General features: G+C 43.2%; 50 protein-coding genes and 2 tRNA genes. 25 read left to right on the forward strand and 27 right to left on the reverse strand.

The annotated features are described in order from the left end of the window. The first annotated feature begins 113 nt into the window (after positions 1–113). From V7Q33_RS04075 to V7Q33_RS04105, 7 genes are all read left to right on the forward strand, one after another. On the forward strand, positions 114–2,183 hold the full coding sequence (locus V7Q33_RS04075; RefSeq protein ID WP_333818977.1) for a ComEC/Rec2 family competence protein: 2,070 nt from the start codon (positions 114–116) through the stop codon (positions 2,181–2,183). A gap of 24 nt (positions 2,184–2,207) precedes the next feature. Next, positions 2,208–2,981: an enoyl-CoA hydratase/isomerase family protein gene (locus tag V7Q33_RS04080; protein WP_331982820.1), complete on the forward strand. Its 774-nt coding sequence runs from the start codon at positions 2,208–2,210 to the stop codon at positions 2,979–2,981. 100 nt (positions 2,982–3,081) lie between these two features. Further along, positions 3,082–3,933, forward strand: coding sequence for a substrate-binding periplasmic protein (locus V7Q33_RS04085; RefSeq protein WP_333818978.1), 852 nt, complete (start codon positions 3,082–3,084; stop codon positions 3,931–3,933). A 219-nt stretch (positions 3,934–4,152) separates the two neighbouring features. Then, entirely contained in the window at positions 4,153–6,072 is a 1,920-nt protein-coding gene (locus V7Q33_RS04090) for a RecQ family ATP-dependent DNA helicase (protein ID WP_333818979.1), read from the forward strand. A 17-nt stretch (positions 6,073–6,089) separates the two neighbouring features. Next, positions 6,090–6,812: a YdcF family protein gene (locus tag V7Q33_RS04095; RefSeq protein ID WP_331982826.1), complete on the forward strand. Its 723-nt coding sequence runs from the start codon at positions 6,090–6,092 to the stop codon at positions 6,810–6,812. A 79-nt stretch (positions 6,813–6,891) separates the two neighbouring features. Further along, positions 6,892–6,965 (forward strand) — tRNA-Ala (locus V7Q33_RS04100). A 315-nt stretch (positions 6,966–7,280) separates the two neighbouring features. Then, the gene (locus tag V7Q33_RS04105; protein WP_331982828.1) at positions 7,281–8,996 is read left to right on the forward strand and encodes a DEAD/DEAH box helicase; all 1,716 of its coding nucleotides are present in this window, start codon (positions 7,281–7,283) and stop codon (positions 8,994–8,996) included. Between the two features lie 85 nt (positions 8,997–9,081). Here the strand turns inward: V7Q33_RS04105 and V7Q33_RS04110 are convergent, their stop codons facing one another. Both V7Q33_RS04110 and V7Q33_RS04115 read right to left on the reverse strand, forming a co-directional pair. Next, positions 9,082–10,005: a S1C family serine protease gene (locus V7Q33_RS04110; RefSeq protein ID WP_333818980.1), complete on the reverse strand. Its 924-nt coding sequence runs from the start codon at positions 10,003–10,005 to the stop codon at positions 9,082–9,084. A gap of 586 nt (positions 10,006–10,591) precedes the next feature. Next, positions 10,592–13,045 carry an ABC transporter permease gene (locus V7Q33_RS04115; RefSeq protein WP_333818981.1) on the reverse strand — a complete coding sequence of 818 codons (2,454 nt, stop codon included), beginning with the start codon at positions 13,043–13,045 and terminating at the stop codon, positions 10,592–10,594. Positions 13,046–13,315: 270 nt separating this feature from the next. Here V7Q33_RS04115 and pafA point away from each other — a divergent pair, with 270 nt between their 5' ends. From pafA to V7Q33_RS04135, 4 genes are all read left to right on the forward strand, one after another. Next, positions 13,316–14,971 (forward strand): alkaline phosphatase PafA, encoded by a 1,656-nt coding sequence (gene pafA, locus V7Q33_RS04120; protein WP_333818982.1) that lies wholly within the window; start codon positions 13,316–13,318, stop codon positions 14,969–14,971. Positions 14,972–15,144: 173 nt separating this feature from the next. Then, entirely contained in the window at positions 15,145–16,497 is a 1,353-nt protein-coding gene (locus tag V7Q33_RS04125; RefSeq protein ID WP_333818983.1) for an NAD-dependent succinate-semialdehyde dehydrogenase, read from the forward strand. Positions 16,498–16,572: 75 nt separating this feature from the next. Beyond that, on the forward strand, positions 16,573–17,286 hold the full coding sequence (locus V7Q33_RS04130) for a head GIN domain-containing protein (protein ID WP_331982838.1): 714 nt from the start codon (positions 16,573–16,575) through the stop codon (positions 17,284–17,286). Positions 17,287–17,623: 337 nt separating this feature from the next. Beyond that, positions 17,624–19,024, forward strand: coding sequence for an MATE family efflux transporter (locus V7Q33_RS04135; RefSeq protein ID WP_333818984.1), 1,401 nt, complete (start codon positions 17,624–17,626; stop codon positions 19,022–19,024). A 62-nt stretch (positions 19,025–19,086) separates the two neighbouring features. On the opposite strand, the gene V7Q33_RS04140 is transcribed toward V7Q33_RS04135, so the two are convergent. Then, positions 19,087–19,356 (reverse strand): hypothetical protein, encoded by a 270-nt coding sequence (locus V7Q33_RS04140; RefSeq protein ID WP_331982842.1) that lies wholly within the window; start codon positions 19,354–19,356, stop codon positions 19,087–19,089. Between the two features lie 115 nt (positions 19,357–19,471). On the opposite strand from V7Q33_RS04140, the gene V7Q33_RS04145 reads away from it, so the two are divergent. The 3 genes from V7Q33_RS04145 (at position 19,472) to V7Q33_RS04155 (ending at position 21,369) form a co-directional block, all read left to right on the forward strand. Further along, entirely contained in the window at positions 19,472–19,759 is a 288-nt protein-coding gene (locus tag V7Q33_RS04145; RefSeq protein WP_333818985.1) for a hypothetical protein, read from the forward strand. Between the two features lie 255 nt (positions 19,760–20,014). Further along, complete coding sequence (cmk, locus tag V7Q33_RS04150) at positions 20,015–20,704, forward strand: (d)CMP kinase (protein ID WP_331982884.1); 690 nt, start codon at positions 20,015–20,017, stop codon at positions 20,702–20,704. Positions 20,705–20,802: 98 nt separating this feature from the next. Next, positions 20,803–21,369 (forward strand): DUF502 domain-containing protein, encoded by a 567-nt coding sequence (locus tag V7Q33_RS04155; protein ID WP_331982846.1) that lies wholly within the window; start codon positions 20,803–20,805, stop codon positions 21,367–21,369. 58 nt (positions 21,370–21,427) lie between these two features. Here the strand turns inward: V7Q33_RS04155 and V7Q33_RS04160 are convergent, their stop codons facing one another. From V7Q33_RS04160 to V7Q33_RS04170, 3 genes are all read right to left on the reverse strand, one after another. After that, complete coding sequence (locus V7Q33_RS04160; protein ID WP_331982848.1) at positions 21,428–21,979, reverse strand: outer membrane beta-barrel protein; 552 nt, start codon at positions 21,977–21,979, stop codon at positions 21,428–21,430. 147 nt (positions 21,980–22,126) lie between these two features. Beyond that, the gene (gene mnmA / locus V7Q33_RS04165; RefSeq protein WP_331982850.1) at positions 22,127–23,365 is read right to left on the reverse strand and encodes a tRNA 2-thiouridine(34) synthase MnmA; all 1,239 of its coding nucleotides are present in this window, start codon (positions 23,363–23,365) and stop codon (positions 22,127–22,129) included. Then, on the reverse strand, positions 23,365–24,612 hold the full coding sequence (locus tag V7Q33_RS04170; RefSeq protein ID WP_331982852.1) for a peroxiredoxin family protein: 1,248 nt from the start codon (positions 24,610–24,612) through the stop codon (positions 23,365–23,367). The genes mnmA and V7Q33_RS04170 overlap by 1 nt, the downstream gene beginning before the upstream one ends. Before the next feature lie 95 nt (positions 24,613–24,707). On the opposite strand from V7Q33_RS04170, the gene V7Q33_RS04175 reads away from it, so the two are divergent. From V7Q33_RS04175 to nadB, 4 genes are all read left to right on the forward strand, one after another. Next, complete coding sequence (locus V7Q33_RS04175) at positions 24,708–25,820, forward strand: CaiB/BaiF CoA transferase family protein (RefSeq protein ID WP_333818986.1); 1,113 nt, start codon at positions 24,708–24,710, stop codon at positions 25,818–25,820. Continuing rightward, positions 25,817–26,170, forward strand: coding sequence for a group III truncated hemoglobin (locus tag V7Q33_RS04180; RefSeq protein WP_331982856.1), 354 nt, complete (start codon positions 25,817–25,819; stop codon positions 26,168–26,170). The genes V7Q33_RS04175 and V7Q33_RS04180 overlap by 4 nt, the downstream gene beginning before the upstream one ends. A gap of 93 nt (positions 26,171–26,263) precedes the next feature. After that, the gene (nadA, locus tag V7Q33_RS04185) at positions 26,264–27,274 is read left to right on the forward strand and encodes a quinolinate synthase NadA (protein ID WP_333818987.1); all 1,011 of its coding nucleotides are present in this window, start codon (positions 26,264–26,266) and stop codon (positions 27,272–27,274) included. 2 nt (positions 27,275–27,276) lie between these two features. Further along, positions 27,277–28,848 carry an L-aspartate oxidase gene (gene nadB, locus V7Q33_RS04190; RefSeq protein WP_331982860.1) on the forward strand — a complete coding sequence of 524 codons (1,572 nt, stop codon included), beginning with the start codon at positions 27,277–27,279 and terminating at the stop codon, positions 28,846–28,848. Between the two features lie 17 nt (positions 28,849–28,865). Here nadB and uvrB read toward each other — a convergent pair whose 3' ends face one another. The 11 genes from uvrB to V7Q33_RS04245 all read right to left on the reverse strand — a co-directional run bounded on the left by uvrB (position 28,866) and on the right by V7Q33_RS04245 (position 41,800). After that, entirely contained in the window at positions 28,866–30,890 is a 2,025-nt protein-coding gene (gene uvrB / locus V7Q33_RS04195; protein ID WP_331982862.1) for an excinuclease ABC subunit UvrB, read from the reverse strand. Between the two features lie 297 nt (positions 30,891–31,187). Next, a complete protein-coding gene (locus V7Q33_RS04200; protein ID WP_331982864.1) occupies positions 31,188–31,931 on the reverse strand; it encodes a shikimate dehydrogenase family protein in 744 nt (247 codons plus the stop codon). Position 31,932: 1 nt separating this feature from the next. Then, positions 31,933–32,871 carry a DUF368 domain-containing protein gene (locus tag V7Q33_RS04205; protein ID WP_333818988.1) on the reverse strand — a complete coding sequence of 313 codons (939 nt, stop codon included), beginning with the start codon at positions 32,869–32,871 and terminating at the stop codon, positions 31,933–31,935. A gap of 12 nt (positions 32,872–32,883) precedes the next feature. Continuing rightward, the gene (locus V7Q33_RS04210; RefSeq protein WP_331982868.1) at positions 32,884–33,687 is read right to left on the reverse strand and encodes a phosphosulfolactate synthase; all 804 of its coding nucleotides are present in this window, start codon (positions 33,685–33,687) and stop codon (positions 32,884–32,886) included. Next, positions 33,687–35,096: a tetratricopeptide repeat protein gene (locus tag V7Q33_RS04215; protein ID WP_331982870.1), complete on the reverse strand. Its 1,410-nt coding sequence runs from the start codon at positions 35,094–35,096 to the stop codon at positions 33,687–33,689. The genes V7Q33_RS04210 and V7Q33_RS04215 overlap by 1 nt, the downstream gene beginning before the upstream one ends. A gap of 57 nt (positions 35,097–35,153) precedes the next feature. Beyond that, a complete protein-coding gene (locus V7Q33_RS04220; RefSeq protein ID WP_331982872.1) occupies positions 35,154–36,140 on the reverse strand; it encodes an NAD-dependent epimerase/dehydratase family protein in 987 nt (328 codons plus the stop codon). A 75-nt stretch (positions 36,141–36,215) separates the two neighbouring features. Further along, on the reverse strand, positions 36,216–36,944 hold the full coding sequence (locus V7Q33_RS04225) for a tyrosine-protein phosphatase (protein WP_331982874.1): 729 nt from the start codon (positions 36,942–36,944) through the stop codon (positions 36,216–36,218). After that, on the reverse strand, positions 36,941–39,295 hold the full coding sequence (locus V7Q33_RS04230) for a GumC family protein (RefSeq protein WP_333818989.1): 2,355 nt from the start codon (positions 39,293–39,295) through the stop codon (positions 36,941–36,943). Before V7Q33_RS04230 ends, V7Q33_RS04225 begins: the two co-directional genes overlap by 4 nt. Before the next feature lie 9 nt (positions 39,296–39,304). Next, positions 39,305–39,994: a polysaccharide biosynthesis/export family protein gene (locus tag V7Q33_RS04235; protein ID WP_333818990.1), complete on the reverse strand. Its 690-nt coding sequence runs from the start codon at positions 39,992–39,994 to the stop codon at positions 39,305–39,307. 120 nt (positions 39,995–40,114) lie between these two features. Next, positions 40,115–40,666, reverse strand: coding sequence for a dTDP-4-dehydrorhamnose 3,5-epimerase (gene rfbC / locus V7Q33_RS04240; protein WP_331982880.1), 552 nt, complete (start codon positions 40,664–40,666; stop codon positions 40,115–40,117). A gap of 18 nt (positions 40,667–40,684) precedes the next feature. Then, positions 40,685–41,800 carry a glycosyltransferase family 4 protein gene (locus V7Q33_RS04245; RefSeq protein WP_331982882.1) on the reverse strand — a complete coding sequence of 372 codons (1,116 nt, stop codon included), beginning with the start codon at positions 41,798–41,800 and terminating at the stop codon, positions 40,685–40,687. A 170-nt stretch (positions 41,801–41,970) separates the two neighbouring features. On the opposite strand from V7Q33_RS04245, the gene hflX reads away from it, so the two are divergent. The 3 genes from hflX to V7Q33_RS04260 all read left to right on the forward strand — a co-directional run bounded on the left by hflX (position 41,971) and on the right by V7Q33_RS04260 (position 44,155). Then, a complete protein-coding gene (hflX, locus tag V7Q33_RS04250) occupies positions 41,971–43,167 on the forward strand; it encodes a GTPase HflX (protein WP_333818991.1) in 1,197 nt (398 codons plus the stop codon). A gap of 57 nt (positions 43,168–43,224) precedes the next feature. Continuing rightward, a tRNA-Arg gene (locus tag V7Q33_RS04255) sits at positions 43,225–43,299 on the forward strand. Between the two features lie 415 nt (positions 43,300–43,714). Then, the gene (locus V7Q33_RS04260; protein WP_331976227.1) at positions 43,715–44,155 is read left to right on the forward strand and encodes a hypothetical protein; all 441 of its coding nucleotides are present in this window, start codon (positions 43,715–43,717) and stop codon (positions 44,153–44,155) included. A 54-nt stretch (positions 44,156–44,209) separates the two neighbouring features. Here V7Q33_RS04260 and V7Q33_RS04265 read toward each other — a convergent pair whose 3' ends face one another. Next, positions 44,210–44,494 (reverse strand): hypothetical protein, encoded by a 285-nt coding sequence (locus V7Q33_RS04265; RefSeq protein ID WP_331976225.1) that lies wholly within the window; start codon positions 44,492–44,494, stop codon positions 44,210–44,212. Between the two features lie 1,041 nt (positions 44,495–45,535). Between V7Q33_RS04265 and V7Q33_RS04270 the strand changes: the two genes are divergently transcribed. The 3 genes from V7Q33_RS04270 to V7Q33_RS04280 all read left to right on the forward strand — a co-directional run bounded on the left by V7Q33_RS04270 (position 45,536) and on the right by V7Q33_RS04280 (position 47,743). Further along, the gene (locus V7Q33_RS04270) at positions 45,536–46,960 is read left to right on the forward strand and encodes a helicase associated domain-containing protein (protein ID WP_331976223.1); all 1,425 of its coding nucleotides are present in this window, start codon (positions 45,536–45,538) and stop codon (positions 46,958–46,960) included. Positions 46,961–47,044: 84 nt separating this feature from the next. After that, positions 47,045–47,416, forward strand: a complete 372-nt coding sequence (locus tag V7Q33_RS04275; RefSeq protein ID WP_333818992.1) for a hypothetical protein — start codon at positions 47,045–47,047, stop codon at positions 47,414–47,416. 120 nt (positions 47,417–47,536) lie between these two features. Beyond that, positions 47,537–47,743, forward strand: a complete 207-nt coding sequence (locus V7Q33_RS04280; RefSeq protein WP_333818993.1) for a hypothetical protein — start codon at positions 47,537–47,539, stop codon at positions 47,741–47,743. A gap of 43 nt (positions 47,744–47,786) precedes the next feature. Here the strand turns inward: V7Q33_RS04280 and V7Q33_RS04285 are convergent, their stop codons facing one another. The 8 genes from V7Q33_RS04285 to V7Q33_RS04320 form a co-directional block, all read right to left on the reverse strand. Beyond that, the gene (locus tag V7Q33_RS04285) at positions 47,787–50,078 is read right to left on the reverse strand and encodes a cation:proton antiporter (RefSeq protein WP_333818994.1); all 2,292 of its coding nucleotides are present in this window, start codon (positions 50,076–50,078) and stop codon (positions 47,787–47,789) included. A gap of 487 nt (positions 50,079–50,565) precedes the next feature. Further along, positions 50,566–51,630, reverse strand: coding sequence for a cobalamin-independent methionine synthase II family protein (locus V7Q33_RS04290; protein ID WP_331976215.1), 1,065 nt, complete (start codon positions 51,628–51,630; stop codon positions 50,566–50,568). A gap of 30 nt (positions 51,631–51,660) precedes the next feature. Continuing rightward, on the reverse strand, positions 51,661–51,813 hold the full coding sequence (locus V7Q33_RS04295) for a hypothetical protein (RefSeq protein WP_331976213.1): 153 nt from the start codon (positions 51,811–51,813) through the stop codon (positions 51,661–51,663). Between the two features lie 80 nt (positions 51,814–51,893). Then, positions 51,894–52,436, reverse strand: a complete 543-nt coding sequence (locus V7Q33_RS04300; protein WP_333818995.1) for a hypothetical protein — start codon at positions 52,434–52,436, stop codon at positions 51,894–51,896. A gap of 166 nt (positions 52,437–52,602) precedes the next feature. Next, positions 52,603–53,106 (reverse strand): SRPBCC family protein, encoded by a 504-nt coding sequence (locus tag V7Q33_RS04305; protein WP_333818996.1) that lies wholly within the window; start codon positions 53,104–53,106, stop codon positions 52,603–52,605. Continuing rightward, on the reverse strand, positions 53,106–53,423 hold the full coding sequence (locus V7Q33_RS04310; protein ID WP_331976208.1) for an ArsR/SmtB family transcription factor: 318 nt from the start codon (positions 53,421–53,423) through the stop codon (positions 53,106–53,108). The genes V7Q33_RS04305 and V7Q33_RS04310 overlap by 1 nt, the downstream gene beginning before the upstream one ends. A gap of 47 nt (positions 53,424–53,470) precedes the next feature. Continuing rightward, positions 53,471–53,851 (reverse strand): DoxX family membrane protein, encoded by a 381-nt coding sequence (locus V7Q33_RS04315; RefSeq protein WP_331976206.1) that lies wholly within the window; start codon positions 53,849–53,851, stop codon positions 53,471–53,473. A 454-nt stretch (positions 53,852–54,305) separates the two neighbouring features. Further along, positions 54,306–55,280, reverse strand: coding sequence for an endo alpha-1,4 polygalactosaminidase (locus V7Q33_RS04320; protein WP_331976204.1), 975 nt, complete (start codon positions 55,278–55,280; stop codon positions 54,306–54,308). A gap of 123 nt (positions 55,281–55,403) precedes the next feature. Here V7Q33_RS04320 and V7Q33_RS04325 point away from each other — a divergent pair, with 123 nt between their 5' ends. Then, positions 55,404–55,532 carry a hypothetical protein gene (locus V7Q33_RS04325; protein WP_333818997.1) on the forward strand — a complete coding sequence of 43 codons (129 nt, stop codon included), beginning with the start codon at positions 55,404–55,406 and terminating at the stop codon, positions 55,530–55,532. A 17-nt stretch (positions 55,533–55,549) separates the two neighbouring features. On the opposite strand, the gene V7Q33_RS04330 is transcribed toward V7Q33_RS04325, so the two are convergent. Beyond that, a complete protein-coding gene (locus V7Q33_RS04330; protein WP_333818998.1) occupies positions 55,550–56,269 on the reverse strand; it encodes a tetratricopeptide repeat protein in 720 nt (239 codons plus the stop codon). Positions 56,270–56,598 lie beyond the last annotated feature (329 nt).

The raw sequence follows: 56,598 nt of genomic DNA on the forward strand, positions 1-56,598 counted from the left end.
GCGCGACATTATTGAAGCGTATCATCGCGAGGCGAATGATATACGATAAAGTATAGAAAGGTATAGGAGGACTCTCCGGAATTTTCCTACCTTTCATTTTTACTTTACCCGTTATGCTTCATTGGATACCGTATGCCGTTGTTCGGATTGTATTGTTTTTTATTGCCGGTATATTATTGGGCATTTACTGCCCGGATTTTCTTCCGCAACACATTGCCGCTATCGTTTTTGTTGCACTGCTCACAGTATATATAGGGCATTTTATAGCTCAGCGGATCACGCAAAAGACGTTGTTCAACCCGGGAATGATTGGATTGCTGGCTATTTTACTGGCGGGCTACCTGCAGTTGCTGCATCGCACTGATTCAAGGAGAGCCGACAATCTTATCAATCTGAAAACTCCGGTGGCGTATTACCAGGCCGTTGTAACCGGCTATACCCAGGAAAAAGCAACCGCCTGGAAAGTGGAAGCCCGTCTGCTGCAGGTGAAAGACAGCAGTACATGGCAAAGTATTCAGGGAAATATAGTGTTATACTTTCCAAAGAAAGAATTTCAACGATCGTTTCAATATGGTGATGTATTGTTGATACGCGGGCAGCCACAAGTGACGCCTCCACCCGGTAACCCCGGTGAATTTGACTACAAGCGATATCTTGCTTTTCGCAAGATATATCACCAGCATTTTGTAAAGCGAAAAGATGTAAAGTGTCTAGACTCCCAACCGGATTCACGCTTGCTATATTATGCAATCTGCGCCCGCAACTGGGCAGACGCCACTCTCAAAAAGTATGTGGAAGGAGAACGCGAGCAAGCCATTGCCTCTGCGCTCGTGTTAGGTGTAACCGATGGATTGGACAATGAACTGCTTAATGCATACGCTGCTACCGGAGCGATGCATGTACTGGCCGTATCGGGTCTGCACATCAGTATAATTTATATGATCATCCTCTGGTTGTTAAAGCCGTTGGGAACTTCGCGCGCCAGCCAGTGGATTGCAGCGGGTATAAGTCTGTTTATACTTTGGGGATATGCTTACATCACAGGCCTGTCGCCTTCGGTGCTGCGGGCGGTTACTATGTTTACATTTGTAGCCGTAGCCAAAGCATGGAATCGCCAGACCAACATCTATAATGTTCTTGCTGCCTCAGCTTTTTTTCTGTTGTTGTATGAGCCTTATCTTATCATGTCGGTAGCCTTTCAGTTGTCGTACCTGGCTGTGTTGGGTATAGTATATCTTCAACCGGGATTATATCAATTATGGGAGCCCGCTTCGCGATTGTGGGATGAAGTGTGGAAGATCACAACCGTATCCATCGCTGCCCAACTGGCTACGTTGTCGTTGGGTCTTCTGTACTTCCATCAGTTCCCAAATTACTTTTTGCTATCAAACCTGTTGGTAATTCCCGGATCATTCTTTGTGTTGATTGCCGGACTGGTAGTATTGGTGATAGGTTTTATAACACCAGTGGCTAGCTTTGTCGGATTATTGCTGAAATGGAGTATTCAGGCACTGAACATTGTGGTGTTTACAGTAGAAGCATTTCCGTTCAGCCTGGTTGACAATATTTATATTGATACATTTCAAAGCTGGCTGTTGATGGGAGTGATCATTTCAGCTGTGTTGCTCTTTCAGTTCCGATCTTTCCGATATATAGCAGTCGCTTTCATCTGTACATTGTTGTTCGCAGCGGTACAATGGCATCACTTCTATCAGGACGTTGACAGGCGCTATATCACGGTCTATAAAGTGCCGCATCATAGCGCAGTTGATCTTACGGCACAAGGCCATGTATATTTTCTGACAGATTCATTGCTTCCGCAGAAAGCACCTGCCATACGGTTTCACATCCATCCCAACCGACTTCATAATGGCGTTGAAGAAGTAAGTACGCTCGTGCAACCGGTAACTTCATATCAATTGCTGCACTGGCAGGAAAAATCAATTTTACGGATCACAGATGGAAAAGCTATACCATCGCAAACCAAGGTCGATTACCTCATCATATCCAATAATGCCATAAGGAATCTGGCCTCTTTGCTGAAACAGATCGATGCATCGGAAATAATTTTAGATAGCAGTAACTCTTACTATTTTGCTACTAAATTGCTGGCACAGGCTTCTCAGCTCAACGTACGCGTTCACTCCGTTTGGCATGAAGGAGCTTTTTCAGTGCAGATATAGTCAGAAGCCAAACAAGATTATCGTATGAACATCGTTGAGTATGCTGTAAAAGATCGTATCGGTTTTATAACCTTAAATCGTCCGGAGAAAAGAAATGCACTCAGTCATGAACTGGTAGCAGCATTGAAAGATGCCTTTACACAAGCGGAGAAGGATGATGCTGTAAAAGTAATTGTACTAAAAGCAAACGGTGAAGCATTTTGCGCCGGCGCTGATCTTGCGTACCTGCAGCAACTTCAGAATTTTTCGTACGAAGAAAATCTGGCGGATTCGGATCATCTGAAAGAGCTGTTTCTGAGAATATATACTTTAAAGAAAGTCGTGATAGCGCAGGTGCAGGGCCATGCTCTGGCAGGTGGTTGTGGTCTGGCTACCGTATGCGATTTTTCATTCTCGGTGCCGGAAGCAAAGTTCGGATACACTGAAGTGAAGATCGGATTTATACCGGCCATTGTAATGATCTTTTTGTTACGCAAAATCGGTGAAGCCAAAGCCAAACAATTACTGTTGAGTGGCGAACTGATTACTGCAGAAGCCGCACAATATACAGGGCTGATTAATTTTATAGTCCAACGCGAGGCATTGGAACAGGAGGTGATCACCTTCGCCCAACGACTGATCACTACGAATTCATCTACCTCTATGGAAATAACCAAGCACATGATTGCTTCTGTCCAGTCACTTTCGTTGGAGGATGCGCTAACGTTTGCATCTAAAATGAATGCTCAGGCAAGAGCAAGCAGCGATTGTATGAAAGGTATACAAGCCTTTCTCAATAAGGAGAAAATACAGTGGTAATTATATAAATCACAATAAATAACCAGGTTGATATTGTATTGCGTTGTAAATATGCTCTGAATGTTTTAACATCAAGACTTATATATAACCCAAACAATTCATGCGAACGCTAATGTGTATTCTGCTAAGTGCGATGTCGTTGTCGCTCTTAGCCCAATCGTATTCCGGAGACACCTGGAAGGACGTAAGTAAAAAAGGAGAGGGCAGTGTTTCAATAGCCTATGTAGAAACTCCCAGTTTTGTTTATTTAGATGATGCCGGTAAACTTACCGGTATTTGTGTTGACATCATGAACGACTTTGTAACGTGGCTGAAAGATGCAAAGAAAGTAGAGTTAACAACCAATTTTGTCGGCGATGGCTCAAGTTTCCGCGGCATGTACGACAAAGTAAAAACCTCTAAAGGTGGCGTGTTTGGTCTTGGCAATATTACTATTACCAATGAACGTAAAAAGGAAGTAAAGTTCAGTCAGCCGTTCATTACCAATTTTGCTATACTTATTACGCAAAGCCAAGTGCCAACGCTTAACAAGCTTGAAGACATGCCGAAGAGTTTTGCAGATCTGACCGCCTATACGGCCAAAGGAACTCTGAACGAGAAGCGCGTTATGGAGCTGAAGAAACAGTACTTCCCTGAAATGAAGGTAGCCTATACCACTACCAGCCAGGAGACATTGGAAAAATTGTTTGCCGATCCGAAAGGCTACGCTTACCTCGACCTTGCCTTTTACCTGGAGGCAGTAAAAATGAAGAAGAATATCAAACGCCACCCGGTAGCCGACCGTGCTGCCGAGCAGTTCGGGTTTATTATGCCACTGAGCAGTGACTGGAGCCAGGTACTTGATGAATTTCTGAAAGCAAATGGCGGCTATAGTAACAGTACCAGATATAAAACCATTTTAGTGAAACACCTGGGGGAAGCTGGTATGAAGCTGATGCAGTCTTCGAATTAGTGATTTGTTATTGTCGTTATAAGTGCAAAGAAACCGGGGAAAAAGGTTTGCAGTTTTGTAACTGTAGCGACTCAAGCCAGGCGTATGTTGATGCATACGCTTGGTTTATACATTGATCCAGTCACGCTTAGGCCGGTAAGATTTTTTCAGCCTTTTGTATTCTGTATTTTTCGGGTAACTGCTAACGAATAACTAATAACGATACTATATTCGTCTCCATTGGAGACTCCTATTTCTATATTGAATCGATACTGGCATCACAGTCAGTTCCGCCCGTTACAGGAAGACATTGTCAACGCTGTGTTGAACGGTCGCGATACTTTGGCCTTGCTTCCCACCGGCGGGGGGAAGTCGGTTTGCTTTCAGGTGCCGGCTTTGATACGAGAAGGCATCTGCATCGTGATAACGCCTTTGATTGCCTTGATGAAAGATCAGGTAGAACAATTGAAGAGTCGTGGTATACTGGCCGTGGCCATTCACTCGGGTATGAGCCGTTCAGAGATCGATATACTCCTGGATAACTGTATCTATGGCTCGGTAAAATTCCTGTATGTTTCTCCGGAGCGTCTGCAAACGGAATTGTTCATTGAGCGTGCGCGCCAAATGAAGGTGGGACTCATTGCAGTTGATGAAGCACATTGTATTTCGCAATGGGGATATGACTTTCGTCCGCCGTATCTTCAAATAACATCCTTGCGGGAATTAAAACCACAGGTACCGGTCATCGCCCTCACGGCAACGGCTACCCTACAGGTAAAAGATGATATTATGCAGAAGCTGGCTTTCCGCGAGCCGGCCGGCATTTTTCAACGCTCCTTTGCACGCGATAACTTATCGTTCGTGGTGCGCAAGACGGAGAACAAAGAAAAGAAGCTGCTGGATATACTACAGAAGGTAAAAGGAACAGCGATTATCTATGTACGCTCCAGAAAGGCCACACAGCAAATTGCCGAGTGGCTTTCGAAGCGAAATATACCGGCTTCCTATTATCATGCAGGGCTTTCCTTCGAAGAACGTTCGAAGCGCCAGGAAGACTGGATTCAAAACAGGAGCCGCGTAATGGTAGCGACCAATGCTTTCGGAATGGGTATCGATAAACCCGATGTGCGATTGGTAGTGCACCTGGATCTTCCGGAGAATCTCGAATCATATTATCAGGAAGCAGGCCGTGCGGGACGAGACGGTGTCAAGTCATTTGCCGTTATACTATATCAGGAAGCAGATGTTGTAAACCTGCAGTTCAAAACGGAGCAGGCACACCCTTCTCCGGAGACACTTAAAAAAGTGTACCAGGCACTGGCCAATTATTACCAGCTGGCGGTAGGAAGCAGTGGAGGTGAAAGTTATGATTTTGATCTGCACGATTTTGCCGAGCGATTTCATTACAATCAACAGGAAGTATATATCGCGTTAAAGAAATTGGAAGAGGAGGGACTCATTCAATTCAATGAGAGCTTCTATAATCCATCGCATCTTTTTATACCGGTAGATAAAACAAAGCTTTACGAGTTTCAGATTGCCAACGCCCGGTTCGATCCCGTTATAAAAATGCTGTTGCGTTTATACGGTGGCGAGCTGTTTGCCGACTTTGTAAAAATATCAGAGTCGTACCTGGCGAAAGGGTTGAAGATTTCGGAAAAAGAAATGATTTCCATATTGAAGCATCTGAATGAAATGAAGATCGTTTCGTATCAGCCACTCAAGGATAAACCTCAGATAACTTTCGTTTTGCCACGGCAGGATGTAGACCGTCTTCCGTTAAATATCAAAAGACTGGAAGAGCGAAAGAAGCTTACCACGGATAAGATGCAGGCAATTGTTACGTTTGCTACCACAACGCACCGTTGTCGCATGCAGATTATACAGGATTATTTTGGTGAAGATACATTTGCCGAATGTGGCCTGTGCGATGTTTGTATTGAGAAGCGAAAGCATGATAATCGTGCTGCTTTTGATGACATCCGGTCTGAAATTATTACTATACTCCGGGGTGCTTCCATGACCATTGAACAACTGGAAGAACAGATTGAGCCTGCCAACCGCGAACTGTTTGCCGATGCAGTGCGCGATCTGGTAGATGAAGGAATATTGCAATACGATGACGCCTGGCAGCTACGATTTTCGGAACCAAGGCACTGATTAATTGTTATGTAACTATGAGCAAAGGATTAAAGCGGTTTCTGAAAATATTTATTTACACACACGTATTTGTAGGGGTGGCGCTGGTGCTTACCCATTGCACGTTTAAGCGATATGCAGAGCGCTCGTACAGGCAGGCTAAAAAAGATAAGCCTTACGATGTAATTATCGTGCCCGGAGTTCCTTACGAAAAGGAAAACACGACCATGGTTATGAAGATGCGCATCTTCTGGGCCAAGCACCTCTACGACAGTGGCTATACCAGGAACATTATTTTCTCCGGTGCGGCTGTATACAGTCCCTTTGTAGAAGCCCTCGCCATGAAAACCATCGCAGACTCTCTGGGCATACCACCTGAACATACTTTTGCCGAAACCAAAGCGGAGCACAGTACGGAAAATATATACTACTCCTGGAAGATGGCGAAAGACCTGGGCTTTAAGAAGATTGCACTGGCTACGGATCCGTATCAGTCAGGATTGCTCCGAAGTTTTACGAGACGGTATTGCCCCGGCGTGAAAGCAGTGCCGATTGTGTTTGGCATGCTCGACATTGGTAACAAGACGCTTCCCGTAATTGATACAACGAGCTGCCATGTTGATAACTTTGTTTCGATTCTCGATCGTGAAGGATTCTGGCAGCGCTTCCGCGGAACGATGGGCAGACGTGTAAAAGAAGAACGCAGACAGAACGCCCGAACCAGAAAAGAAGAAAACGAAACAGTTACCAGCACAGATTAATTAGGTTGCATAGGTATAGATGATTGATTTTTTATACAACCCGTGTATATTTGCAGGCAGTACTTCTGGTAAAACATAAGGGGGATTAGCTCAGCTGGCTAGAGCGCTTCCATGGCATGGAAGAGGTCATCGGTTCGACTCCGATATTCTCCACATCGCTGATACAATCGGGTATCGGCAAACATAAACAGTTGTGGTTACTTATATATCTCAAGCCAGTTTACATAATTGGTAGATAGAGTCCTGATCTAAATCGTTACTCTATACCTTCTGCAATACGTTTCATCTCTAATAGTATTTCACGAAAAGGGTATATGTCGCAATATGGGTTAGCAGTTTTACTTTATTGGGCATTTTGAATATTTACCTTCAGGAGTCACTGGTTTTTTATTTAAAAGGCGTTGAAAATGATGCATCTTATAATCTCAATTAATAGCCGTACCTTTGCATCTTACACAATAATATAGAATGAAATCTTTTGAAACCCTGGGCCTGTCCAGGGGATTGGTGGAGTCGGTTCAGCAGATCGGCTTTGAAATGCCCACTCCCATACAGGAAAAAGCAATTCCTGTGTTACTCAATGGGAACCGTGACTTTGTTGGTCTGGCGCAGACAGGTACCGGTAAAACAGCTGCTTTTGGATTGCCCCTGCTGGATCTGACAGATGACCGAAGCCGTGATACACAGGCGCTTGTATTAGCGCCAACCCGCGAACTGGGATTACAAATTGCCAATGACCTGGAAAACTTCTCTGAGAAATTTAAGTCGTTCAATATTGTAGCCGTTTATGGTGGCTCCAGCATCAGCGAGCAGATACGCAAAGTAAAAAAGGGAGCACAGATCATTGTGGCTACCCCGGGTCGTCTGATCGATCTTATTGATCGTAAAGCGATTAACCTGAACACGATAAAATATGTAGTGCTCGATGAAGCCGATGAAATGCTGAACATGGGCTTTAAAGACGACCTGGATAAAATACTTTCCTTTACTCCGGATGATAAGGCAACATGGCTATTCTCTGCTACGATGCCACGTGAAGTGCGGGCCATCATGAAGAACTACATGAGTGATCCGTTCGAGTTAACAGTAGGCGAACAAAATACCGGTAATGCGAACATTGAGCACAACTATGTGATCGTGCAGGAGAGAGATCGTTATCCGGCATTGAAAAGAATACTGGATTACAATCCGGATATTTTCGGCCTGATCTTCTGTCGCACGCGTGTCGATACACAAAAAATTGCCGAGATGCTGATGAAGGATGGATACAATGCCGATTCGCTTCACGGAGATCTTACCCAGCAACAACGCGACCGTGTAATGATGAAGTTTCGCCAGCGTTCGTTACAGATCCTGGTAGCGACTGATGTAGCTGCGAGAGGTATAGATGTGGATGACATCACACACGTAATTCACCTGAACATTCCCGATGAGATGGAGTTCTACACACACCGTAGTGGCAGAACAGCACGTGCCGGTAAAAAAGGTGTTTCGATCGCTATGATTTCCAAGCGTGAGCTTGGCAAAGTAAAGCAGATCGAGAAAACGTTGAAGTCGCCATTCAAACGCATGATGATACCAACCGGTGCCGATGTATGTCAGAAACAATTGCTGGCATTGATGCACCGCGTGCACGAAGTGAAAGTAAATGAAGATGAGATTGCAGAGTTTTTGCCTGCTATTGAAGCAGAGTTGAAAGACCTGAGCAAGCAAGAGCTCATCAAGCGTTTTGCTTCGATCGAGTTTAACCGTTTCTTCGATTACTATCGCAACGCACCAGACCTGAATGTGGAAGGTAAGCGCAACGAGGGTGGCGAAGAGCGTTATGCTACCGGCAGTCGCTTCTTTATCAACCTCGGTAAAATGGATGGTATAGATGTATCGAAGATGCTGGAGCTTATTGACGATTTTGCCGGGGTTGGCAAAAAAGATATAGGCAAGATCGATCTGAAAGGCGCTTACTCATTCTTCGAAGTGGAGCCTGCCCGTGCAGAAGAGATTGTTAGCGGGTTGAACGGCATTGAATATAAGGGCAGACAAGTTCGAGTAGAGATTACTGAACAAAAGCAATCAGGAGGCGGCTCACGCGGTCGTTCTTCCGGGCGTGACGGTGGCCGTGGTAAATCTTCTGGTAAGAGCTCCGGTAGATCCCGTTCTTCCGATCAGAAGAAAAAATGGAGATAGCGAAAATATAGCTAATAAAGAAACAGGGCTGGCATATATGTACCAGCCCTGTTTTTTTTTGAAGCATACATGCACACCTCAAACACTAGTGATCGCTCGGAAATATAGCGAAGTTGAGAAACTCTGTGTGCCGGATCACAGAAATGTCGATCATCGTTACAATATCCTTTTTACTCAATTCTTTAAAAAGCTCGTGCGAGCTGTTGATCGCCTTGTTGTGAAAAGAAATGATGATATCGCCTTCCTGTAACTGCGAGCGTGAAGCCGGTGAGTTCTCCTGTATTTTGGTGATGAATAATCCCTTCTTGTTTTTGAGATTATAGTGTTGCTTGATCTTCGGATTTATATTTACTTCCTGGAGCATTAAACCCAAATACGCCTTAAACACTTTACCATCTTTCAGCAGTTGCTGTGCAATCTCTTTTGCCGTATTGATATCTACTGAAAAACTTAATCCTTGTGCACCTTGTATCATCGCGGTGTTTACACCAATTACTTCACCATCGGTTGTAATCATAGGGCCTCCGGAATTACCGGGATTAAGCGCTGCGTCTGATTGGATAACGTTGTCGACCAATCGTCCGGATTGTGTTTGCAGCGTTCGACCCAGGGCACTTACAACACCGGTCGTTACCGTATGCTGATATCCATACGGGTTACCAATGGCAATAACAAATTGTCCGATCTGCAGTTGCTGGGCATCTCCAAGTTTTGCTACCGAATATCCTTCGCTATAAATCTTTAAAATGGCCAGGTCAGTATCAGGATCTTTGCCGATCAAAAATCCCTCGATCTCATTTTCATTCAGAAGGCTCACCATGATCTTCTCAGCACCATCTACTACGTGGCTGTTCGTAAACACAAGGCCATCTGATGAAAAAATAAAACCCGAACCAGAGCCGGCCGGGCGAAGCACATTATTCTTGTCTCGCTTGAAGACATCAATTTTGACGACCGCATTTTTCGTTTTTTCTACGGCTTCAATAATCATTGAAGAAAAAGCATCCATAAAATTTCTCCTTATAGAATGGAGATGCTCAAAAAGCTATCCATGCTTATAGATCCGCAAAAATGGCTTGGTGGAGGATCGGTCTACAGGCCACTTTGACTGAAAGCCCTGGTTAATTATCTTTTTGTGCGACAGAAAAGATCAAAATGCAGTGATGTACCGCTTAAACCCCATCATTATAACCAATAAAAAGCTGTGCCTGACGGAAATTTTTATAGAAAAGCCGGATAAAAGCTTTGACAAAAGATTTTTTTTTGGATATTGCAATGGTTTGCAAAACAACCTTCAAACGTTAGCAGTCGAAATTATCTACGAATCGACTTTCAGGCTTTAATACGGTCGGTTTATGGAAAAGACTGCCAGACCAAGGGTACTGTAATGCAAATTTCATGTCTAAAGTCGGCCCATAATCTCGCTTATAACCTTTTATAACTTTTTATGAAGCAGATTAACGTTTATCACTTTCTGGGCCTCGCTATCATGTTTGCCAGCTCTCTCGTTTCGATGACACTTTTGGCGATCATTTTATTTTAAGGCTTGTTGTTCGGTCCTCTGTAAGCAGAGGTTGCATTTTTTAAACTCAGACTTACTCATACCGAAGGGTCTTTGCCGGATTCCGCAAAGCTGCCCGTATGGTTTGTGTGCTCACGGTAAGCAGTGCTATCGCTATCGCGCAGGCAGTTCCCGCTATGTATAGCGCTATATTCATATCTACCCGGTAAGCAAAGCTGTTGAGCCATTGGTTCATAAAATACCAGGCAACCGGCCAGGCAATCAGATTGGCTATACCTACCAGTATCAGAATTTCTTTCGAAAGCAGTTGAAGTATACTTCCCACGGAAGCGCCCAGTACCTTGCGTATTCCGATCTCCTTCATGCGCTGTAGCGTGTTGAAGGTTGCCAGTCCAAATAGACCCATGCTGGCAATAAATATAGCCAGCCCTGCAAAGGTGGTAAACAACTGGCTCTGCTTCTGTTCTGCCTCGTATAGCTTGCGATAGCGCTCGCTTAGAAAAGTATATTCGAAAGGCTTGCCCGGTAAAAAGGCCTTCCAGGTTTTTTCAAGATGTGCAAGGCCCGGCTTCATGTCTTTACCCGATATCTTTACCGACAACCGGCGATAGTTCCCTCTCATCAGGAATATCATCGGCACAATCTGCTGATGTAAAGATTCAAAATGAAAATCCTTTACAATACCAATCAGCTTGCCATTTACATCGGCATAATGAAATTCTTTATCAATATTTTCTTCCAGGTTGGTCCAGCCGATTGCTTTGGCGGCAGCTTCGTTAATAATAAAAGCAAGGGAGTCGTCTGTAGAAATAGCTTTCGAAAATTTTCTGCCGGCTGCCAGCTGTATACCGTACGTATCAAAGAAATCTTCATCAATAGAAATGGATTTCAAATCAGCATTGACATTCACAAGACTATCGCCTTTCATGACACTGGCACTGCCATACGAGTCCAGAAGCCGGCCGGTAGGAATCCGCGTCGAGCGTCCTACGTGCTGAATGCCCGATGACTGCGTAAGTGCGTTGTAGAAAGCCTCATACGAATTTTTAAGATCGTCACCATAGTAATCAAGCGTTATCACCTGATCTTTCTGATATCCTAATTCCCGCGTATTCAAAAATGATAGCTGCTGGAAGGTGATGAGTGTGGCAATGATCAGTATAATGGAGATGGCAAACTGAACCACTACCAGTGTTTTACGAATGCCCGCTTTACCGGATGATCCGGGTTGTCCTTTCAATGTAGTTACCGGATTGAACGATGATATAACCAGCGCAGGATATATACCTGCCAGTATGCCCAGTATACAGGCAAAAAGTATAAGACCGCCCAGCAACGGTAAATTTGTGAGTATATTGGCCGGTATAGCCTTCCCGGTGAAGTTGTTCAGCCAGGTAATGCCGCGTGCCGAGAGTAGCATGGCAAGCATAAGAGAGAAGAATGATATGAGAATGGACTCACTCAGATACTGACCGATTAACTGCGCTCTTAATGCACCTACAACTTTGCGTAGTCCCACTTCGCGTGCGCGCTTGGTAGCGCGTGCTGTAGAGAGATTAACAAAATTAAAGCAGGCTATAAGCACAATGAAGAAACCAATAATGCTCATCATGTATACACTGTTGATGTTACCGTTGGCTTCCAGTTCATCATCCAGGTGTGAGCGCAGGTGTATATCGGTGAGTTTCTGTAAAAACAATGTTGTTGTTTTTGAGGCAACCCAATCGGCTGGCACGCCCCAGTTGGCGCGCGCATAGCTGCCGAAATGTTTATCGAGAAACGATGGGAAGGAAGCCTCGACTTTTTTAGGATCAGCTCCCTGCTGTAACAGCAGATAAGTTCCGAAAGAGTTATTACCCCAGTTTGTTTCTAATCCATTGCGTCCATATACCCGGTCGTCTTCCAAGGAATTGAATGATACCAGGAACTCGGGATGCCAGTGCGATTGCGCAGGGAAATTTTTATAGACACCGGTTATTTCCAAATCAAACCGGTTGTCGGCACGGAGGCGCTTGCCAATGATGTTCTCACTGTTGAAATATTTCTGAGCAGCCTTTTCCGATAGCATGATGGTGAACGGCCGCTGCAACGCTTTGGAAGCATCGCCTGATTTTATCTGTATATCAAAGATATCGAAGATGGCAGGCTCGGCCAGGAAAACAAATTCTTCGTTGTTTGATTTTTTAAGTTCTCCATTTTCTTCGAGGCCTATCACCATACCGAAGTTGATGGTGCGCGCCATTTTCTCGATTTCACCAAAATCATTTTTCAATAACGGCCCAATGGGAGGTGCAACATTGGCCAGATGCAGATTTACTTCACCTTCGGGTGAGTGGAAGCTGCGCGTAACGCGGTATATACGGTCGGCTTTTGCATGGTAGCGGTCATAACTGATTTCATCGGTTACAAAAAGGAAAATGAGAATGGCACAGGCAATAGCAAGAGCAAGTCCTGCTATATTAATAAACGCTGTAAGCTTGTTATGCAAAATGGAGCGCAGGGCTACCTTGATATAGTTTCGTATCATAAGAGGGCGTTTACTTTAAGACTAGACTTCTCAACTTGGCAAATGGTTGCAACAAAGACCATGCATGTTCGAAAGAAGTTGCCTGCCGTATTAAAAACGCAGATTGCAGCAATTGCTTTGTTCACTTCTGATCAGTAAAGTTGTTCGGAAATGAACCGGAAGCCGCTGCTCTGTAAGACTTGATTCGTTCGGCAGATTTTAACAAACCATTCATAAAAGATTAATTTCGCACACTTTTCGATTAACTATCTTGCCAACTTTATTGCAACTATGAGAAGGGTATTTATCATTATACTGACGCTTGCTGCAAGCACAGGAATTAAAGCACAGACATTGAAAGTAGGGGAGCAGCCAAAACTGGTGGTGGGCATCGTGGTAGATCAGATGCGCCAGGAGTATCTCTATCGTTTTTATAACAAGTTTGGAAATGATGGCTTCAGGCGATTGATAGGCGATGGCTTCATGGTAAGAAACGCACATTACAACTATATGCCTACCTATACGGGCCCTGGCCATGCATCAATATATAGCGGAACCACTCCGGCTATACACGGCATTATTGGTAATGACTTTTACAACAAGAAGTCGGGCAAGACGGTAAATTGTGTAGAGGACTCCCTGCAGACGGTTGTCGGTGTAGCCTCCGGTAATGGCGATGTATCTCCCTGGCGCATGCTTTCATCAACCGTAACAGATGAATTGAAGTTGTTCACCCAGAAGCGCGCAAAAGTGATCGGTATATCTTTTAAAGATCGCGGTGCTGTATTGCCGGCTGGTCACCTGGCGGATGCAGCCTATTGGTATGATAGCAACAGTGGCCGTTTCATCACCAGTTCGTACTATATGAGCAAGCTGCCGGATTGGGTTGAGAAGTTCAACGGCCTGAATCTTCCTGAGAAATATTTGGCGCAAGAGTGGAAAACACTGCTGCCTATTGAGCAATATACCGAGAGCGGCCCGGATGATACACCGTACGAGAAAAAGTATGCCGGTAAAACAAAACCAACATTCCCCTATAATCTTCCGGAGTTGCGCAAGCAGAATGGTAACGCCGACCTGCTATATATGACTCCGTTTGCCAATGATTTTCTTACCGAGTTTGCCAAGACAACACTCGTGTCGGAGAAGATGGGTAAAGATGATATCAGTGATTTTCTTTGTATTTCATACTCTACTACCGATGCGATCGGTCACGCTGTTGGCCCCAATGCAATAGAGATTGAAGATACTTACCTGCGACTCGACCGGGCTATAGCAGATCTGTTGAAAACACTTGACAAGGAAGTTGGTGCCGGAAATTATACTTTATTTCTCACCGCCGATCATGGCGTAGCCGATGTGCCACAGTACTTGAAAGACAACAAAATGCCCGCAGGTTATTTTAACGATAACTATGCGGAGGCCAAGTTGAATGAGTTTCTGGCAAATTATTTTCCCGGTAAAAAACTTATTGCCAACGTCAGCAACGATCAGATATTTTTAAATCACGAAGCATTTCAGGGAAGCCCGAAATCATCTGGCCTCGATATGTTTATCGTAGCCGAACTGGTCGGTAAATACCTGATGAGCCTTGACGGTGTGGCAAACTACTATACCGAAGGCGTACTGCGTCAGGGCAATTACAACGATGAAGGTATAAAAGGACGCGTTATCCGCGGATACAACCCCAAGCGCTCTGGCGACATTGTGTTTGTATTGGAGCCAGGCTGGTTTGGTTCAGGTTCTATACAGGGCACTACACACGGTTCACCCTATACTTATGATACCAATGTACCGATGTTGTTTTATGGTAAAGGTATACGAAAGGGATTTTCGGTGGAGTATCATCCGATCACAGATATAGCGCCTACCATCTCTACTATATTGAATATCAAGTTCCCCAGCGGGTGCACGGGCGAACCGGTAGCGGAGGTGTTCCCTGAATAGTAATCCATAAAACTATAATATATAGTGCCGGGTGGTATTCCATCAGGCACTTTTGCTATATATGCGTTGTGTTGCCTCGATTTGTTCAGGCAGAACTGGTTGTTGGCATCAATTTTTATTCATTGGAAACCTTAACGATATTGGTTTTTGTTGACCAATAAATACGCTGCACTATGTTAAAATCCATCCATCCATTCGATCAGTCTGTGATTGAAGAATTTCCGTTGCACACTGTACACGACATCCGGGCTAAGCTCGATAAAGCTGCACTGGCATTCAGCCTCTGGAAGAAAACAACCGTAAAACAACGCAGCGAGATGTTGCTGCACGTAGCGGCAGTACTTCGCAAGAATAAAGAAGAGTATGCCAGGATCATCACATGGGAGATGGGGAAAGTAATTTCTGAGGCACGTGCAGAAGTGGAGAAATGTGCCGTAGGTTGTGAATACTATGCGCACAACGCTGAAAATTTTCTGGCCGATCGCATGGTGAAGACAGAAGCGAAGCGAAGTTTTGTAGCGTATCAACCGATTGGCGCTGTACTGGCAATCATGCCCTGGAATTTTCCTTTCTGGCAGGTATTTCGTTATGCCGCGCCGGCGCTGACAGCTGGTAATGTTGGTTTACTCAAGCATGCATCAAATGTTACCAAGTGTTCTACAACAATCGAAAAGATTTTTCATGAAGCCGGTTATCCCGATGGTGTGTTTCAATCCCTGATCATTGAAAGTTCTTCTGTAGAGCAAATACTGGAGTCGCCCATTGTGCAGGGTGTGGCGCTTACCGGAAGTGAAATTGCCGGATCGAAAGTGGGCGCTATAGCAGGAAAGAATATAAAGAAGTCAGTGCTTGAATTAGGTGGCAGTGATCCGTTCATTGTGCTCGACGATGCTGATCTCGACCTTACAGTAAAGATTGCCACACAATCGCGTATGCAAAATGCAGGGCAATCATGTATAGCAGCCAAAAGATTTATAGTGCTCGATGCGATTAAAGATGAATTTATAGACCGTTTCAAAAAAAGCATTGAAGCTTTGAAACAAGGCAATCCATTTGATGAGCAAGTGACCACAGGGCCGCTGGCACGTGTTGATCTGGCCGATGATCTTGATAAGCAATTACAAAACTCACTGAAACATGGTGCACAGCTTGTAACCGGTGGCAAGAAGAGTGGCGCTAATTTTCAACCCACATTATTAAGCCGTGTAAAACCCGGCATACAGGCATTTGATGAAGAAACCTTCGGTCCGTTGGCAGCCGTGATCTCTGCCGATACAGACCAGGAAGCTATAGCATTGGCCAACGCAAGCCGATATGGTTTAGGAGCATCGGTGTGGACAAAAGATATAGAGCGCGGTGAGCGGCTTGCGCGTGAGATTGAGTCGGGTTCTGTATTTGTAAATTCATTGATGCGATCGGATGCGCGATTGCCTTTTGGCGGTGTCAAGAAATCAGGTTATGGTCGTGAACTGCATGAGCACGGCATTCATGAATTTGTCAATATCAAAACGATTTTTGTGGCATAATAAGCAAATCGAGATATGCACATAGGGGTTTTACAAAAGTGAGTTGTCCTGATAGAGAAACAACCTCTATACAGTATGATCAGCCAGGTAAAAAACCTTCTAACGGCTTCGTTTATCGCAGCCATGTTTGTTTTAACATCGTGCGAAACAGAAGATCCGGGGCCACTTCAGGAAAAAGAAAAAGATTATTCACTGGTAGACTTCGATCGGCTCGAGATGGGCAGCGCATTTCATATTACCGTAGAACAGTCCAATACATTTAGCATTCATATAAAAGGCGATCGCAGAAACCTCGATGATCTCGATGTATATAAAAGCGGCTCTACACTCATCATCAAATTTGAAGATAACGCCAATCGTAAACACGATACCTATATTACGATTGCTATGCCTACACTCGTGGCGGTAAATTTTTCAGGAGCGAGTGTATCTACCATTAAAGGATTTGAAAGCGATAGTACACTTGATTTTATTTTATCCGGGGCATCTGTTTGTCAATTGGATGCCGGCTATCGCAAAGTAAATATTGATTTGTCCGGAGCATCCGCTTTGAGATTTTATGGTTTGGGCGATGAGTTGGAGGCAACAATATCGGGTGCTTCAACCTTCTCCGCTTTCGACTACCCGGTTCGTAAAGCAGACATCGATGTATCGGGTGCCAGCCACGCCAAGGTTACGGTATCCGATGAACTTGATGCAACCGCCAGCGGCGCCAGCTCGATACTTTATCGCGGCAATCCATCCGTAACTTCGTCAACAAACGGCAGCAGCACGGTAGAGAAAGACTGAGAACCGTGGAATCGTTAGCAGTTAATCGTTACACGTTATTAGTGTTGTCAGGATATTTCCATCTGATACTTCTGTTTTTTATAGGTAGCCAGGCGTCCACCAGACTGCATTACTGATAACGTGTAACGATTAACAGCTAACGATTAACGTGTAACGATTAAGGTTCGTAACCATTTCCGATTTTTTTCGTGTACCTTCAATCCGGGACTACACAGGTTCCCAACACGCCTATGCTTCTGACATTTTAGGTTTGGTACATCCAAACACTTTTTCCTCAACATGCTTCGATCTGAAGTATGCGGGTTATTATTTTTTTACGACTAAACTTATTTCATAAATGTCAGTTTCAAAAGTCAACTCTTTTTTTCGACTGTTTAAACAAGCTATTAAAGGTGATCAACAGGAATATACTTCCGGGAGTATAAATCGTGCCATTGTTTTGCTTTCCATTCCCATGATTCTGGAGATGTCACTGGAAGCAATTTTTGCTATCGTGGATATCTACTTTGTCAGCCGGCTTCATGACAACGATGCTATTTCTACCATTGGTCTTACGGAGTCTGTATTGGCGTTAATATACTCCATCGCCATGGGAGTAAGTATGGCGGCCACAGCCATGGTAGCCCGCAGGGTAGGTGAAAAAGATATAGATGCCGCGGAGACAGCCGCTATGCAGGCCATTGTTCTGGGTGTATTCTTTTCGCTGCTCATCAGCATGGTAGGTATATTTTTCGCTGAAGATATTCTTCGTTTGATGGGAGGAAGCGAAAAGCTTATTGCCAACAATGTCGATTATACACGGTGGATGTTTACCGGTAACATCACCATCATGATGCTGTTCATTATTAACGCAATTTTCAGAGGTGCCGGTGATGCATCCCTGGCCATGCGATCATTGCTGATTGCGAATGGACTTAATATACTGCTGGGGCCTCTGTTTATATTCGGCTTGGGACCCGTGCCCGGCTTCGGAGTAAAAGGTGCCGCGATTGCAACCAATATAGGTCGCGGTATTGGTGTTTGTTTTCAACTATACCACCTGCTTGGCGGAAAAGGTATTATTAAACTATACAGGCAAAAAGTTACGGTGAGCTTTGATATTATCAGGAAACTGCTGGAAGTGGGAGCCGGTGCTACCGGACAATTCCTGATAGGTTCGGCCAGTTGGATTTTCCTCATGAGACTCATGTCTGATTTCGGTACAGCGCAAGCCGGCTATACCATTGCTATACGTGTAATTGTTTTTGCTATACTCCCGGCATGGGGTATGGCGAATGCTGCTGCCACACTTGTAGGGCAAAACCTGGGAGCAGGCCATCCTGACCGGGCGGAGAAATCAGTTTGGAAAGCAGCCTTGCTGAATATGATATTTCTCGGTTTCATTACCGTATTGTTCTTTGTAATGGCAAGACCTATACTAAGCTTTTTCTCCACCGATGAAGAAGTATTGAGCAATGGCATACAATGTCTGCAAATCGTTTCACTTGGATATATATTTTATGCCTATGGTATGGTAATCAACCAGTCGTTCAATGGTGCAGGTGATACAAAAACACCTACCATTATCAGCTTCTTTGGTTTCTGGATTTTTCAGATTCCGTTTGCATATTTTCTGGCGAAGTGGATGGCCATCGGGCCAACCGGAGTATATGCAGCTATATCCATTGCAGAATCACTCATGGCTATTGTTGGTATCATTATCTTCCGTCAGGGAAAATGGAAGGCTGTTAAGATATAAATGCACGAATCAGGAGCCTTGCGTTTGTATAGCAAGGCTCTTGATTATATAGCAGGGTTTGATCACGGATTTCTCTTCTTGAACGCAGCCTTGAAAGCATTGCTCAGTTCATCCCCCGCTTTTTTCAGATTGCCTTCTACTTCCCGCCAGCGCTCGTTGTTCTCAGCTTCCTTCTTAAGTTTTTCTGCGGAAACTTTCAGTTCATCAAGTTTTACTTCAAATTCTTTCCGAAGTTTTTCACTGGCTTCATGAAATTCTACCATGAATTCATCTACCCGTTTGCCAAAGTTTTTGAAGGTTTTCTCTGCTTTACCTTCTTCGTTTGTTTCCATAGCGTCAACTGTATTTATAATACATTAAAGTTAAACGGTAGAGAGTTAAAATGTGTTAGTTTTATCCCGGTAATTTCTTGAGCAGGCATCCGCTATGGGTGTGATGGAACGTTGTATGAATGAATTTACTTTTGATTTTTCCGGTATAGACTGGGTTGCTTTGAGAGGTTTGGGAATAACCCGGAATGAAGTGATCAGTGTCTTTAAAAATCCGAGCTCTGCAGTAGATAGAATAGATGGTATCGATTTCCTTATCGGATTTTCCGACAAAAGAAAGTTCCTTATTGTAGCCTATCGCTTGGCTAAAAATTCTAACTTTGACTTGGAAGTTCTACAGGTAGATTTGCCTTATGAAAAAGACATTCAAAAAATCTGGTGTTGGTTCAATCGATCCAAAGATTGACTATCTGGCTTTTTACAGAGAGGCCCCCGATTATCTGAAACAAAAATCTTCATTGCAGGATCTTGCAAGGCGTGTTCAGGAATCGCGCGAAGAAAAAGCCAGGAGAGAACTTTAATCATCGCTCATGCAGAAACTTAAATTAATATTCTTACTGACTATAATAGCCGGATCCGTAGCGTGCAGCTCATCCAAGCATCATAAAAAGCTTAAACCCGGAAGACCAATTCCTTGTCCGACAAAAGATTGTTGATGAATCTGCGCAAAATAGTAATCGCGATCGATGGATATTCGGCCTGTGGCAAGAGCTCAACGGCGAAGGAAGTTGCTTCTATATTGGGGTATCGCTACATCGATTCCGGTGCCATGTATCGTGCCGTAACGCTGTACTTTCTGGAACATCACATTTCGCTAACCAATCCCAAAGAAATTACCAAAGCGCTGGAGCAAATTCATATATCATTCAAAATAAATCCCAAGAATGGTACGGATACTTTTTTGAACGGCCTTAACGTGGAAAAAGAGATCCGGAAGATGCGCATCTCTGAAAACGTAAGCCAGGTAAGCACGATTAAAGATGTGCGCACAGCAATGGTTGAGCAGCAACGCCGTATGGGAAAGGAACGAGGCATTGTTATGGATGGTCGCGACATTGGTACGGTTGTGTTCCCCTCTGCTGAATTAAAGCTCTTTATGGTGGCCGATATGCAGGTAAGAGGTTATCGCCGGCAACAGGAATTGCTGGAGCGCGACCAAATGGTAGACCTGGATGATGTGATAGAAAATATCCGTCAGCGAGATCGGATTGATACTACGCGTGCAGAGAGCCCGCTACGACAGGCAGAGGATGCTATTGTTATCGATACAACACATATAGCATTTGATGAACAGGTAGATGAAGTAATTCGCCTGGCCTTGTCGAAAATGGTTTCGGTATCACGCTTGTAAAATATAATATAGGGGTGTAGTAAACCCGTAACCCCATGAACGATGTTAAAGGAGTAAATATATACTTGTCTTCGCTCCTCTATTGAAAACCTGCTCCCATGGAAAGTACGTTCAGACGAATCATTCGCTACTTCTTTAGCGGCACACTATTCATCGTTCCGTTGGTGGCTACGGCCTATTTTATTTTTGTGGCGTTTAGCTGGCTCGACAGTTTGCTGCAATTGCCGTATCCCGGGTTAGGGTTTGTTATCATATTGGTTGCTATCACGATTTTCGGGTATCTCACAACCAACTTCGCATTCAAGACCTTCACAACGTGGTTTGATCATGGTATGAATCGTATTCCACTGGTGAAGCTGATTTACTCTTCGCTGAAAGACCTCCTCAACGCTTTTGTGGGCGATAAAAAGAAATTCAATAAACCGGTACTCGTGTTGATGAACGAAGAGAACCAGTTATACCAGATAGGTTTTATTACACAGGCTGATCTGTCGGAGCTGGGGTTGAAAGACATGGTATCGGTATACCTGCCGCATTCTTATGCTGTATCCGGCTGGCATTTTATCATTCCGAAAGACAGAATTAAACCCCTGAATATTTCAGGGCCAACGGCTATGAAATATATAGTGTCCGGAGGTGTAAGCGGCTTCGGGGAAAACAGTTGAAAATAAAACGGGTGTCTTGCAGAACAAGACACCCGTTTTACTATAGTTCTGTTGGTTATTAGAACTTGAAGGTAACACCACCTGATATAGGTGTAAGTCCAATACTAACCTCACCAAATACGCCAATGTTAGGTTGGAAGAAATAACGTGCACCGGCATAGATGCCTGAGCGTAGTTCGCTTCCGTAGGCATCGTTATAGACAACGCCATTGTCACCAGAATAGCTTGATGTTACAAATCCAATAAATGCTCCTGCATAGGGATCGAATTTTTTATTCGAAACGCGCAGCAACTTGGCAAAGTGATAAGATGCGCGCGCGCCAAAGTCTACAAAGTTGTAAGAATAATCATACTTGTTGTTTCCATACCTGTAACCGTATTTCCAATGTGTGTAGGCCAGGTACCCACCACCGCTGATCTCATCCGTGAAGGCGTATTCTCCATTAACACCGATAGTTACACTGGCACCGCTGCCGGCATAGTAATAACCGAAACCAAGATTGGGGCTCAATAAGAAATCTCCTTTTTTCACTTGGGCTGAAGCGCTGAACTGAGAAAATGAAAGCAGCAGAAAAGCGGCTACTGCCACAAAACGAATGTGTCTTTTCATAGATCGAATTTTTGTTTGGTCAAAATTAAGCAAAGTGTTCCAAACGAAAAATGTGCCGAAATATTTAGAATGAAAAATACTATAGCTATATCGCTGTTATAACCGGTTAACTACCGGATATACCTTATGGTATGATTATTTACCCGGTTAACTGATCACGCCCGAGCCTATTAATTCTTCACCATCATACCAGGCAGCAAACTGCCCGGCGGTAATGCTCTTCATGGGTAAATCAAAAATAATATACAACCCCTCTTCTTTCTTATATAGTGTGCATGGTGCCAGTGGCTGGCGGTAGCGGATGCGCGCTTTGTAGGTAGCCGATTCTCCTGTATGTAGCTGGTGATCGGTTCGTATCCAATGTTCGTCTTCGTTAGGAATGAACAACCCTTTGCGGTATAGCCCCGGATGTTCTTCGCCCATGCCGGTATAAATCACATTGCAGTCTGTGTCGGTACCGATTACAAACAACGGTTCAGGAAAGCCACCGAGGTTTAATCCTTTACGCTGACCAATGGTATAGTAATGTGCACCATTGTGTTCACCCACCACCCGGCCCAATGAAGGCTCAAGTTGATACGGTGCTGTTATCTGTGCAAGATCGCTTTTATCAAAACCATTTTTGAAAGATATGGCATCGGCCGGTATATTAACGATCTTGCCTTTCTTCGGCATTAATCGTTGTTGCAAAAAATCAGGTAAATGTACTTTGCCAACAAAGCACAAACCTTGCGAATCTTTTTTGTCGGCTGTAACCAAACCTATCTCTTTTGCTATAGCACGCACTTCAGGCTTCAGCAAATCGCCAATGGGGAAGAGCGAACGCGAGAGTTGTTCCTGCGTTAGCTGACAAAGAAAATAACTTTGATCTTTATTCGGATCTTTGCCCGACAGCAGTTGATATACTGTTTTGCCGTTTTGTTGTATTTCGCCCTTGCGACAATAATGCCCCGTAGCCACAAAGTCAGCACCGAGCTTTACTGCAGCGTTCAGAAAAACATCAAACTTAATCTCACGGTTACAGAGTACATCCGGGTTGGGTGTGCGACCACGTTGATACTCGGCAAACATATAGTCAACAATACGTGCTTTGTATTGCTCGCTGAGATCGATCGCCTGAAAAGGTATACCAAGGTGCTGGGCAACAATCATAGCATCGTTGCTGTCATCAATCCACGGGCACTCGTTGCTGATCGTTACAGAGTCATCGTGCCAGTTCTTCATGAACATGCCGATCACTTCATAACCTTGTTCTTTGAGAAGATATGCCGACACACTTGAATCTACACCACCAGATAACCCCACAACCACACGTTTTCCTTTTCCAGGTAACGATGGGGTAGCGGTTTCAGCAGGAGAAGTTGATGGTGTGTTTACAGATTCCATTATTTTTTAGAAGTCAAATTCTCGCTCAAAAGTTCATTCACCGTCTCATTAAATTTCTGGATGCCTTGTTCATAATAGAAACCCGTGCCCGGGCCGGAGTATCCTGTATGTATCTTCTTTACTTTTCCATCTTTACCAATGAAAATAGTGGTCGGAAAGGCTACTACTTTATTCAGCATCGGTAGTGTCTCAGCCGCTTTCACCTTGTCGCTTGTGCCGGCAATCACAAAATCGTAGTTTACTTTCAGCTTGGCTACCATTTTCTTCACACGGCTGCTGGCATATTCAAAATCAGGTTTTCGCTCGTAGGCAAGGCCTATGATCTCCACACCACGTTGTTTGTTCTCGTTATACCATGGAGAAAGGAACATGGTTTCATCCATACAGTTTGGACACCACGTACCAAACATCTGCAAGATCACTACTTTGTTTCTATACTTCTCATCGTTAAGGGTTACCATCTTGCCGTTTACATCCGGGAAACTAAATTCGATGCGCTCATAGCCCGGCTTCAGATACGTGAGTGATTCAGGGTTGGGTAACGAAGCACTATCGTTCTTAATGCCTTCCCAAAATTCCATGTGGTTTTTACCGGAGATAAACTCTCCCATCAGTGTACCATCATCTTTTTTGGTTGCACGAAATATATAGGCGTGATTACCGTCAAATGCACTGAGCTGCATAAGGCTGTTCACTACATTACCTTGCAGATAACGATAGTCGCCAGTGGGTGTCATAAAGGTTCCGGTAACACTATCACCTTGTTGTTTAAATATACCAATGGCTTTAGTCGTATCGCGATTACTGATGAATGTCACTTCATATTTACCGGAGAAGTCAGGAATGTTTTGTTGCTCATTTACTTTCTCGAAACGGAAAGTTTGTCCATATACCGCGCTGAAAGGAATGTTATAGTCCTTCTCGTAGTTCTTGATAAATTCGCCCTGTAATGAGTCGCCTTTTATGCGTGCTTTAATGTTGGCATCGAAAATGTGCAGGCCTATATTTATAGAATCATTAGTAACACTTACTTCATCCAGCAGCAAACGCTCTTCTGCATTTCGCAGGTAAATATCATAGCCGCCATCCGCATCGTTCACCACTTCGAAGTTGAATGGCAATTGCTGACCTTGAATTTCGATGATTGCTCGCCACGTGCCGGTACGCAATTCATGAGCAGTTTGCGACTTCTTATCACAAGCAGCTGTCAATATGATAAGCGTAACGGCTATCAGTAGTTTCCTCATGTATATTTATTTGAATCCGGTGCAAAAATGGTATAAAATGGTTTACAATTGGAGAGGAAGTGTGATTTTTGGTACCAAATGACAGATTCAATCGTATGTTTTCTGATTTAAAAGTACTTGAATTAGCCTCTGTACTGGCCGGCCCCAGCGTAGGACAATTTTTTGCTGAGCTGGGAGCAGAGGTTATCAAGGTAGAAAATCCGGTCACAGGTGGTGATGTTACACGCACGTGGAAGCTGGCCGGTGAGCGCACCGATGATCGCTCTGCATATTTCTGCTCGGTGAACTGGGGCAAGCGATCAGTAACGCTCGACCTCACGCTTGAACAAGATCGTGCAAGCGTCTACGAACTGGCCAGCAAAGCTGATATAGTTATTGCCAGCTATAAACCCGGTGATGCTGAGAAATTGGGTGTTGATTACGCAGCCTTATCGAAGCAGAATATGCGATTGATATATGCGCAGATCAGCGGCTATGGCCCGGAGAACCCACGAGTAGGATATGATGCCATTATTCAGGCGGAAGCCGGCTTTATGTTTATGAATGGTGAGCCCGGTGGCCCCTCGCTAAAGATGCCCGTAGCGCTGGTAGATGTATTGGCAGCGCATCATCTCAAAGAAGGTATATTACTGGCTTTGCTCAATCGTGAGCGAACCGGTAAAGGTGATAAAGTAGAAGTGTCGTTGATACAGGCTGCGGCAGCATCACTGGTGAATCAGGCAACGAACTGGCTGGTGGCCGGAAAGCTTCCGCAGAAGCAGGGCTCTGCACATCCAAACATTGCTCCGTATGGAGATGTATATACTACTGCCGATGGGCAAGAGATAATACTGGCAGTAGGCAGCGACCGGCAATTTCAGGATTTATGCGCTATACTGGAAATGCCGGAGATGGCACACGATCACCGATTCAAAACCAATACAGCACGCGTAGAGAACAGAATGGATTTGAATGGGTTGTTGCAAACGCGTATAATTCTATATACCGCAGATGCCTTGATCACCGCTATACATCGAATGAAGATACCCGCGGGTTTTATTCAGAATATGCAACAGGTTTTTGATACTCCCGAAGTAAAGGAACTGCTGCTGAACGATCGGGGCATTACCGGTGTTAAAAGCTTTGTAGCGAAGCTTGGTGGTGTAAAGAAAATAAATTTGCTGGCACCTCCCGGGCTGGGCGAGCATACGAAGGAGATCACATCATGAAGCAGATATTGGAGCGGGGAGATATAGCGTTGTTGATCGATGCCTTTTACGCAAAAGTAAAACAGGATGATCTGCTGGCACCTTTGTTCAGCCATGTAGACTGGCCTCATCACTTGCCGGTGATCTATGATTTCTGGTCATCAATCTTGCTGGGCGATCAAAGTTACAAGCGTAATCCGTTTGAAAAACACCGCGATTTGCCAGTAACACCTGCGCACTTTAACCGCTGGCTGCTGCATTTTGAACGTACGGTTGACGAGCATTTTGAAGGCGAAAAGGCGGAGGAAGCCAAACAGCGAGCCAACAGTATAGCCGGAATTTTTCAACATAAGTTAGGGTTATTAAAGTAACCGGATGGTGGCCCCTTACCGACCATCCGAGAGGGGCTACAGGAACTCTGAACATTTAGCGTTATTTTCGCACCGCCTGGTGCAAAACATAAAATGGTAACAGACGAAATCATCGCAAAAGCTGCCGGTAAACTTCAGCAAAAAGGTTTTCTGGATATTCCGGTAGATAAGCAAACCAATCTGGTGGATGCTATAAACCGCCTGCGCAAAGAGAAAAATGCAGTCATTCTCGCACACTACTATCAAACTCCGGATATACAGGATGTAGCCGACTATGTAGGCGATAGTTTAGGGCTTTCGCAGCAGGCTGCAGCCACCACAGCCGATATGATCGTGTTTGCCGGTGTTCACTTCATGGGGGAAACGGCCAAGATTCTCAACCCTGATAAAAAGGTATTACTGCCTGATTTAAAGGCAGGTTGCTCTCTGGCAGAATCAGCGCCACCGGATCTGTTTCGTAAATTCAAGGAAGCCCATCCTGATCACATCGTGATCACCTATATCAACTGTACAGCCGAGATTAAGGCGATGAGTGATATCATCTGTACATCCGCCAATGCAGAGAAGATTGTAAACGCAGTGCCGAAAGACAAGCCTATCATCTTTGCTCCCGATAAGAACCTGGGTCGTTATCTCATCAATAAAACCGGAAGAGATATGTTGTTGTGGGATGGCGCGTGCATTGTGCACGAAGCCTTTGCAATCGATAAATTACTGGACCTCCACAAACAACATCCGAACGCGAAGATTGTAGCACACCCGGAATCAGAATCACATATATTGAAAGTAGCGCATTATATAGGGTCAACTACCGGTATGATAAACTTCGTGAAGAAAGACGAAGGCAACGAGTATATTATTGCTACAGAAGCCGGTATACTTCACCAGATGGCCAAAGAAGTGCCACACAAAAGTCTTATACCGGCGCCCAGTCATGAAGATAACACCTGCGCCTGCAGCGAATGTGCTTTTATGCGGATGAATACATTGGAGAAACTATATCTTTGTCTCAAGTATGAACTGCCGGAGATACAAGTACCGGAAGATATACGTAAAAAAGCATTGATTCCGATTCAGCGCATGCTGGAAATCTCTAAAAACTGATCATGCCTCAAACAGATGTTCTCATCATCGGTTCCGGTATTGCCGGGCTGTCGTTCGCTATAAAAACAGCCAAGCGCTTTCCCGATCAATCCATTACCGTTATCACCAAAGCAGACGACAGCGAGTCGAACACCAAGTATGCACAAGGTGGTATAGCGGTTGTGCTGGATGAACTTACGGACTCATTTCAAAAACATATAGACGACACGCTGCGCGCAGGCGATGGGTTGTGCGATCGTGAAGTAGTGGAGCTCGTGGTGAAGGAAGGGCCTGAACGTCTGGAAGAGATTATTGACTGGGGGGTTGAGTTCGACCAGGATGAATCGGGCAACCTCGCGCTCGGCCGGGAAGGCGGACATACTGCCAAGCGAATTATACATTATAAAGATATTACCGGCTGGCAGATCGAGCAGAGCTTGTTGAAGCAAGTCAGTACGCTATCGAATATTACTTTACTGTCGCATCATTTCTCGATCGACTTAATTACTGAGCACCATTTCAAGTATAAGATATCGCAGCCACAGCCGGGTATAACATGTTATGGCGCGTATGTAATGGATCAGCATACCTGCAAGATTGAGAAGTATACTGCAAAAGTAACGATGCTGGCCACCGGTGGTTCGGGCCAGGTATATAGAACCACTACCAATCCGCTGATTGCTACAGGCGATGGTGTGGCGATGGCCTATCGCGCTATGGCAAAAGTGCGCGACATGGAATTTGTGCAATTTCATCCCACAGCATTTTATTCGAAAGATGATAATCCTTCGTTCCTGATCACCGAAGCTATACGCGGACACGGTGCTTATCTGCGTGCGAAAGACGGTGAGCGTTTCATGTTTCGATACGATGAACGTGCCGAGCTGGCATCACGCGATATTGTAGCGCAGGCTATCGACAATGAGTTGATTACGCGTGGTGATGAATGTGTATACCTTGATTGTACACATTTGCCGAAAGAAGATTTCGTATCGCATTTCCCGAACATTTATGAGAAGTGTTTGAGCAAAGGCATTGATATAACCCGCGAGATGATTCCGGTAGTGCCTGCTGCACATTACCAATGTGGAGGCATTGAAGTAGATGTGTTCGGAAGAACCTCCATTGCGAATCTATATGCATGCGGAGAATGCTCACGTACCGGACTGCATGGTGCAAACAGACTTGCTTCTAATTCATTGCTGGAAGCTATTGTATTTGCACACCGTTGTTTTACCGATGTTGAAAGTAAACTGAGTTACATTGCAGTGCCTGATACTATACCCGACTGGAATGCAGAGGGCACCACGATACCACGCGAGCAAATTCTCATTACACACAACCGGAAAGAGTTACGTGATCTGATGAGCGATTATGTAGCGATTGTTCGCTCGAACGAGCGCCTGCAACGCGCATTAAAGCGCATCGACATCATGTATCATGAAAACGAAAAACTATACGATGAGGCGGTACTCTCACCGCAGCTTTGTGAGTTGAGAAACTTGCTCACCATTGCCTATATCATTACACGCCAGTCGCTGGAGAGAAAAGAGAATCGCGGAGGTTTCTATAACATTGACCTCGTTCGAAAATAATATATATAGCAGGCAGACTACTTCCTTTCTTCGAGCATTTTTTGGATCGCCATGTACTCATCGCGTAGCTTGGCAGCTTCCATGAACTCCAGTTCCTTCGCTGCTTTCTCCATGGCCTTGCGTGTGCGCTCTGCCATCTTCGTTAATTCTTCTTTGCTGAGATAAGCCACTACCGGATCGGCTGCCAGTGTAACTTCTTCGTTCTCCACATAGTAATTGCGTGTGGATTTTTTCGAGTCGGCCACTTTCGTTTGCCCGAGTATCGCCTCTTTTGATTTAAGAACCGTTTTTGGCGTAATGCCGTTGGCTTTATTATAGTCGAGCTGAATTTTCCTTCTGCGATTCGTTTCTTCAATGGCTACCTGCATTGATTCGGTGATGCTATCGGCATACATAATTACGCGGCCATTCGCGTTACGCGCAGCACGACCGATGGTCTGCACCAGCGAACGTTGATTGCGGAGGAATCCTTCTTTATCGGCATCGAGTATCGCTACCAGCGAAACTTCCGGAAGGTCCAGCCCTTCGCGCAACAAGTTTACACCTACCAGTACATCATATACTCCGAGTCGTAATTCGCGCAGCAGCTCAACGCGTTCCAGTGTGTGCACTTCCGAATGTATATAGCGGCATTTTATACCTACGCGATCCATATACTTGGTAAGCTCTTCAGCCATGCGCTTGGTGAGCGTTGTTACCAGCACGCGTTCATGTTTCTTGACGCGTTCGTCAATCTCTTCAAGCAGATCATCGATCTGATTTTTGCTCGGCCGCACATCGATCTCCGGATCAAGCAATCCTGTAGGACGAATGAGCTGCTCTATTACAACACCTTCTGATTTTCTCAATTCATATTCAGCCGGTGTTGCACTCACATAGATTACCTGGTTGGTGAGCGCTTCAAATTCATTGAACGTCAGCGGGCGGTTATCCAGCGCGGAGGGAAGACGAAAACCATAGTCTACCAGGTTTACTTTGCGTGAGCGGTCGCCACCCCACATGGCCCGTATCTGTGGTACCGTTACGTGGCTCTCATCAATCACGATTAAAAAGTCATCAGGGAAATAATCGATGAGGCAGAACGGACGTGCACCCGGTAAGCGCCTGTCGAAGTAGCGTGAGTAATTTTCTATACCGGAGCAATATCCCAGCTCACGCATCATCTCGATGTCAAACTCAGTACGTTCCTTTAAACGCTTTGCTTCAAGGTGTCGCAGCTCCGTTTCAAACATCTTTACCTGTGCTACCATGTCGTCCTGTATCTCACGTATAGCCTGGTGCAGTAAATCTTTGCCTGTTACGAAGAGGTTTGCCGGAAAGATGGTTACTACTTTTTCATCTGAAATTTTTTTGCCTGTATGCGGATCGATGCGTTGAATGGATTCTATTTCATCGCCCCAAAAATATATCCGTATAGCATAATCGGCATACGCCAGAAATACATCTACTGTATCACCTTTCACACGGAATGTGCCGCGTTTAAAATCAAGCTCTGTGCGATGATAGAGTATATCAACCAATGCAAACAGCAGCTTGTTGCGCGCGATCACTTCTCCCGCTTTCAGCTTGATCACATTTTTTCCAAACTCTTCCGGGTTACCGATACCATATATACACGATACCGATGCTACTACAATAACATCCCTTCGGCCGGTGAGCAGGGAAGAGGTAGCACTCAGCCGTAGCTTCTCGATCTCTTCGTTAATGGAAAGATCTTTTTCGATATAAAGATTGGAAGAAGGTATAAATGCTTCCGGCTGATAATAGTCGTAGTACGATATAAAATACTCCACAGCATTCTCCGGAAAGAATTGTTTGAACTCTCCATACAATTGTGCTGCAAGCGTTTTGTTATGACTCAAAACCAGTGTCGGCCGATTGCTCTGCGCAATCACATTGGCCATGGTAAATGTTTTTCCGGATCCTGTTACACCTAAAAGTGTCTGGTGTGCCTCGCCTTCGTTAAGACCTCTTATCAATTGTTTGATCGCCTGAGGCTGATCGCCGGTAGGCACGTATTCGCTGTTGAGTTTGAAATCCATGAAGTAAGTTAATCGTTATCCTTCGAGTAAGTTACACGTTATCCGTTAATGGTTAATCGTCTTGCGGTGTGAAATAGTTCAATGGGAGAACCTCCACTTGTACCTCAAAACCATTCCTAACGAATAGTAATGGCCTTGTGTTTCTATCACTGGCAATAAAAAAACAAGAGTCGCCCGGCTTTGAGCGACTCTCGTTTATCTGTTAATCGTTTTTATCCGTTAATCGTTATTAGCTATCCGTTATTAGTTATTGGCTTGTCGTTTAACTCTTAACCTGTAACGGTTAACGGCTACACGTTAGTTATTCCAGATGGTCCACGACTTCTCAGCCTGTACATGCAGCATCTCCAATCCGTTTTTAATAGTTGCATTGCGCATTTCTGACTTTTGCAGGAACAGCGTGCGGGCCGGATTGTAGATCAGGTCGTATACATAGTGCTCGCTGCCAATGTGCTCGTAATTGATCGGCGGCATCGCTTCCGTTTTGGGGCTCATGCCGAGCGGTGTTGTATTGATGATCAGTTTTGAATTTTCAATGAGTGAAGGATTCTTATCGAGATCTTCGTACGTAATAATGCCTGATTTTGCTTCGCGTGAAACCAACTGATAATCGATCTTCAGTTTCTTCAGCGCTTCCTGTACTGCTTTAGAGGAGCCGCCCGTTCCGAGAACAAGCGCCTTGAACGTTTTATCTTTAGGCAACCACTTCTCCAGCGTTTCGAAAAATGCGTCTGAATCGGTATTGAATCCTTTCAACTTGCCATCTTTTATACTGATCACATTCACTGCACCAATTTTCTTGGCAAAGCCATCTACTTCGTCCAGGTATTTGAGCACTTGTTCTTTGTAAGGGATGGTAACGTTGAGACCGGTAAGGCCCTTTGTATCTTTTAAAAGGCTTTCGATTTCGGTGATGTTGCCTAACGGAAATAATTCGTAGCGGTAGTCTCGCAGACCTTCGCGAAAAAATTTCTCATCAAAATAAGACTTTGAGAACGAATGACTAACGGTTCCCCCGATTAGTCCGAATACTTTTTCCATGTTAGATGTTTGTTTTAAGTCTTGCCGTAATTCTTTCTGTTAATACTACTATAAACACACCGAGGGCCATCATAAGTATGGCTTGAAAAACGTGCGGATCTTTACCGGTAAGGGTAACATAATCCCAGGGTAACACGCTTTTTTCAGCTACGGGCACCTGTTCTCCAGAGCCGTTGGTAACATACTGCTGTACCTGGCGCCAGGGCCATACTTTGTTAAGCGAACCCAGCATAAAGCCCGCCATGAAAGCTACAGCCGTGTTGCGGTAGTTATTCAGTACCCAGCTGAATACTCTGCTAAAGCCGAGGAGACCGATAACACCACCCATGAGAAACGTGATCAATACGATGCCATTAAATTTTGATACCGCATTGATAACCGCCTGATAGCGGTTAATGAACACCAGCAGAAATGCTCCCGACACTCCGGGCAGCAACATTCCGCAGCTGCACAATACGCCGGCTACAAAGATCATCCACAATGCAGCGGGTAATTGTAATGCATTCAGTCGCGTTAATGTGTACATGATTACAATTCCTGCTAAAAAAGCGAGCACCGTTCCAGCTGTCCAGCGGGTGATTTTGCGTAAGGCCAGCGGGGCCGCAATCAGAATCAATCCAAATAACAATGACCACAACGGAATGGAATAATACCGCAGCAGATACGCCATGGAAGGGGCGAGGAGGAATATGCTGGTAAAAATTCCTGCGAAAACGGTGAGAAGGAAATTGCCATTGATCTTTTGCCAAAATTCCGCAAAGCGGAATTTAACCAGCAGGCTGAAAGCCTCGCGATCAATGGCTCGGATGGAATATATAAGTTCCTGGTGTATTCCGGTAACAAAAGCCACAGTGCCTCCCGATATACCGGGAATAACATCCACGGCCCCCATGCTTAGTCCTTTTACGTAGAGTAGAATATAGTCCAGTGCTTTCTTCAATACGTTGTTTCCTTAGTCAATTTCAAAAGGAGGAGCTGTGTTTGTTTTCTTCTTTTCTATACCGAGAAAATGTAAAAAGGTATCACCGCGTAACCCCAGGCGGATGGTTTCCAGCGGAATAACTTCTTCGGGGGCAATGTTGCCAAGGTTTACGTTGGCACCCAACAGTTTAATGAACCATACTTGCTGCGCTTTCTGCGGTGCTTCCCATATAATTTTCTCGAAGGGAATTTTCGTCAGAATCTCCTGAACGAGACCTGAGCGAACTTCACCGGTGGAACGGAACAATCCCACGTTACCACCTTCGCGTGCCTCACCAATTACTTTCCACGCACCGGCATCCAGCTCTTTTTGCATAAGCTCGATCCACTGATACGGGGGAATAATTTTGTCTGCATCTTTAGACCCGACTTCAGAGAGTACCGTTACCTGTTCTGAAAGTTTTGCTATGTAATCGCACTTCTTGTCGTGATCAATATCCATCGATCCGTCTGAGACTTCTGCGAACGACATATCAAATTTGTCGAGCAATTTGCGATAATCGTCAAACTGATTGCGAACAACAAACGCTTCGAAGAGTGTTCCTCCGAAATAAACCGGTATACCTGCTTCTTTAAAGACTTGCAGTTTTTCTTTCAGCTTCGGTGTAACGAATGATGTAGCCCATCCTAACTTAACAATATCAACATGATCTGCACAGGTACTGACAAAGTCTTCGGCTTCACGGATACTCAGGCCCTTGTCCATGGCCATGGTAAAACCGTATTGCCTGGGCTTTTTGGTACGCTCAGGCAGGTTGTTAAGGTCGTAATTCATTAATTATTGTCTTTTCTAAACTGCTCAATGATCTTATACAGAGCCTTTTGAGTTTCCAGTTTCGGAAAGAAATCAAACAAGGCCGTATGACCATCGAAGTCCAAAATTAAGGCATTTTCCAAATAATTAAAGGCTTCTTTAAAACGGCCCGATTCTATGAGGTAGACTACCATGCGATAGAAAAGCTCAGCATCGTCAGGTATTTCGTCAAAACCAGCTAACAGCGTCTCAATAGCCTTTTCATGAGCACCTTGCTCATAGTAGATAAACGACCAGTTCAGCCAGATTTCTTTATCGCTCGGATCAAGCTTGCTGGCCTCTTCATAGGCGTCAACGCTGGATACTGTGTTGCCAACTTTAAATTCTGCGTGTGCTACAGCTTTCCAGTATTCGGAGTTCTCCGGGTGGATTTTTAATGCTTTGTTATAGAAATGAAGTGCCTGATACCATTTCTCCTGTTTCTCCAGGCAGGCACCTGCACCAAACCACGCTTCGTCATATAGCGTGTCGAGCTTGGATGCTTTCTGAAAATATTTCAGTCCCAACTCATATTGTTCCAGGCTTTCGTAAGCAGCGCCCAGGCAACAGTATACTTCAGGACTTGGTCCTTCAATATCAATTGTCTTGCGGAATGAATCGAGTGCTTTGGTATACTCACCCATGTTCATATAGGTGTTGCCGGTATTGAAGTAAGCAGAAGCAAACGTCTCATCGATCGTAATAGCATAATCGTATGCGTGGAGTGCTTCTTCAAATTTTTCAAGCTTGTTGTATACAATGCCCAAGTTATACCACGCAGCAGCAGAGTATGGATCTTCGTCAATAAACTTCTGATAGTATTCAATACTGCTTTCAAGCTGGCCGGTAACATCCAGGCAGAAGGCTAATTCATATAACGCACCGTCATGATTGATGTTGATCTCAATTGCCTGCTTGTATGCATCTATAGCCTGCGTATAGTTCTCCATGCTTTGATATGCAAGACCTATGCTATAGTATACTTCGTCTTTATCGTCAGCAAAAAGCAATGCCTGCTCAAAGTTCTCGATCGCTTCTTTGTGATTACCCTTCAATGAAAGTATAGATCCTTTCGTTAGAAATATTTCAGGATCATTAGGCTGCAATGCATGCGCCTGATCAAGCAACTCAAGCGCTTCATTATATTCTTCCAGGTTGGTAAGAATCTGCGCTTTTATAGTGATCAACTCTGTTGAAAAAGGATATTGACTGATGGCCTGATTAACAGCCTGTAATGCTTTATTATGTTTGCCACGGAACATGTAAAAATCAATGATCTGTTCGTAGGCATCTAAATCGAAAAACTCAGCTTTCTTCTTACGGAGATGGTCTTCAAATCTTCTTATCAGCTCGTTTCCTTCTTCTTCTCGTTTGCGGTATTCTCTCGCCATGGACTAAAGGTTTTCCTAAAATAGGTAAATTTTAACGTAAAGCTACGACCTTTCATTCTATTTTTCGACCGACATTTTTTCCCTGTAATATTGGCAACACCATTCAATACTTTTATCAATCGGTTGAAACTGAATAGAGAAAAGTTTCTTGATTTTATGATTGTCATATAAAAATTCCGTACCGGCTATTCTGGCAGTTTCCCGTGTGATGAGTGGTTCGCTGCCTGTAAACCATGTCCGGAAATGTTCCAGTCGGGCAATAATTTTTAAAGTCGTTGAAGTGAGTTTTATACCAGGTGCTTTTTTTTGAAACTGCTGCGCTAAACGTGTAAAGAAATTTTTAAAAGAAATGTTGCCAGCGTTAAGAATGAAACGTTCACCTTCAATAGGTTGATGCAACATGCGATATGCGACATCGGCAACATCGCGAACGTCTATATAGTTCATATAGCCATCTATATAAAAAGGTTTTTCATCCCACACATACTTAAAAAGTTTTGCACTACTGTTGTTCCAGTCAGCAGGTGCCAGTATAATGGATGGATTGATGATGACTGTACTAAGACCTTCTTCCTGTCCGCGAAATACTTCAAGCTCGGCAAAGTATTTTGATTCGGCATACCTGCTGTTAATTGAACTGACAACCCATTTATTTTTTTCATCAATGATATGCTGCTCTTTCTGGCGGCCTAATGCTGCCACGGAACTGATGTGTACCAATCGCTTCACACCTTTTACAAGGCATGCATTGACTACATTACGAGTTCCTATCACGTTGATGTCCATCATGATATCTGCTTTGCGCGGATTAAACGACACGACAGCAGCGGCATGAATAACATGTGTTACATCTTCCAGTGCTTCCAGTAATGACACTTCATTGGTAACATCGGCTGTACGCCAGGTAATAGCGTGTGCTATATCTTTCAACAAAGAGGTGTCGCTATTTTCGCGCTTCAGGGCTACAAAGGGTTCTTTCAATTCAACAAGCTTTCGGATAATGAAACTTCCGAGAAGTCCGTTGGCACCGGTTACAGCAATCATCGTTGATCAGGTTTTCAATCAGTCAAATCAGATCAACAGAATTACTCGTTGATCGTTATACTCACTCTTAAAAAATTACAAAGTATTGTTGAGTAGGGGTAAAGATAGAGCTTTTTGAAAGTACTTCAGCTTTTGAGCTTCGCCGATTAATGCAATGTGTTGTTGTGAATGACAATCGCTTCCAAGGAAGTGTACCCAGCCGCGATCGATAAGTTTCATAGCAGTAGACTGTGCTTCCCTGGAATAATAACCGGTAATGGAGCTGATATTAACCTGAAAAAGTACACCGCGTTGCAAGAGGTCTTCCAGTTTCTCAATATTGTTTTGCAGGTAAATATAGCGTTCGGGGTGTGCCAGTACGGGTTTATATCCGTTGGTGCTGGCCAGAAAAATAAACTGCTTCAGATTGAAAGGTTCTGTCATGAAATTCGTTTCAAAGAGCAGGTAATTCTTTCCAAAAGAAAGCATGGGCTGCTTTTTTTCCATCATGGAAAACACTTCCTCATCGAGGTAATACTCGGCAGCCGTTTCAATTTCAATATCGATGTTCTTTGCGGCCAGGTATTTTCTGAGTTCACCCAGCTTACTTGTTATACCGGCTGGTGTGTTTCGATAGGTATCACTCATTACGTGAGGCGATGTAATGAGCTTCTTATATCCTAATGCCAAAAATTTTCTAATAATCGCTTCAGACTGTTCGAATGTTTCTACACCGTCATCCAGCCCCGGTAAAAGATGGGAGTGAATATCAGTCGTGAGGGGAGTAGTGGCTAATGGTGTTTTTTTTCGAAACCAGTTGATCACGCTTTTATTTTAAAGAGAGATTTGATCTTGTCTACATTGCCTTTCTCTTCCGGCTCATAATAACCATAGCCATAGCCGGCTGATTTTTTATGAGGCGAAGGAAGTGCATTTAACAAGGTAGTAACATTAACGATTTTGTTGATCGAAACAATACGCTGCAAGTTGTAAAGAAATTCGCGTTTCGAATAATTGGCGCGGAAGATATAGAGCGATATATCGGCACGCTTCATAGCTTGTATACCATCGGTAACCAGACCCACCGGCGGTGTATCCAGTATAATAACGTCATACACTTTCTTAAGGTCTTCCAGTAAGTTTGAGAACTCTCCGTTCAACAAAAGTTCCGAAGGGTTTGGAGGAATAGGACCAGAAGGTATATAATCAAAGAACTCCAGGTTGGTGGTGAGTACACAATCCTGCCAGCGATCTTTTTTGATCAGTACGGTACTCATGCCTTTGGCCGGATCAGGTACATGAACCGGCAAATACGATTTTGCCTTGCGCATATCCAGGTCAATAAGCAGCACTTTTTTGCGCGAGAGCGCCATAGCACCACCGAGGTTTAACGCAAGAAAGGATTTTCCTTCCCCCGATATAGTGGAAGATATAGCAATAACACGCTGCGGTCCGCTGGTGCGAAAGAAATCAAGGTTGGTACGTAACGTACGAATCGCCTCACTCACCATCGATTTTGGATGGCTGATTACATGCAATCCTTCACTGGCAGAATAGCGTGATGATGGTACTACACCCAATACGGGCACGCCACTGATCTTCTCCAACTCGTTCACGTTTGTAACCTTGTTATGCATGAGGTATAAAAATCCAATGAAGAAAAATATAGCCACCATACTGGTAACGAGGCCTATGCCCAGGATGATCTTCCGGTTGGGAGAAATGGGAACTCCAGGTACTGTAGCCGGAGAAAGTATTTTGAAATCAGGAGTTGTTCCCGCCTGTGCGATCTCAAAGCCTGATTTGGTTTGCATTAGCGAGAGATAAAATTCTTCGTATAATTTATAAAAGCGTTGATTCTTGGAGTATTGTGTATTTTGATCGGGCATGTTTACAAACGCTGACTCCAGGTTGGCTTTACGCTGATTCATCTCTTGTAGTTTTTTCATCCAGTCGGTTTTTAGCTCCGCTAGCTGCTCGTAGGTTTTATTGGTACGCGTATCAACTTCGTGTTGCTTTTCGCGATATGCCAGTGTGCTTTCGTTATACGATAACTTGAGCCGCTCTTGTTGTAATAACAGAGTCTGAACAGCATCTATATCTTTAAATAAATAATCGGGCAACACCTGGCGAATGGAGGGCGTAACAGAAAAATTCTTTGCCTGTAGTCCATCCATTAACTTGTTTAACTCGGTAATTTTGCGCGACATTTCATAGCGCTGCGAATCGATCTTGTTAATGCTGATAATCGTCTTTCGCAAATCTTCCTGCAGGTCGTTGGTTTTATTCTTGAGTGTAAAGCGTTCGAAATAATCTTCGAACCCTTCCATCTTGAGTTCAATCTGTGTGAGCTCGTTGTTGAGCCAATCAATTTTTTGCTTGGTAGCGAGTTTTTTCTGTTCGTAGCTATAGTGGAGGTATGTTTTGTCGATTGCATCTACAATGGCATACGCCTTACTGGCATTGTTATCTTTGAAAGCGATGCGGATGGTTTTGGCTGCATAATTAAGCGGCTCTACCGAGAGGTTGGAAATAAGATAGCTCAACAAAACATCATGACTGTTGATAATGAAGAAAAACTCAATCTCACCTTCGGAAACAAAATCTTTGTTTTGAGTCAATGTAAGTTCTATTCCATCGGCACGTACCGGCTTTCCATATTGACCGCTGATTTTTTTATTGCCTTCTTCCCAGGTAAGTGAAAATGTTTCGGGTGATTCTTTTTCAAGATAGAAGGGTTGATTGTAATATCCCGGATTTTCTATTCTGAAATCCACCCACACCGGTGTGTTGTTAAAGAGTTCATGATTCAGTACTTCGCCTTTGCTGAAGTAACTTACATCGAGGTTTAAAGAATCCAGTACTTGTTCGAGGAATAGTTTTGACCGGATCATTTCTATTTCTCCGGAGATCAGGTCTGTGCTTTGCGTTTGCTCTCCCGCCAGCATGTTAATGCCAAGTTCGGAAGCTTCATCCTTTACATCGAGCTTAATTTCAGAAGACGACTCATAACGATCCTGTGTATAGCGGATAATGGTATACGAAGTGAAGTTGATAACCAGGAATATCAATACGATCCAGATCAGGTTATTGACTACAATAATTTTGAGCTTACTGAAATCGATACCTTCTGCTGATAAAGGGTTTGAATTGATATTGTTTTTTACTGGCTCCACACGAAGGATTTATAGTGATATAAGCACAACAATAAGTGTTGTAAGGCTGGTAATGACACTAAGCACCGGACCATAATCGCGGAGTGCTTCACTGATTGGCCTGCGGATAGGTTCAACATACACTATATCTCCGGGCTTGATCAATATATTGTTTTTCTTATATCCTTCAAAAGTTGTGAGGTCAGCCACAAACAACGTGTCGCCCCGTAATATACGGATATTCGAAGCACGGGCATCGTTGTTTATACCTCTTGCCAACGCGAGTACCTCGGTTAGTCGCATGTTCTCATTAGCGAGCGGTATAACCTGTCCGCCCGGTGCACCTAACACCACCACGCGCTTGTTGGTATAGCGCAACACCACGAAAGGCTGCTGGTAATATTTAGCGTATTCTTTTTGCAGCAGCTCTTCGGCCTGCATAATCGTAAGTCCTTCCAGTTTTATAGGAGCGATCATCGGCAGCTTTAAAATGCCTTCTTCGTTGATCAGGTATGTATTTGCTTTTTTCTTTTCAGCGCCAGCACCCGCTCCGGATGCTCCCGGATTATCCTGATCGATATAATTGTTTGGATCGATTAGTCGCTCGCCCTGGTTTGTGTATACTTCCAGTTCCAGCCGGTCGTTTTTTTGAATAACATAATTCCGTTCTGCCTTTTCAGCTTGCCCGTTAATGGCTTGCTGATCGCTAACCTTAAACATAATGTTCTGCCTGTAAGAAGCACAAGACGACAGTATAAGGCCTGCAAAAAATAAAATGAGTATAGAATGAAAAAAGCGCAAAACTCTCAACTGTAAAAAAGTTATGGGTTCGGTTACGTATTATCGTGAAATTACAGAATTTCTCAATAACTCTTCTAGTGTTGGCAATTGTTGATCCTTATCTGAAATGATGGGATTCTGCACTTGCCAGTTGATATTTAGCTCAGGATCGTTCCAGCGTATGCCATTCTCGGAGTCGCGGTGGTAAATATTGGAACACTTGTAGAAGAAAACGGAGTCTTCCAGGGCAGCAAATCCATGTGCAAAACCTTCTGGCACCATCAGCATATTGCACTTCTCAGCCTCCAGCAGGCAATAGTAAACTTTTGCGAACGTGGCAGAACCGGGGCGGAGATCAACCACAACATCCAATACTTTCCCCTGCAATACAGTTACAAGCTTTGCCTGAGCGTAGGGTGGGAGTTGCATGTGTAACCCGCGGATAACACCTTTCTTGGAGAAGGAGCGATTTTCCTGCAGGAATTTGTAATGTATACCTGATTTGTTGAAGGTGTCTTCGCGGTAAAATTCATAAAACCATCCGCGGCTGTCGTTATAGACGGCCGGAAAAATTTCTACCAGCCCTTCAATGCCGGTCTGTTTTACTTCCATGAAATATAGTCTGTAAGTTTAAGAAACCTTTCTTAACTCGCAGATGGTCTGAAGATACTTGTCGATTACGATGGATTCGCTATACTCTGCCTCTACTTTTGCCCTGCCATTTTCACCTAAAACCCGAAGTTTGGTGCTGTCGAAGCCCGCCATCATTTTCATCTTCTCAGCCAGATCATCAGCGTCTTTCAATTTGCAAAGAAGTCCATTAAAATTGTCTTTCACAACATGATTGCAACCCGGAACATCGGTAGCAATGATTGGCTTGGATGAGCTGGCAGCTTCCAGCAGGGTGCGGGGAGTTCCTTCGCGATAGGAAGGCAGTACGATACAATCAGCCTGGTTGATGAATTGCTGCACATTATCAGTAGTGCCGAGGTATTCGATGGTTTGGGAGTCGATCCATTCCTGAATTACTTCTCTTTTTATACCTCGTTTATGTTCAGGATCCATAGCGCCCAGTACCTGAAAGCGTGCTTCTATCCCTGTGGATTTCAATTTCCTGATCGCATCTATATATTCCATTACACCTTTATCGGTAATGAGCCGGGAGATGAGAAGAAACGTAAATTTTTCATTACGCTTGAAACCTGCCGGCTTGAATTTTTCCAGATCAATGCCAGAGCCGGGTAATAGATCTACCGCTTCCGCACGAACCAACTTTTCTTTTACAAACAACTCGCGGTCGTCCGGATTCTGGAAGTATACTTTCTGCGCAAAGCGAAAACTGATTTTATACAGGAAGATAGCGATGGCGGAGACTAAATTCTTTTTGAGGAAAACGGTACCCAATCCGCAAACATTATTTACAACCGGAATTCTAAGCAGCGATGCTGCCAGTGTTCCGTATACATTGGGCTTAATGGTATAATGCAGGATGATGTCCGGTCTTACCTTTTTGTAGATAGCGTAAAGCTCTACAATCAAGGCGGAGTCTTTTATAGGATTAGCCCCACGGCTGTCCATTTTTACTTTATGATGAATGCACCCGGCTTCTTGCAAATAGTGGGTATATTCATCTTCCGGTGCAATAGTATGAACTTCGTAACCTTGCGCTAAAAGCGCACGAACGAAATTCATCCTGAAATTGTAAATATTCCAGGAAGTGTTGAGGACAATAGCAATTCTCATCATTGGGCTCTGGTTATGAGAACTTTGAAAATCCTTCTTCCGACAAATGGTCGAAAAATCAGATGGTCTCTATAATTCTTGGGTTTAGATTCAACAAAGGTAGAAAAAAGTAACCATGACCGGTAACTTGTATAAATATTTATCGCGTATGTTCGCCTCTCGTAAATGATACTATGGAAGACAATTCTTCAACAGCAGTTTTAGTAGCGCTGAATAACACTCGTAAAGAGGAAACCGATGAGCATCTGGATGAGCTTGCATTTTTAGCGGAAACATCCGGAATTAAGACGGTACGGCGGTTTGTTCAAAATTTACCGCACCCAGACCATCGTTTTTTCCTTGGCAAGGGAAAGTTAGCTGAGCTGAAAGCATTTGTTCATACCGAAAAAATAGGGAATGTAATATTTGACGATGATCTATCGCCATCGCAGCTCCGAAATCTGGAACGTGAGCTAAATCCGAAGGAAAATGAGGATATTAAAGTTCGAATTTATGACCGAAGCCTGTTAATTCTGGATATATTTCTATGGCGTGCGCAGACAGCACAGGCCCGTACGCAGGTTGAGTTGGCCCGTAACCAATATTTGTTACCCCGTTTAACGCGATTGTGGACTCACCTTGAACGCCAGCGAGGCGGAACAGGCACACGTGGTGGTGCCGGTGAAAAAGAAATTGAAACTGACCGCAGAAATATTCGCTTTCAGATAACTGTGCTGAAAGAAAAACTCGAAAAGATCGAGAAGCAGCGCGCCACCCAGCGCAAATCGCGCAACAACGTTGTGCGGGTAGCATTGGTAGGATATACCAATGTAGGAAAATCTACCCTTATGAATTTACTATCCGGCTCGGGCGTGCTGGCGGAAAATAAACTCTTCGCAACCGTAGACTCTACCGTGCGCAAAGTTGTATTTGGCAACATTCCATTTCTCCTTTCCGATACGGTGGGCTTCATTCGCAAACTTCCGCATCATTTGATCGAGTCATTCAAGTCTACGCTGGATGAAGTGCGTGAAGCAGATCTGCTTTTACATGTGGTTGATCTTGCTCATCCATTTCATGATAACCAGATAGAAGTTGTTTCTAAAACGCTGGAAGAGATAGGAGCGGCGACTATACCCACTGTGCTGGTGTTGAATAAAATTGATTTGTTCAAAGCCAGCAATCCGGAGGTGAACCTGGAAGAAATGCGGGGCTTTTACCGGCAGCATGGCTATGAAGATGTCATCTTTGTATCGGCTACAGCACGTGAAAATATCCAGGAACTAAAACAACTGATCTTCGACAGGGTGAAAGAAAAACATCTGCAGATATATCCCAATTTCATGAAGGATGGTTACGAATTCTCACCTTGGCCTACCGAAACAACTTGAACAGAGCCAATATTTTTTATCTTTGCGGCCCTTGCTAAATGGAGCTTAGCAAGAACTGGTCCCGTAGTTCAATGGATAGAATAGGAGTTTCCTAAACTTTTGATGCAGGTTCGATTCCTGTCGGGACTACCATAACATCAAAAAGCCTGAAATTATAAAAATTTCAGGCTTTTTTTGTTTGAAGTGATCCTGTTCGGTTCCTTGTATTCTTGAATTTTTTGGCAAATTCAAACTCGATGTATCTTAAATTGGGAGATATACACCATGCAGAATGGTCACCTTTTCCGGAGACCTGTTTTGAATCTTATAAATGCAGGGCTTCAATAAAACTTCTCAAAGTATATGTTGTACATTAATTTTTAGTATGGAATACAGTATTATATACCTTATAGGTTAGTATATGTGAATAGGCTAGTAAGTCCAGACGACATTATCGGCTTTGTTAAGAGATTGGCGGACTAAGTATAAATACGCAACTGCCCTCGGTATTTGTTCCGAACGGATCAATCCACTTCTTCTATAGCTTTGCGGTAACAAATTTCAGTTTATGAATCTATCCACCGGCAGAGGAATTATCCTTGATCAAAAGTCTTATGGTTTCAATGAGTATATTCCTGAAATCCCTTGCATTCGCCATGAGGTCACAGGTTTCAAAACGAGTAGTGATGTGCGTGAATGTTTTAATTTGATTCTTGACTATGTTGCCGAGAAAAAGCAAATCCATGAGAATCTGGGTATCCTTTTTGATATTCGAAGTGGAAAGGCGGTGTCCGGCAACGATTTGAAATGGATCGGTACGGACTGGCAACCCAGAGTTGTTGGAATGGGTATCCGCTATATAGCGATGGTTATTCCCAATTATCCTCTGGCAGAATTAAATGCGGAGGTGTCATCAGATGACCACGACCAAGACAATCATAGATTGACGAAGAGATTTTTTTGTGATCACGATGCTGCGTTGTCCTGGCTCAAAGAAGTTCTTAACTAGGAAGGCATAGGTATTTCAGATGAACTATAAACCCGGGCAGGGGATTTTGTTTTTTTAATCGTTGTCCACAACGGAATCTATATAGTACTTTCCTTTATGGCCAGGGTTCTTTTCATTTATCCCGTGCCAAAAATCCTTTATTATATTTCCAAACATCTCCTCTGCAAGGCTTGACTGCGAACGGTATTCCTGGAGTACTGTGAGGATGTTATCAACAGCAGCAATGTAAGAATCAGACTCCAACACGTTGTAAACTTGTTCGATGTCATAAATCAGCGGCAATATATCCCTATACTTATCAAATGTATCTGAAAGCTTCCTACAGATAGTAGTTTCCAAGAAGTCAAAAGAGAGTCGGTTAGGCTGTTCCATACGAAATGTGAACACTATTTAAATATACGAAATGTTCTCACGAAGAACATATAATACTAAAGATTCCAGTCAGGTGTTCAACATTGCCAAATTAGGTGTCAAAGATTTCCAGTGAAGACGATGCGTGCTATGTAGCCACTATAGGAACAGAGACACTGAATGCATAGACTCGACTATTCCCAAAGATGCTGTCGGAATCGCTCAGGGAAGTATGCAGGAATTTCATTGAAGTAATCAAGGAAGCCAAGCCAGAAAATATATAAAGGCTGGATGAACCGGATTAACTCATTCAAATTTCAAAACTGACCGGCTTCGAAATCTCTCTATAGAGTGACTGGCAGGAATGAACGTAAAGGTGTTGATTGAGCTTTGCTCCAGCAGCGTAATAAAGGTGCTCATGTTTTCGAATCGAACATAAAAAATGAAGCACTTGGGCAATGCATCGATTTTCACTGATAATTCTGTAAGCCGGTCTGTTAATACAATTCTATCAAACAGGTGAATCCTGGATATTTTGAATGCTGGATACATAAGGCAACGATTGATATAACTAATATATTCAAATGCTTTCAAGAATCAAAGCCTTGCGTGGCGATGAAGTATACGAAATGTACGTCATGCCCTACCAGTTAAATGTCATGGGCGTGCAGCCTCAATGCAATAGCAAACCGTTTTGACGAAGTTCTATAAGACAATTGAAACCGGTGGTATTACCATATATACTTTGCTACCACCGACCCGTGAACGTTCTGGTGTGAAAGTTGACCACAACTAACTTCGAAATATATAGTAAGACAGAAGCAAATTGTCTTGCCTATCAGACGATTGATAATTTGATGTAATCTGTCGATTATATGATTGATGCTATTTCAATCACCCATTTTTTCCCTATACATAACTGCACACAATTGTTATCGTGTCACTATTGTCAGCCTGACAAAGAATTAATAACATTAAGAGTCTTTGTTTTAACTTTGATTCATTTTAATTCTGTTCAGATAAGTTTATATGGAAGTTTGGAAACATAATCTCGCCAGGTTAAAGACCTTCAAAAAGAAATTTGGCCATTGTAACGTTCCTTCTCAATGGAAAGAAGATTTGACTCTTTCGCGATGGGTGGAGAATATCAGAAATCAAAAACACCAACTACCAAAGCCGCTAAAAGAAGAACTCACGGCAATGGGTTTCAATTTCGATTATAACGTCATTGATGATTGGGATGTTATGTATGAAAAACTCAGGGCCTTTTACAGGAAGTTCGGACATACGGAGGTTTCTCCTGATGATGCAGAACAAGAATTGTTGAGTTCATGGGTTAAACAACAACGACTATCGCACAAAAGACTTTCACCTGAACATATCCGCAAGCTTGACGAAATCGAGTTTATCTGGGAATTGAGAAGACCTCATTATACTGCACAGTGGTTGCGGGGATTTGAAAGGCTGAAAGCCTATTATCACGAATTTGGCAACTCGCGCATTGCGTGGCGGGATAGTAAACATTCTGATTTGTTTGAATGGAGCCGGTCGCAAATTAAAAGGTATAAGGGTGGAAAGCTTTCGGAGGATAAGATCAGGCTGCTTAACTCAATCGAGTTTGACTGGAATGCAGGAAGAAAGAAAATAGAAGAAGAAAAATGGTTGAAGAAGTATGAGGAATTGAAAAAGTTCAAGAGTACTTACGGGCATTGCAAAGTTCCCATTCGTCAGCGGGCCCTCTATGCATGGGTTAATATAAACCGGATTAAAGAAAATCTTCTAAGCGAAGATCATAGAAAAAAATTGAATGACCTCGGGTTCGAATGGAGTGATCAAATACAAAATAGAAGAGGAGAAAACTGGGACGCCATGTATAACAAGCTGAAGGCTTTTTATAAGAAGCATGGCCACATCAAAGTCACGAAAAGAATGAATCCTAAATTGCATCGATGGCTAATGGCTCAGGAAGAAAAAGTATCTATAACCAAATACAGGCGCGAGAAACTGGAGGCTTTGGGAATGGTTTGGAGAAAAGACAGGAAGAAAAAAAGAGACGCCCAATGGAATGTGATGTATAATAAACTAAAGAAATTTTATCTTGACAATGGTCATTTTGTTGTCCCCATTAAAAATCAGGAATTGCGAGGATGGTTGGATAATTTAAAGGTTTGGAACAAGACACTTACTGATGCACAAAAGCAAAAGTTAAAAGCCATCAAGTTTGATTTTACTTGGAGAAGGGCTGACTATTTTAGATTACGATGGGATAAGCGATATGAAGAACTGAAGAAATTTAAAAAAGAATTTGGGCACGCTAAGCCATCGAAGCGCACTGGAGCATATACCTCACTGGGCCTCTGGATAGCCTGGCAGCGAAAGAATAGACACAGACTATCGACAGAACAAGTAAATAAACTTAACCGTCTGGGCTTTGATTGGCTTGACAAAAAATGATTGACGGTGACGCGATGATGTATTAGCAAGATTTCAAACCTTTAATCGATGGCCTCGTTAGTCGAATTGTTAACCTTATACTCTATGCCTAAAAAGACCTTTATTTTTGCATTGTTAATTGTTACAGCTTCATGTTCTATTAAGAAAAAATTTAAAGAATTGGTAGCGCTAAGAACCGATTTGATATCCACCTTTGACCACGAAAATATAGTAATCTCGCAAGGGCAGGATGCGGATACTGATTATTCATATACAAAAGTTACATTCTGCCATTATGATTTATCCTCTAAGCCTTTCAACGAACTTCAGGAGATGGCAGAAAAAGTAGATAGAAAACTTTTTCTCTACGACCCTGATGTAGACTATACCGAAGTTATATTCACAAGCGGAGATACACATCGGTATCCCAAGGCATGTATTAGATTTCGGGCTGGCGAAATGGATATACCGGATTAGTCGAAGTAGTTTTGATAGTTGCTGATTTGGGTAGTCGCAAAGGTATAAAACGTAGTGAAGTGTATTTGTTCACCCCACTACAGGACATCCTATACCAATGGAATATACTGATGGCAAAACATGGAAGCCTGGGGCGGACATTCGGATGTTGTACTCAATCGCCATCATTATGCTTTTAGTACTGATGGTAAGCACTACCATTCTTTTGGAAGCCCTTATCAGTTGACCTGGGGCAGCTATAGAGGCGATCGCATTGGAATTTTTAATTTCAATGTAAAAGAGGATAAAAGATATGTTGATATTGACTGGTTTCGTGAGTATGATTAAGTGAGAATACCTTGAGCTTTTTAGAGAGTCAACAGTTGTCGGGTCATTTTTTTAAGATCAATGTAGAGGGCGCATCCGCGAGTGATTTGTTTTTTTCCGCTACTAATTTTGCCCAGGTAGAAATACTGGTTACGAATAGATCTGTTGATTGAAAATTTTCTGACTGTATTTCGCCAGCCGAAACAATTGCAATATGATTCGGTGCGATCTGTTCAATCTGTCTGATTCTTTCTTTAAATCCATGGTCATTCTTTAGTGTGCGGCCAAGTTCTAAAATAATCACCTGCGATTGGTTGTTGGAAATAAAGCGTTGCACATACTCGAGCAGAAACGAATCCTGAGATTCACTAATGGCAACTGCAATTCGATCGGCAGTATTGAAATCTTTATCTATAAATACACCAACGGGTACATCTGCTTTGGTAAGAATAGCATTTGTTCTCAGGTCTAAAGCAGAGTCAGATAATCCGCTGTCTAATTTGGTATGTTTGTCGAAGAATTTATCAGGATGAAAAATGCGTGTGGTAAAGCCCAGTATATTTCCAAGCAATGTTCCCTGGTAAATGGACTTACCGACACCAATTAGCAAGATGTCATAATTTCCTTTGTTGGCAATTTCTGCTATATCCGATTCAAGATCAGATGTAGCTTTGAACATGGTGTTCACCTTGCGGTTTAGCTGTTTCGATTCTTCCAGCACTGGCAGAAAACTTTCACGTTCATATTCCTCAATGTTATATAGATGCAAATCATTTGCAGGTGAAAGGTGCATGGTAGTGAGTTCTGAATTGCCATTGAGATTTTTTGTAAAGCTGTTGGCGAGTCGCAGCAGCGTGCGGCCGGTATCCGGATTGGCAAAAGAGATCAATACTTTATAAAGACCGGAATCTGCAATCTTGCCTGGTGCAGCAGTTGTTTTGTCTTTGAAAAAATGATTGATCATATCGAGAGCGGGTCCAGTCATCATGGTAGTCACTAATGCCATAATAACCATCATGGCAAATACTTCAGGACTCAGTACACCGAGGTCATATCCTATATTGAGTACAACAAGTTCCATCAGCCCGCGGGTGTTCATCAACGCTCCAATAGAAAGACTGTCTTTCCAACTTTGGCCAACAACTTTGGCCGCAATAGCGCTTCCTAAAAATTTACCGGTAACAGCTACAGCGATGATCACGCCCGCGGTCATCCACAGCGAAGGTTCGTTCAGCAAACCGATCTGTGTTCTGAGTCCGGTAAAGACAAAGAAAAGTGGAAGCAGTAATACAACGGATACGTCTTCTACTTTTTCAATAAATATATTTCTGAACTTAGCATTTTCAGGAATGATGGCACCGGTCATGAAAGCTCCGAACAATGCATGTATACCAATAAGCTCGGTAACATAAGAAGAAAGTATAAGGGTGAGAAAAAAGATCGCGACAATTGGCTGGCTTAAATTTTCCCGTGATGTGTGCAGGTCACCAATTCTTTTCAGAAAAGGCTTTACTACTTTGAGCATAACGAATACATAGCCGATGGCCATGAGTATAATAAACAGCGAACTGCCAAAAGAGCCTGCTTTTACAATGGCAATAACCGCAGCCAGTATGCACCATGCAGTAATATCATCGGCAGCAGCACAGGTAATAACAATGGTTCCTAATTTTGTTTTTTGGATGCCACGTTCCTGCACAATACGCGCTAACACCGGAAATGCTGTAATGCTCATGGCAATGCCCATAAACAATGCGAATGAGGTAAAGTTTATAGTTTGTGGCGCGAATGTCTCATACGTAAAATAGGCGAAGGTAACCCCTAATGCAAACGGAACGATGATACTGGCATGGCTTACTACTACAGCATCATGTGCTCGGTTGCGCAGCACAGTAAGGTCAAGTTCCATACCGATTACAAACATGAACAGAATCAATCCGATCTGACTCAGCAACTGAAGATTTCCCAACGACTGAGCGGGAAACAAAGTAGTAGCAAAATCCGGAAAATATAGTCCGAGCAGCGATGGGCCCAGTACTATACCAGCAATAACTTCACCGACTACAGCGGGCTGTCTCACTTTTTTGGCGAGGTAGCCAAAGAATCGCGCCGTGATAATAATGGCAACAATCTGCCCGAGGAGTATAGCAAGCGGATGCCTGAAGCTATGTTGTAAACCTGTAATGAAGTCGTGCCAATAATTACTGTCTTTGGAAGATGTTACTATTTGCCGGCTTACTTCCAGGTTCGTGGTGCCCTGTTTCAGGATCAGATAAATAAACAAAGCAAATGCACCTACTACCACTAAGTAGAATGCAATCTTTTTTGTGTTATTAACGGAAGAGATATTTTGCATAATAATCGGTATTTGTGACAGCGCAACCACAGGCATTTCCCTGGCTGTCGACTCAAGATGCTTAAAACCGGGTCGAATTTAATGGAATAAACGTGTTGCAATGAATGCGTACTTCCAAATATGTAACAAGGCGGAAAAATTTTGCAACGAAAAAGTCAGCATCCATTTTACAGGCATGGTGCACGTGCGGTGATTGAGTAATGATTCACGTTACAGCAGTCGTTACAATTTTTTCTTTGTTATTACAATGTTAACTGCTTCTGGATAAGACGGTTTTTATATTGCCGAAGCTGCCATTTTGCTGCCGAACCAGTTCAGGTAACGGTTGCCGTTTTTGTATTCTACTTTGCGAAGAAGTAAATATACTCCCGGCTGTTATTGGAGGATCACCGTACAAACTATTTATAGTATTGAAGAAACTGTAATGGATACATTCCTTATCCACTACAGTTTTTAGTATTTTATGGAAATATACTTCTCTTGCGTGTTATAGACGAAGTTTCTTCTCGGCAAGTGCAGTACCTTGCACACGCGCCTTGATCTTGGCAAACGCCAATTCGCGTGCTGTTGAAAGATCATCAGCAAAAGGAGAGAAGCCACAATCATCTGTTGTTCCCAGGTGCTCTATGGGAAGGATATCGGCAGCTTCCAGAACAAGATCGCATATTTCCTGGGGCGTTTCGATATGTTTGTCCAGAACATTTGTTACACCCAGAAAAATTTTCTGGCCGGGCTTCACAAATTCACGAATGGATTGAAGTGTATCCTTCTTGTTTTTCTCTGCGGCATATTCCAGGTAAAAATTACCTACATGGAGTTGAAATAAGTATGGCAGTAGTTCAGGATAACCTATATCGGCACTATGCGTAGAATCTTTGTCTCCTCCGGGACATGTATGCACGCCAATATATTTTTGTTCTTCTTTTGTAAACCGATCGAGTACCTGATTGTTGAGAGCAATAAACATTTTCAGTAACGACTTGGAGGGATCGAGCTTTATAGCAAGTCTGGCCTCTGTAAAATCTATCTGTACGTTATAGGCACCATTATTAAAGCACTGGCGAATGTCTCGCTCCGCTTCATTTATCAAGTCTGCTGTAAACTGCTCACGGGTATATTCGCCAATGCCTTCCGGAGGGTATAGCAAGCTAAGTGCTGAAACAGAAATAACCGCTTGCTTTACAGGGAGCGATGTAAATTGCTTTGCTTTTTTAACATAATTGCCTGCAAAATTTTCGTACTTGAATTTACGCCCTGTGAACTTCGGCAGCTGCCGGGTGTGGCCATCAGCAAATGGAATTACCACACCATCTGAAGCAAGTTCGCGCGAACCATGTATAGGATAGGTTGCAAAACTGGGTTTACCCTGCTCGCCATCGGTAATGATCGGAGAACCGGTCTGTTCAAAGAGATTGATCGTTTCTTTCAATGCTTTTTCAAGCGCCTGATTTAAATCTGCCTCTTTAATTTCTGCCTGTGCGAAAGCATTCATGGCGTCAAGCAAATAAGCCGGGCGCGGTATACTTCCAATGGGTTCTGTCGGAATTTTCATAGTAGTTAAAGGGTTGATTAAATGATATATTTAGTGATATGGATTATAGTTAGCATAGCCTTCTTCTGCCCGCGTCTTCACGCGATTTACATAGAACATGCGGTCGGCAGGTGCCCAGGGTTGCCAGGCTATATGTAAGCTGTACAATCGGATTTTGCCATACAAATGGCTGGTATCCATCATGTATAATGTAACGATACATACACCTGCAGACCAGGTATATATGAATACAGTTGCAGGAAAAATGGGTACCTGACTTTACTTCAGGCTCTTTCCGGAGGATGTATAATGGAAGCTGTAAAAGCGGGGATCAGCGTTCTAAAGAATGAATTGTGTTGCAGACTATATACCCAGCCTGGAGAAACAGTATATATTGAAAGGGCTTGCGGCAAATAGTCTTTTAAAAAGTTAACTGTAATTTTTAAAGTTGACTTACTATCGTTGTGATTGTCGCCAAATGTTCTTACATAGTCTTTTAGCGCACGGTCTATCTTTTTGTGTGTATCATCCTTTACACAAAGTACGGTAAGTGTATCCTTTGCATAACGTTGTTTTACGAGGCGATAAAATTCACCCTCGTGTTGAAATTCTCCCTGTGCGCGTTCGAAATCCGTTTGGTCGAACAGGTAGGGTATAGATACCGGAATCTTGATAGTAATTAATTGAAGACCGCTATAATTATCAGAATCGAATACGTTGTTCATGGCAACATCGTTCCGATGGTATAGGCCCACGAACACGCCATAATACCCGATTGTATTAAGGAATAGTAATACAATGAATGCTATGGAAAGAAATCTTTTCAATGGCTGGGAGCACGAATGGTTTGTTTAAGCTAAAATAAAATCCAGATAAATCAAAATTCGGTAAACCGGAGGTATAATTAAATCGCTTGGCTTGATCTGCCGATTGCTTTGTATATTCAGAGATTGCCAAGTTACACTTGACAATCTCTCTTTTTGTAATTCTATTTTACTTGTTCAGGGTTAACAGCAATTCATCCAGTTTATCAAGTGTTGCTGTCATTCCTTGCTCCATGCCCATCTGAATAACTGTTTCTAAATCGGAAAGGGATTTATAGGTCACCACTGTCTCCACCAAAGTGTTTTCACCCTTGTCGGTAAACGTAACACGCCATTCTGCACGCGGCAGGTCCTTGTTTATTTCTCCTTCTGCATTCGCAAAAGCGTCTAATGCTGTATAATAGTCGATAGGTTTAATTTTCACATATTCGGTATAGCCCCAGTATTCTGTGCCGTTGGGTTCTACCATGGCATAGTGCCAATGACCTCCTTCATGAAAATTCATGGATTTTGTCTTGGTAGTTAATGGAGCCGGTGCAAACCACTTGTCGAGTAGTTCACTTGTGGTATAACAATTCCAAACCAATTGCCGCTCCGCTAAGAATTTGCGTCTGATGGTTAACGTATTTTTTTCTTTGTCTACAAGGAAGTCGAACTGCAAATTGTGTTTCATTATTTTTTCTTTTTGAGGGTTAATAATAATTGGTCTAGTTGATCAAAGCGGCTTTCCCAAATCTTTCTGAATTGTTCTAACCATTTGTCTATTTCTTTCATTTTATCAATTTCAAGTTGATAGTATATTTCTCTGCCCCGATGTTCCTGTTTTACGAGTTCACATTCCGTTAAAACTTTCAAGTGCTTTGAAATTGCTTGTCGTGTAGTGTCGAAATGTTCAGCAATAGCATTTGGTGTCATTGCCTGTACAGTAATCAAGGTAATAATGGCTCTTCTCGTTGGATCGGCAATGGCTTGAAAAATATCTCTTCTCATGGAAGCGTATTCTTTGGTATAATAACCAGATTCAATAACGGCCTATGTTATTTCCGTATCATAGGCAGATACTTTTCCCGGTTGTCTATAATTACCCAAAGTATTATCGCAATCAAAACAAATACAATGGGCAATCCTGAAGGTGCCATGCTTATGTTGGCGAGTAAAATGCCTATTAAAACAGGCAGGATAACAATAGCGCCAAGTGCCCTGGTTCTTGGGAAGATCAATAATAAACCGCCGATAATTTCAATCGATCCAACAAGAGGCATAAGCCAGCCTATTTCCATAAATGCCTTCCCGGCCTTTACCATTTCCTCCGGCATGTCTTCAGGCATCGGCATATAGTGAAAGAATTTGTCAAGGCCGGCATTGATAAACATGAGGCCTGCCAGCAGGCATAAAACAAACAGAATTTTTGCTTTCATAGATATTATTTTTTAGTGAAACCAATTGGTTGCAAATTATTGGCAATTGATTGGTTTCACAATTGTTTTTTGAAATTTTTGACAGGCTTGCTAAAATTTTTTTAGTGTTAAAACACTTGATTTTTATACTGGAAATTGGCTCTACCTGTCGTGTAAATTCCTCTCGCCTTCTGGTTGGGACGACACCAATCTAGTTTTTATGGGCCTGTCGGGAGGAGTCAATCACTCCGGATAAGTGGTTGCTTCGGATCGTACGTTGGCCTCCATTTTAATGATCCGGACAACGATGCAATTCTAAAGAGGCTGGCCATATTGTTGACCGACAGATATGCCTTAATCTTAATGAACTGGTAAAAAGAAAAAGGAGTAGCAGCTCTTCAATATTGTTAATCTGTAATAAAAAAGAGCCTGAGCATAATACTCAGGCTCTTTTAGCTTTATAATATAGTTTGATCTATTCGTAATATTCAAAGGCATCAATGATATCGAGGTATACTCCATCGAATCCTGCATTGACTATTTTGTTCAGGTATGAGTCGCTGTTCTTATAAATGATATTCTGCCAGTCGGTATTCCAGTATTTTACTTTATAGTTACCAGGCCAATTGGGATTTTCAGCATCCATCCAGCTCGGTTTATTTTTATTCCAGTCACTCTGCCAGTAGTAGCGGTAATCTTCAGCCTCACCAATAGACATGTAGGCGATCACTTTGCGTGAGCCACCACCACTCTTTGTTTTAAGCTGTGCTACCTCATCTGCTGTAAGTGCAGTGCCATCTGTAAAGAACATGTCAATAATCAGTACATCGTAGCGGGTGGCTTTCAATGCCTGGAGAAAATCTGATTTTGAAGAGTAATTCTTTGAGTTGAGCAGGTAAAGAAAATTTTTAGCATCAGCCAATGTTGCTACATCGCCATTGTGTGCCTGGTAAGGTTCGCTCACTGGAATAATGTCGAGCTCACGATGTTCCGCAGCGTATGATATATATCCGTAGCTGTTGTTCGTAGTATAAGAGGCTGATTTCTTGCTATCGGTAGAGCAGTAGTCTGTTATCAGAATACGATTGCCGCTGCTGCTGGAGCGGTCGAGAAAAGCTTTCAGATATGTGGTAGCATCTGAAGGCGTTGCTTCATCATCCTGATTGTAGCCATACAGGAAATCTTCCTGACCATGTGCATCAACAGCATCGAGATAGGCAGTATGAAGGGGGCCATCTTCCTCGCCGTTTTGAGTAACAAGTTCAATCCCATTTTGGGGGACGATCAGAAAACCAGACCGTGAAGCTTTTGCAGCTTTGCTGATGTTAATAACAAAATTGCGCATTTCCTCTTTGTAATTGACTGAAGAGGAGGACGAAGTATCGTCATCGGAGGAGCAAGCACTTAGTAATACAATGCCGATCGTTGTGAAGAATGAAGTAAGTTTCATGAAAGAGTGTATATAAACTGGATTTGTGATATTATACTATATAACCGTGAGTAATGGATAAATATTGCTTGCAAGTTAAAAGGATTTCTTCTGTTAAAAAATGGGTCTATTTACTTAGCAAGTATGAAAGTAATTATTGCCTGTCCTATTAGTTATTACCTGGGCATGCAGCGGCTGCATAATTTTGCTTATCGCATAGAGACTGATAACGTTTGTACGTGTACGCTGGCACGTACAAACGTGCACACGTAACAGCGGATACACGTATATCAATGTGCACAATATTTTTCCAGGTAAGGTTTAATCTGTGTGATGCCCAGTGAAAGACACTTTCTCCAATCACGACAACAGCCTTCGCGATCTTTGATTTCGAGTTTAGCAGAACCGCGGTTTTGATAGGCAATGCCGTAAGATGGATTGATGCTGATCGCCTTATCAAATGCAGTTATGGCTTTTCGGAATTGCTTTTTGAGATAATATATTTTTCCTATTTCATAGTATCCTTTGTCTGAGTGACTATCCAGACTTACTATTTTTTCGTATTGCTTCAGGGCCAGGTCATACTTCTTCTCTTCCATATATCCGTAGCCTATATTTTCATAGAGACGAATATTTTCGGGTTGCATTTTTAACGCAATGTCAAAGTAGCTGCGGGCTTTTTCAAACTGACGCATGCTATTGTAGGTTACTCCCAGGTTCCATATAGCCGTGAAATCATCATCTGTTATAATCGTCTTGTTGATATCCAGAATCTTTTCGCAATCCTGTATTACAAGATCATACTTCTTCAATGCGTAATTCGCCTGACTGCGAAGCAGCAATGCCGACTCTTGTTCGGGGTTGGATTCGAGGGATTTATTCAAATAACCGATGGCTTCAGCATATTGCCTGTTTTGCAAAGCTTCATTACCTCTTTGCAAGTATTCATCGGACTGCGCATGGCTGGGTAACGCAAAAGCAATCGTTAATAACAGGATAATGTATCGCATAGCTATAACGACAAATCTACAGTATACTTTTGATCAGTAAAGCAAAAATATATTTGTCCTTACTATTTTAAGCTTTTTTGTCATTGAAGTAAATCTGTTCTTGACATTTACTTGAGACCGCTTTTCCTGATCCACCCTTCACCCTCACAGTATTTAACTTTAACCCATTTGTTAGTTTCTCCAATAACAACTACGATAGATCTCTATTCAAATAATTTATCAAAGGCATTCATTTATTTTTTATATACTCAAATAATTTTCCTCCATTAATTGGCAAGACCTCGCCATCGCATTCAAAATAAGAAGCTATGATGCAATATGTAAAAAGC

Source organism: Ohtaekwangia sp. (genome assembly GCF_036786105.1).
GTDB lineage: Bacteria > Bacteroidota > Bacteroidia > Cytophagales > Cyclobacteriaceae > Ohtaekwangia.

Coding starts and splice junctions, on each gene's coding strand:
- V7Q33_RS04175 (WP_333818986.1), top strand. CDS start 24,708: ATGTTTTCTGATTTAAAAGTACTTGAATTAGCCTCTGTACTGGCCGGC.
- V7Q33_RS04145 (WP_333818985.1), top strand. CDS start 19,472: ATGAATGAATTTACTTTTGATTTTTCCGGTATAGACTGGGTTGCTTTG.
- rfbC (WP_331982880.1), bottom strand. CDS start 40,666: ATGGAAGTAAAACAGACCGGCATTGAAGGGCTGGTAGAAATTTTTCCG.
- V7Q33_RS04235 (WP_333818990.1), bottom strand. CDS start 39,994: ATGTTTAAGGTTAGCGATCAGCAAGCCATTAACGGGCAAGCTGAAAAG.
- V7Q33_RS04125 (WP_333818983.1), top strand. CDS start 15,145: ATGTTAAAATCCATCCATCCATTCGATCAGTCTGTGATTGAAGAATTT.
- nadB (WP_331982860.1), top strand. CDS start 27,277: ATGCCTCAAACAGATGTTCTCATCATCGGTTCCGGTATTGCCGGGCTG.
- V7Q33_RS04315 (WP_331976206.1), bottom strand. CDS start 53,851: ATGAAAGCAAAAATTCTGTTTGTTTTATGCCTGCTGGCAGGCCTCATG.
- V7Q33_RS04320 (WP_331976204.1), bottom strand. CDS start 55,280: ATGAAACTTACTTCATTCTTCACAACGATCGGCATTGTATTACTAAGT.
- V7Q33_RS04140 (WP_331982842.1), bottom strand. CDS start 19,356: ATGGAAACAAACGAAGAAGGTAAAGCAGAGAAAACCTTCAAAAACTTT.
- nadA (WP_333818987.1), top strand. CDS start 26,264: ATGGTAACAGACGAAATCATCGCAAAAGCTGCCGGTAAACTTCAGCAA.
- V7Q33_RS04325 (WP_333818997.1), top strand. CDS start 55,404: ATGAAAGTAATTATTGCCTGTCCTATTAGTTATTACCTGGGCATGCAG.
- V7Q33_RS04130 (WP_331982838.1), top strand. CDS start 16,573: ATGATCAGCCAGGTAAAAAACCTTCTAACGGCTTCGTTTATCGCAGCC.
- V7Q33_RS04275 (WP_333818992.1), top strand. CDS start 47,045: ATGCCTAAAAAGACCTTTATTTTTGCATTGTTAATTGTTACAGCTTCA.
- V7Q33_RS04245 (WP_331982882.1), bottom strand. CDS start 41,800: ATGATGAGAATTGCTATTGTCCTCAACACTTCCTGGAATATTTACAAT.
- hflX (WP_333818991.1), top strand. CDS start 41,971: ATGGAAGACAATTCTTCAACAGCAGTTTTAGTAGCGCTGAATAACACT.
- V7Q33_RS04295 (WP_331976213.1), bottom strand. CDS start 51,813: ATGATGGATACCAGCCATTTGTATGGCAAAATCCGATTGTACAGCTTA.
- V7Q33_RS04215 (WP_331982870.1), bottom strand. CDS start 35,096: ATGGCGAGAGAATACCGCAAACGAGAAGAAGAAGGAAACGAGCTGATA.
- V7Q33_RS04110 (WP_333818980.1), bottom strand. CDS start 10,005: ATGGATGCTTTTTCTTCAATGATTATTGAAGCCGTAGAAAAAACGAAA.
- V7Q33_RS04285 (WP_333818994.1), bottom strand. CDS start 50,078: ATGCAAAATATCTCTTCCGTTAATAACACAAAAAAGATTGCATTCTAC.
- pafA (WP_333818982.1), top strand. CDS start 13,316: ATGAGAAGGGTATTTATCATTATACTGACGCTTGCTGCAAGCACAGGA.
- V7Q33_RS04085 (WP_333818978.1), top strand. CDS start 3,082: ATGCGAACGCTAATGTGTATTCTGCTAAGTGCGATGTCGTTGTCGCTC.
- V7Q33_RS04270 (WP_331976223.1), top strand. CDS start 45,536: ATGGAAGTTTGGAAACATAATCTCGCCAGGTTAAAGACCTTCAAAAAG.
- V7Q33_RS04180 (WP_331982856.1), top strand. CDS start 25,817: ATGAAGCAGATATTGGAGCGGGGAGATATAGCGTTGTTGATCGATGCC.
- uvrB (WP_331982862.1), bottom strand. CDS start 30,890: ATGGATTTCAAACTCAACAGCGAATACGTGCCTACCGGCGATCAGCCT.
- V7Q33_RS04115 (WP_333818981.1), bottom strand. CDS start 13,045: ATGATACGAAACTATATCAAGGTAGCCCTGCGCTCCATTTTGCATAAC.
- mnmA (WP_331982850.1), bottom strand. CDS start 23,365: ATGGAATCTGTAAACACACCATCAACTTCTCCTGCTGAAACCGCTACC.
- V7Q33_RS04095 (WP_331982826.1), top strand. CDS start 6,090: ATGAGCAAAGGATTAAAGCGGTTTCTGAAAATATTTATTTACACACAC.
- V7Q33_RS04210 (WP_331982868.1), bottom strand. CDS start 33,687: ATGAATTACGACCTTAACAACCTGCCTGAGCGTACCAAAAAGCCCAGG.
- V7Q33_RS04290 (WP_331976215.1), bottom strand. CDS start 51,630: ATGAAAATTCCGACAGAACCCATTGGAAGTATACCGCGCCCGGCTTAT.
- V7Q33_RS04105 (WP_331982828.1), top strand. CDS start 7,281: ATGAAATCTTTTGAAACCCTGGGCCTGTCCAGGGGATTGGTGGAGTCG.
- V7Q33_RS04280 (WP_333818993.1), top strand. CDS start 47,537: ATGGAAGCCTGGGGCGGACATTCGGATGTTGTACTCAATCGCCATCAT.
- V7Q33_RS04155 (WP_331982846.1), top strand. CDS start 20,803: ATGGAAAGTACGTTCAGACGAATCATTCGCTACTTCTTTAGCGGCACA.
- V7Q33_RS04220 (WP_331982872.1), bottom strand. CDS start 36,140: ATGATTGCTGTAACCGGTGCCAACGGACTTCTCGGAAGTTTCATTATC.
- V7Q33_RS04170 (WP_331982852.1), bottom strand. CDS start 24,612: ATGAGGAAACTACTGATAGCCGTTACGCTTATCATATTGACAGCTGCT.
- V7Q33_RS04330 (WP_333818998.1), bottom strand. CDS start 56,269: ATGCGATACATTATCCTGTTATTAACGATTGCTTTTGCGTTACCCAGC.
- V7Q33_RS04135 (WP_333818984.1), top strand. CDS start 17,624: ATGTCAGTTTCAAAAGTCAACTCTTTTTTTCGACTGTTTAAACAAGCT.
- V7Q33_RS04075 (WP_333818977.1), top strand. CDS start 114: ATGCTTCATTGGATACCGTATGCCGTTGTTCGGATTGTATTGTTTTTT.
- V7Q33_RS04305 (WP_333818996.1), bottom strand. CDS start 53,106: ATGAAACACAATTTGCAGTTCGACTTCCTTGTAGACAAAGAAAAAAAT.
- V7Q33_RS04200 (WP_331982864.1), bottom strand. CDS start 31,931: ATGGAAAAAGTATTCGGACTAATCGGGGGAACCGTTAGTCATTCGTTC.
- V7Q33_RS04080 (WP_331982820.1), top strand. CDS start 2,208: ATGAACATCGTTGAGTATGCTGTAAAAGATCGTATCGGTTTTATAACC.
- V7Q33_RS04160 (WP_331982848.1), bottom strand. CDS start 21,979: ATGAAAAGACACATTCGTTTTGTGGCAGTAGCCGCTTTTCTGCTGCTT.
- V7Q33_RS04260 (WP_331976227.1), top strand. CDS start 43,715: ATGAATCTATCCACCGGCAGAGGAATTATCCTTGATCAAAAGTCTTAT.
- V7Q33_RS04310 (WP_331976208.1), bottom strand. CDS start 53,423: ATGAGAAGAGATATTTTTCAAGCCATTGCCGATCCAACGAGAAGAGCC.